At 65.4% G+C, this 56,229-nt stretch carries 53 protein-coding genes (2 of these 53 running past the window's edge); 25 read left to right on the forward strand and 28 right to left on the reverse strand.

Annotated elements, in window-relative coordinates; translation table 11 throughout:
- Nucleotides 1-609: the 5' portion of a leucyl aminopeptidase family protein gene (locus NSE01_RS04915; protein ID WP_147158526.1), read on the reverse strand. The gene continues 813 nt to the left of window position 1, outside the view; 609 of the gene's 1,422 nt are visible here — the first part of the coding sequence; the start codon lies at nucleotides 607-609; its stop codon lies beyond the left edge, outside the window.
- Nucleotides 610-660: 51 nt separating this feature from the next.
- Here NSE01_RS04915 and NSE01_RS04920 point away from each other — a divergent pair, with 51 nt between their 5' ends.
- The 6 genes from NSE01_RS04920 to NSE01_RS21170 all read left to right on the forward strand — a co-directional run bounded on the left by NSE01_RS04920 (nucleotide 661) and on the right by NSE01_RS21170 (nucleotide 5,495).
- Nucleotides 661-1,479, forward strand: coding sequence for a DUF3298 and DUF4163 domain-containing protein (locus tag NSE01_RS04920; RefSeq protein ID WP_147158527.1), 819 nt, complete (start codon nucleotides 661-663; stop codon nucleotides 1,477-1,479).
- 28 nt (nucleotides 1,480-1,507) lie between these two features.
- Nucleotides 1,508-2,350 carry a type I methionyl aminopeptidase gene (map, locus tag NSE01_RS04925; protein WP_174811996.1) on the forward strand — a complete coding sequence of 281 codons (843 nt, stop codon included), beginning with the start codon at nucleotides 1,508-1,510 and terminating at the stop codon, nucleotides 2,348-2,350.
- Between the two features lie 288 nt (nucleotides 2,351-2,638).
- Nucleotides 2,639-2,977: a P-II family nitrogen regulator gene (locus NSE01_RS04930; RefSeq protein ID WP_147158528.1), complete on the forward strand. Its 339-nt coding sequence runs from the start codon at nucleotides 2,639-2,641 to the stop codon at nucleotides 2,975-2,977.
- A 104-nt stretch (nucleotides 2,978-3,081) separates the two neighbouring features.
- The gene (glnA, locus tag NSE01_RS04935; RefSeq protein ID WP_147158529.1) at nucleotides 3,082-4,491 is read left to right on the forward strand and encodes a type I glutamate--ammonia ligase; all 1,410 of its coding nucleotides are present in this window, start codon (nucleotides 3,082-3,084) and stop codon (nucleotides 4,489-4,491) included.
- Between the two features lie 231 nt (nucleotides 4,492-4,722).
- Nucleotides 4,723-5,208, forward strand: coding sequence for a CHAP domain-containing protein (locus NSE01_RS04940; RefSeq protein WP_147158530.1), 486 nt, complete (start codon nucleotides 4,723-4,725; stop codon nucleotides 5,206-5,208).
- 110 nt (nucleotides 5,209-5,318) lie between these two features.
- Nucleotides 5,319-5,495 (forward strand): hypothetical protein, encoded by a 177-nt coding sequence (locus NSE01_RS21170; RefSeq protein ID WP_170233765.1) that lies wholly within the window; start codon nucleotides 5,319-5,321, stop codon nucleotides 5,493-5,495.
- Between the two features lie 29 nt (nucleotides 5,496-5,524).
- On the opposite strand, the gene NSE01_RS04945 is transcribed toward NSE01_RS21170, so the two are convergent.
- Entirely contained in the window at nucleotides 5,525-7,816 is a 2,292-nt protein-coding gene (locus tag NSE01_RS04945; RefSeq protein WP_147158531.1) for a putative bifunctional diguanylate cyclase/phosphodiesterase, read from the reverse strand.
- Between the two features lie 240 nt (nucleotides 7,817-8,056).
- Here NSE01_RS04945 and NSE01_RS04950 point away from each other — a divergent pair, with 240 nt between their 5' ends.
- The gene (locus tag NSE01_RS04950; RefSeq protein ID WP_147158532.1) at nucleotides 8,057-9,481 is read left to right on the forward strand and encodes an aldehyde dehydrogenase family protein; all 1,425 of its coding nucleotides are present in this window, start codon (nucleotides 8,057-8,059) and stop codon (nucleotides 9,479-9,481) included.
- A 72-nt stretch (nucleotides 9,482-9,553) separates the two neighbouring features.
- Here NSE01_RS04950 and NSE01_RS04955 read toward each other — a convergent pair whose 3' ends face one another.
- From NSE01_RS04955 to NSE01_RS04975, 5 genes are all read right to left on the reverse strand, one after another.
- Nucleotides 9,554-13,807, reverse strand: a complete 4,254-nt coding sequence (locus NSE01_RS04955; RefSeq protein WP_147158533.1) for a translocation/assembly module TamB domain-containing protein — start codon at nucleotides 13,805-13,807, stop codon at nucleotides 9,554-9,556.
- A complete protein-coding gene (locus NSE01_RS04960) occupies nucleotides 13,807-15,969 on the reverse strand; it encodes an autotransporter assembly complex protein TamA (protein WP_246135039.1) in 2,163 nt (720 codons plus the stop codon). The genes NSE01_RS04955 and NSE01_RS04960 overlap by 1 nt, the downstream gene beginning before the upstream one ends.
- A 28-nt stretch (nucleotides 15,970-15,997) precedes the next feature.
- The gene (locus NSE01_RS04965; RefSeq protein ID WP_147158534.1) at nucleotides 15,998-16,849 is read right to left on the reverse strand and encodes an arginyltransferase; all 852 of its coding nucleotides are present in this window, start codon (nucleotides 16,847-16,849) and stop codon (nucleotides 15,998-16,000) included.
- A gap of 202 nt (nucleotides 16,850-17,051) precedes the next feature.
- Nucleotides 17,052-18,287, reverse strand: a complete 1,236-nt coding sequence (locus tag NSE01_RS04970; protein ID WP_147158535.1) for a threonine ammonia-lyase — start codon at nucleotides 18,285-18,287, stop codon at nucleotides 17,052-17,054.
- A 50-nt stretch (nucleotides 18,288-18,337) separates the two neighbouring features.
- Nucleotides 18,338-18,688 (reverse strand): VanZ family protein, encoded by a 351-nt coding sequence (locus NSE01_RS04975; RefSeq protein ID WP_147158536.1) that lies wholly within the window; start codon nucleotides 18,686-18,688, stop codon nucleotides 18,338-18,340.
- Nucleotides 18,689-18,858: 170 nt separating this feature from the next.
- Here NSE01_RS04975 and NSE01_RS04980 point away from each other — a divergent pair, with 170 nt between their 5' ends.
- From NSE01_RS04980 to NSE01_RS04990, 3 genes are all read left to right on the forward strand, one after another.
- Nucleotides 18,859-19,767 (forward strand): NAD(P)-dependent oxidoreductase, encoded by a 909-nt coding sequence (locus NSE01_RS04980; RefSeq protein WP_147158537.1) that lies wholly within the window; start codon nucleotides 18,859-18,861, stop codon nucleotides 19,765-19,767.
- An 80-nt stretch (nucleotides 19,768-19,847) separates the two neighbouring features.
- Complete coding sequence (locus tag NSE01_RS04985) at nucleotides 19,848-21,596, forward strand: amidohydrolase (protein WP_147158712.1); 1,749 nt, start codon at nucleotides 19,848-19,850, stop codon at nucleotides 21,594-21,596.
- Between the two features lie 11 nt (nucleotides 21,597-21,607).
- On the forward strand, nucleotides 21,608-22,531 hold the full coding sequence (locus NSE01_RS04990; RefSeq protein WP_147158538.1) for a glutathione S-transferase family protein: 924 nt from the start codon (nucleotides 21,608-21,610) through the stop codon (nucleotides 22,529-22,531).
- Between the two features lie 18 nt (nucleotides 22,532-22,549).
- Here the strand turns inward: NSE01_RS04990 and tatC are convergent, their stop codons facing one another.
- From tatC to NSE01_RS05035, 9 genes are all read right to left on the reverse strand, one after another.
- Complete coding sequence (gene tatC, locus NSE01_RS04995; protein ID WP_147158539.1) at nucleotides 22,550-23,329, reverse strand: twin-arginine translocase subunit TatC; 780 nt, start codon at nucleotides 23,327-23,329, stop codon at nucleotides 22,550-22,552.
- The gene (gene tatB / locus NSE01_RS05000) at nucleotides 23,329-23,769 is read right to left on the reverse strand and encodes a Sec-independent protein translocase protein TatB (RefSeq protein ID WP_147158540.1); all 441 of its coding nucleotides are present in this window, start codon (nucleotides 23,767-23,769) and stop codon (nucleotides 23,329-23,331) included. The genes tatC and tatB overlap by 1 nt, the downstream gene beginning before the upstream one ends.
- A gap of 38 nt (nucleotides 23,770-23,807) precedes the next feature.
- Nucleotides 23,808-24,053 carry a twin-arginine translocase TatA/TatE family subunit gene (gene tatA / locus NSE01_RS05005; RefSeq protein WP_147158541.1) on the reverse strand — a complete coding sequence of 82 codons (246 nt, stop codon included), beginning with the start codon at nucleotides 24,051-24,053 and terminating at the stop codon, nucleotides 23,808-23,810.
- Between the two features lie 58 nt (nucleotides 24,054-24,111).
- Nucleotides 24,112-24,708, reverse strand: coding sequence for an SMC-Scp complex subunit ScpB (gene scpB / locus NSE01_RS05010; RefSeq protein ID WP_147158542.1), 597 nt, complete (start codon nucleotides 24,706-24,708; stop codon nucleotides 24,112-24,114).
- Nucleotides 24,705-25,514: a segregation and condensation protein A gene (locus NSE01_RS05015; RefSeq protein WP_147158543.1), complete on the reverse strand. Its 810-nt coding sequence runs from the start codon at nucleotides 25,512-25,514 to the stop codon at nucleotides 24,705-24,707. The genes scpB and NSE01_RS05015 overlap by 4 nt, the downstream gene beginning before the upstream one ends.
- On the reverse strand, nucleotides 25,511-26,530 hold the full coding sequence (gene nagZ / locus NSE01_RS05020) for a beta-N-acetylhexosaminidase (RefSeq protein WP_147158544.1): 1,020 nt from the start codon (nucleotides 26,528-26,530) through the stop codon (nucleotides 25,511-25,513). Before nagZ ends, NSE01_RS05015 begins: the two co-directional genes overlap by 4 nt.
- A gap of 82 nt (nucleotides 26,531-26,612) precedes the next feature.
- Nucleotides 26,613-27,395 (reverse strand): SPOR domain-containing protein, encoded by a 783-nt coding sequence (locus tag NSE01_RS05025; protein ID WP_147158545.1) that lies wholly within the window; start codon nucleotides 27,393-27,395, stop codon nucleotides 26,613-26,615.
- Between the two features lie 4 nt (nucleotides 27,396-27,399).
- On the reverse strand, nucleotides 27,400-29,160 hold the full coding sequence (gene argS, locus NSE01_RS05030; protein ID WP_147158546.1) for an arginine--tRNA ligase: 1,761 nt from the start codon (nucleotides 29,158-29,160) through the stop codon (nucleotides 27,400-27,402).
- Nucleotides 29,161-29,196: 36 nt separating this feature from the next.
- The gene (locus tag NSE01_RS05035) at nucleotides 29,197-29,895 is read right to left on the reverse strand and encodes a hypothetical protein (protein WP_147158547.1); all 699 of its coding nucleotides are present in this window, start codon (nucleotides 29,893-29,895) and stop codon (nucleotides 29,197-29,199) included.
- 120 nt (nucleotides 29,896-30,015) lie between these two features.
- On the opposite strand from NSE01_RS05035, the gene ispH reads away from it, so the two are divergent.
- Genes ispH through rnhA form a run of 3 tightly spaced genes read left to right on the forward strand, consistent with a single transcriptional unit; the run spans nucleotide 30,016 to nucleotide 32,430 of the window.
- Entirely contained in the window at nucleotides 30,016-30,996 is a 981-nt protein-coding gene (gene ispH / locus NSE01_RS05040; RefSeq protein WP_147158548.1) for a 4-hydroxy-3-methylbut-2-enyl diphosphate reductase, read from the forward strand.
- Between the two features lie 10 nt (nucleotides 30,997-31,006).
- Entirely contained in the window at nucleotides 31,007-32,002 is a 996-nt protein-coding gene (gene thrB / locus NSE01_RS05045; RefSeq protein ID WP_147158549.1) for a homoserine kinase, read from the forward strand.
- A complete protein-coding gene (gene rnhA, locus NSE01_RS05050; protein ID WP_147158550.1) occupies nucleotides 31,999-32,430 on the forward strand; it encodes a ribonuclease HI in 432 nt (143 codons plus the stop codon). The genes thrB and rnhA overlap by 4 nt, the downstream gene beginning before the upstream one ends.
- Before the next feature lie 12 nt (nucleotides 32,431-32,442).
- Here rnhA and NSE01_RS05055 read toward each other — a convergent pair whose 3' ends face one another.
- The 3 genes from NSE01_RS05055 to NSE01_RS05065 all read right to left on the reverse strand — a co-directional run bounded on the left by NSE01_RS05055 (nucleotide 32,443) and on the right by NSE01_RS05065 (nucleotide 34,801).
- Entirely contained in the window at nucleotides 32,443-32,628 is a 186-nt protein-coding gene (locus NSE01_RS05055; RefSeq protein WP_054123838.1) for a YegP family protein, read from the reverse strand.
- 80 nt (nucleotides 32,629-32,708) lie between these two features.
- Nucleotides 32,709-33,824 (reverse strand): NAD(P)/FAD-dependent oxidoreductase, encoded by a 1,116-nt coding sequence (locus tag NSE01_RS05060; protein WP_147158551.1) that lies wholly within the window; start codon nucleotides 33,822-33,824, stop codon nucleotides 32,709-32,711.
- Between the two features lie 5 nt (nucleotides 33,825-33,829).
- Nucleotides 33,830-34,801: an alpha/beta fold hydrolase gene (locus tag NSE01_RS05065; protein ID WP_246135041.1), complete on the reverse strand. Its 972-nt coding sequence runs from the start codon at nucleotides 34,799-34,801 to the stop codon at nucleotides 33,830-33,832.
- A 105-nt stretch (nucleotides 34,802-34,906) separates the two neighbouring features.
- On the opposite strand from NSE01_RS05065, the gene NSE01_RS05070 reads away from it, so the two are divergent.
- The 7 genes from NSE01_RS05070 to NSE01_RS05100 all read left to right on the forward strand — a co-directional run bounded on the left by NSE01_RS05070 (nucleotide 34,907) and on the right by NSE01_RS05100 (nucleotide 42,290).
- On the forward strand, nucleotides 34,907-35,395 hold the full coding sequence (locus tag NSE01_RS05070; RefSeq protein ID WP_147158552.1) for an A24 family peptidase: 489 nt from the start codon (nucleotides 34,907-34,909) through the stop codon (nucleotides 35,393-35,395).
- Nucleotides 35,396-35,453: 58 nt separating this feature from the next.
- On the forward strand, nucleotides 35,454-36,500 hold the full coding sequence (gene cpaB, locus NSE01_RS05075) for a Flp pilus assembly protein CpaB (RefSeq protein WP_147158553.1): 1,047 nt from the start codon (nucleotides 35,454-35,456) through the stop codon (nucleotides 36,498-36,500).
- A gap of 1 nt (nucleotide 36,501) precedes the next feature.
- On the forward strand, nucleotides 36,502-38,199 hold the full coding sequence (locus tag NSE01_RS05080) for a type II and III secretion system protein family protein (protein WP_246135042.1): 1,698 nt from the start codon (nucleotides 36,502-36,504) through the stop codon (nucleotides 38,197-38,199).
- 14 nt (nucleotides 38,200-38,213) lie between these two features.
- The gene (locus tag NSE01_RS05085; RefSeq protein ID WP_147158554.1) at nucleotides 38,214-38,885 is read left to right on the forward strand and encodes a CpaD family pilus assembly protein; all 672 of its coding nucleotides are present in this window, start codon (nucleotides 38,214-38,216) and stop codon (nucleotides 38,883-38,885) included.
- Between the two features lie 3 nt (nucleotides 38,886-38,888).
- Entirely contained in the window at nucleotides 38,889-40,217 is a 1,329-nt protein-coding gene (locus tag NSE01_RS05090) for a pilus assembly protein CpaE (protein ID WP_147158555.1), read from the forward strand.
- Between the two features lie 82 nt (nucleotides 40,218-40,299).
- Nucleotides 40,300-41,271: a type II secretion system F family protein gene (locus tag NSE01_RS05095; protein ID WP_147158556.1), complete on the forward strand. Its 972-nt coding sequence runs from the start codon at nucleotides 40,300-40,302 to the stop codon at nucleotides 41,269-41,271.
- Between the two features lie 8 nt (nucleotides 41,272-41,279).
- Complete coding sequence (locus tag NSE01_RS05100) at nucleotides 41,280-42,290, forward strand: type II secretion system F family protein (RefSeq protein WP_147158557.1); 1,011 nt, start codon at nucleotides 41,280-41,282, stop codon at nucleotides 42,288-42,290.
- Between the two features lie 72 nt (nucleotides 42,291-42,362).
- Here NSE01_RS05100 and NSE01_RS05105 read toward each other — a convergent pair whose 3' ends face one another.
- The 6 genes from NSE01_RS05105 to NSE01_RS05130 form a co-directional block, all read right to left on the reverse strand.
- Entirely contained in the window at nucleotides 42,363-43,382 is a 1,020-nt protein-coding gene (locus tag NSE01_RS05105; RefSeq protein WP_147158558.1) for a fumarylacetoacetate hydrolase family protein, read from the reverse strand.
- Nucleotides 43,379-43,837 (reverse strand): MarR family winged helix-turn-helix transcriptional regulator, encoded by a 459-nt coding sequence (locus NSE01_RS05110; RefSeq protein ID WP_147158559.1) that lies wholly within the window; start codon nucleotides 43,835-43,837, stop codon nucleotides 43,379-43,381. The genes NSE01_RS05105 and NSE01_RS05110 overlap by 4 nt, the downstream gene beginning before the upstream one ends.
- Nucleotides 43,838-43,903: 66 nt before the next feature.
- Entirely contained in the window at nucleotides 43,904-44,554 is a 651-nt protein-coding gene (locus NSE01_RS05115; RefSeq protein WP_147158560.1) for a TetR family transcriptional regulator, read from the reverse strand.
- Nucleotides 44,551-45,423 (reverse strand): crotonase/enoyl-CoA hydratase family protein, encoded by an 873-nt coding sequence (locus NSE01_RS05120; RefSeq protein WP_147158561.1) that lies wholly within the window; start codon nucleotides 45,421-45,423, stop codon nucleotides 44,551-44,553. Before NSE01_RS05120 ends, NSE01_RS05115 begins: the two co-directional genes overlap by 4 nt.
- A 68-nt stretch (nucleotides 45,424-45,491) precedes the next feature.
- Nucleotides 45,492-46,277, reverse strand: coding sequence for an SDR family NAD(P)-dependent oxidoreductase (locus NSE01_RS05125; protein ID WP_147158562.1), 786 nt, complete (start codon nucleotides 46,275-46,277; stop codon nucleotides 45,492-45,494).
- A 131-nt stretch (nucleotides 46,278-46,408) separates the two neighbouring features.
- Nucleotides 46,409-47,581 (reverse strand): acetyl-CoA C-acetyltransferase, encoded by a 1,173-nt coding sequence (locus NSE01_RS05130; RefSeq protein WP_147158563.1) that lies wholly within the window; start codon nucleotides 47,579-47,581, stop codon nucleotides 46,409-46,411.
- 144 nt (nucleotides 47,582-47,725) lie between these two features.
- On the opposite strand from NSE01_RS05130, the gene NSE01_RS05135 reads away from it, so the two are divergent.
- On the forward strand, nucleotides 47,726-49,531 hold the full coding sequence (locus NSE01_RS05135) for an ATP-dependent nuclease (protein WP_147158564.1): 1,806 nt from the start codon (nucleotides 47,726-47,728) through the stop codon (nucleotides 49,529-49,531).
- A gap of 20 nt (nucleotides 49,532-49,551) precedes the next feature.
- Here NSE01_RS05135 and NSE01_RS05140 read toward each other — a convergent pair whose 3' ends face one another.
- Complete coding sequence (locus NSE01_RS05140) at nucleotides 49,552-49,836, reverse strand: hypothetical protein (RefSeq protein WP_147158565.1); 285 nt, start codon at nucleotides 49,834-49,836, stop codon at nucleotides 49,552-49,554.
- 79 nt (nucleotides 49,837-49,915) lie between these two features.
- Between NSE01_RS05140 and NSE01_RS05145 the strand changes: the two genes are divergently transcribed.
- Entirely contained in the window at nucleotides 49,916-50,596 is a 681-nt protein-coding gene (locus NSE01_RS05145; protein ID WP_147158566.1) for a hypothetical protein, read from the forward strand.
- Here the strand turns inward: NSE01_RS05145 and NSE01_RS05150 are convergent, their stop codons facing one another.
- Complete coding sequence (locus NSE01_RS05150) at nucleotides 50,597-51,553, reverse strand: acyl-CoA dehydrogenase family protein (protein ID WP_147158567.1); 957 nt, start codon at nucleotides 51,551-51,553, stop codon at nucleotides 50,597-50,599.
- The gene (locus NSE01_RS05155) at nucleotides 51,553-52,692 is read right to left on the reverse strand and encodes an acyl-CoA dehydrogenase family protein (RefSeq protein WP_147158568.1); all 1,140 of its coding nucleotides are present in this window, start codon (nucleotides 52,690-52,692) and stop codon (nucleotides 51,553-51,555) included. The genes NSE01_RS05150 and NSE01_RS05155 overlap by 1 nt, the downstream gene beginning before the upstream one ends.
- A 90-nt stretch (nucleotides 52,693-52,782) precedes the next feature.
- Here NSE01_RS05155 and NSE01_RS05160 point away from each other — a divergent pair, with 90 nt between their 5' ends.
- The 3 genes from NSE01_RS05160 to NSE01_RS05170 all read left to right on the forward strand — a co-directional run.
- The gene (locus NSE01_RS05160; RefSeq protein WP_147158569.1) at nucleotides 52,783-53,589 is read left to right on the forward strand and encodes an enoyl-CoA hydratase-related protein; all 807 of its coding nucleotides are present in this window, start codon (nucleotides 52,783-52,785) and stop codon (nucleotides 53,587-53,589) included.
- Nucleotides 53,590-53,741: 152 nt separating this feature from the next.
- Complete coding sequence (gene thiL, locus NSE01_RS05165; RefSeq protein WP_147158715.1) at nucleotides 53,742-54,620, forward strand: thiamine-phosphate kinase; 879 nt, start codon at nucleotides 53,742-53,744, stop codon at nucleotides 54,618-54,620.
- 111 nt (nucleotides 54,621-54,731) lie between these two features.
- Nucleotides 54,732-56,229: the 5' portion of a sodium-translocating pyrophosphatase gene (locus tag NSE01_RS05170; RefSeq protein WP_147158570.1), read on the forward strand. 614 nt of this gene lie beyond the right edge of the window; 1,498 of the gene's 2,112 nt are visible here — the first part of the coding sequence; its start codon is at nucleotides 54,732-54,734; its stop codon lies off the right edge, out of view.

Raw genomic sequence — 56,229 nt, forward strand, 5'->3', positions numbered from 1 at the left:
CACCGCGTGGACCATCGGATAGTCACGCTCAAGAGCATCGCCCGAGATAACGTGGATCACGCCGTGATGCGCCTTGGCAAGCGCGCGTGCCTCTGCCTCCAGCTGTGCGGGGCCCATGTCCTCCGCCGGGGTATTGACCAGATCGCGCACGCGGATGACCGCATCAGCCTCGGCCTGCGCTGCGTTCATCGCACCAAGCGCGCCCGTTAGCAGCAGGCGCGCGCCCTTTTCGGACGGCTCGCTGCGATAGCGGTCGAAGCGATACTGCGCGAGCCGCCAGCCGATCAGCGCGGGCCCCTCCGCACCGGGATTGGCGAGGCGGTAGGTGCCTGCCGGCAGCCGTTCCGCCAGCGGCGCGAGGCACCAGCTGGAAAGCCGTGCCGGATCGGAAACGCCCGCCACCGCGAACCAGCCTTCCCCCGCACCGGCGGCATCGGGAACGATGGCGGTCTCGCCAGCCCCGCCCTCGAAGCCTTGCCCCGCCAGCACCGCGCGCTGCGCAGCGGTCAGGCCGGCAAGCCAGCCGGGCAGGCTCTGCTTGTCGATCAGGTGGAGCGGAATGGCCTTTTGGCCACGATCGGGCTGGATCAGTGCATCAAGCTGGGTCATCGTACCTTTGATGCTTGCCGCAGCTTGGCGGTGAGTGCGAGAGGAAATTGCATGCGCCGCTTGGCTTTAGCACTTGCACTGATCCCGCTGCTGGCCGGTTGCCAGAAATCCGCCGAGCCCGGCAAGGCTACCGCCGGTGCTGCGGCGAGCGCCTCTGCGGTGCCCCCCGCCCCGCCCGCGCCGCCCGTTTCGAGTGCGGAGGCACGCAAGGTCAGCGAGAAGAACGACCTCTATGAGTTCGCCTACAGCTACCCCGCTGCGGCAGCTGCCCTTCCCGGCTTGCGCGACTGGCTGGAAGCCGACCTTGCCCGCACCAAGGCCGACCTCGCCAGCGAGGCGAAGGAAGCCGCCAAGGATGCCAAGGCCGAGGCCATCTCGTTCAACGCCTACGAGAGCGAGACCGAATGGCAGGTGGTGACCGACCTGCCCGGCTGGCTCAGCCTCTCCGCGCAGATCTACCTCTTCAGCGGAGGCGCCCACGGCAATACGGCGTTCCAGACGATCCTCTGGGACAAGTCCGCCGGCAAGCGCCGCTCCGTGATCGACCTGTTCACATCGCCCGCCGCGCTGAGGCGTGCAGTCCAGGGCCCGTTCTGCGCCGCGCTCGGCAAGGAACGGGCCAAACGGCGCGAAGGCGACGAGGTGTGGGATGATCCGGACGATCCCTTCGTGAAGTGCATCGATCCGCTTGAGGAAGTGGTGATCCTGGGATCGAAGGGCCGCATCGGCTTCGATCGGATCGGCTTCCTGATCGCGCCCTACGACGCCGGACCATATGCCGAAGGAACCTATGAAGTGACGCTGCCTGTCACCCCCGCGGTGCTCGCTGCGGTCAAACCGGAATTCAAGGCCGCGTTTGTGGCTCCGTGATCTCGCATTTCAGGGCGAGACACGCTACATGACCGGGATGACCGACTATGTGATCGCCGATGAAACCGATGTGATGCCGCGCGACGGCACCATCAAACTGCATGGCCCCGCAGGCTTTGAAGGCATGCGCAAGGCCGGGCGCCTCGCCGCCGAGATTCTCGATGCGCTGGCGCCGCTGGTGCAACCGGGCGTCTCGACCGCCGCACTCGATGATGTGGTGCGGCAGATGACGCTGGATGGCGGCGCCATTCCGGCGACGCTGGGCTACCGCGGCTACACCCATTCGTGCTGCATCTCGATCAATCACGTGGTGTGCCACGGCATTCCGTCCGATGCGCGGATCCTGCGCGAAGGCGATATCGTGAACATCGATGTCACCCCGCTGCTCGATGGCTGGCACGGCGATTCCAGCCGCATGTACCTCGTCGGCGATGTCGCGCTGAAGGCGCGGCGACTGGTCGACGTGACCTACGAATGCCTGATGATCGGCATCGAGCAAGTGAAGCCCGGCGCGCGGCTCGGCGATATCGGCGCGGCTATCCAAGCCCATGCCGAACGCCACCGCTACGGCGTGGTGCGCGAATTCTGCGGCCACGGCCTCGGCCGCCTGTTCCACGATGCGCCCGAAGTGATCCACGCCGCGCACAAGGGCACCGGCCCGGAACTGCGCCCCGGCATGTTCTTCACGATCGAACCGATGATCAATCTCGGCAAGCCGGGCGTAAAACTGCTCGACGACGGCTGGACGGCAGTAACGCGCGACCGTTCGCTCTCCGCGCAGTTCGAACATTCGATCGGCGTGACGGAAACGGGCTGCGAGATCTTCACGCTGAGCCCCAAGGGCCTGCACCAGCCGCCTTACGCGGGGTAACCCCCAGATACATCTGCCTAAAAATTAGGCAGCGCTTGCGCAAATCTTGTGCACCAAACCATCCCGACTGCGCAACTTGCGCAATGCGGGTGCGCTTACGCGCCTTGTATTCTTGCCGGAGTGGCCGTTTTCCGGCTTCCGCGCGCCACATTCCTGTCCTAGTGGAGGGTAGTACCCGCGTGGCACGATTCTTGGATAGTTGATCCTGTATCGGGCTCCGTACGAATACCAACACCGCCGGTCAGGACTTGAGGGTCCGGAACCGGTCTGCCTGCAGGGAATGATCGAGTGAAAAAGGTCGAAGCGATCATCAAGCCCTTCAAGCTGGACGAGGTGAAGGAAGCGCTCCACGAAATCGGCGTTTCCGGCATCACCGTCACCGAAGCCAAGGGCTTCGGCCGGCAGAAGGGCCATACCGAACTCTATCGCGGCGCCGAATATGTCGTCGATTTCCTGCCCAAGGTGAAACTCGAAGTCGTGGTGGGCGACGCCATGGTCGACCGTGTGGTCGAGGCGATCGCCAGCGCCGCGCAGACGGGGCGCATCGGCGATGGCAAGATCTTCGTGTTCGCGGTCGAGAGCGCGCTGCGCATCCGTACCGGCGAACGCGATAACGACGCGATCTAGGACCCGGAAAACCTCAACCGGAGGCAGCTGCGGGCCGGCGGCTTCTCCAAACCTGAAACCACTGAGCGCCCCGGCACGGGCCGAGGCCAGTTAAAGGACCAGCGATGGCTACTGCAAAGGACATTCTCGCCCGCATCAAGGACGAGGAAATCGAATGGGTTGATCTGCGTTTCACCGACCCGAAGGGCAAGTGGCAGCACCTCACGATGGTTTCGTCGGTGCTCGGCGAGGACGAACTCGAAGACGGCCTGATGTTTGACGGCTCCTCGATCGAGGGCTGGAAGGCCATCAACGAATCCGACATGATCCTGAAGCCGGACCTCGACGCGGTCTACATCGATCCGTTCTCGGCCACCCCGATGCTGATCATCTGCTGCGACATCGTCGAGCCCTCGACTGGCGAACTCTACGCCCGCGATCCGCGTTCGACCGCCAAGCGCGCTGAAGCCTTCGTCAAGGCGAGCGGCACGGGCGACACCGTCTACGTCGGTCCCGAAGCCGAATTCTTCATCTTCGATGACGTCAAGTTCTACGACGGCTACGATGGCAACGGCTTCCGTATCGACGACGTCGAACTGCCGACCAACTCGAACAAGGACTACGAAGGCGGCAACCTCGCCCACCGTCCGCGCGCCAAGGGCGGCTACTTCCCGGTCGCGCCGGTCGACAGCTGCGTCGACATCCGCGCCGAGATGGTCCGCACCATGATCGACATGGGCCTGCCCTGCGACAAGCACCACCACGAAGTGGCCTCGGCCCAGCACGAGCTCGGCCTCACCTTCGGCACGCTCGTCCAGACCGCCGACCGCATGCAGGTCTACAAGTACGTCGTCCATCAGGTCGCGCAGGCCTACGGCAAGACCGCCACGTTCATGCCCAAGCCGATCAAGTCGGACAACGGCAGCGGCATGCACACCCACATCTCGATCTGGGATCAGGGCAAGCCGCTCTTCGCCGGTAACGGCTATGCCGGCCTGTCGGACATGTGCCTCTACTTCATCGGCGGCGTGATCAAGCACGCGAAGGCCCTCAACGCCTTCACCAACCCGACCACCAACAGCTACAAGCGTCTGGTGCCGGGCTTCGAAGCCCCCGTGCTGCTCGCCTACTCGGCGCGCAACCGTTCGGCCTCGTGCCGCATCCCTTATGGTTCGGGTGCCAAGGCAAAGCGCGTGGAATTCCGTTTCCCCGACGCGATGGCCAACCCCTACCTGTGCTACGCCGCGCTGCTCATGGCCGGCCTCGACGGGATCAAGAACAAGATCCACCCGGGCGAAGCCATGGACAAGAACCTCTACGATCTGCCGCCGGCCGAACTCGCCGAAGTGCCGACCGTCTGCGGTTCGCTCCGCGAAGCGCTGAACTCGCTCGAGGCTGACCACGACTTCCTGCTCCAGGGCGGCGTGTTCACCAAGGACCAGATCGAAGCCTACATCGAACTGAAGTGGCCCGAAGTGATGCGCTGGGAAACCACGCCGTCGGCCGTCGAATTCGACATGTACTACAGCGCCTGATTTCATCAGATCAGCGCTTGGTCAGAAAGAGGCGTCCGGGAAACCGGGCGCCTTTTTCGTTTGGAGGCAAGGAGGAGTGGTGCCTCCGGCGGGCAGGCCGTCGGGCTTTTGCGGGGCGCTGTGATCTTTTCCACAGCCCCCGCCCGACTCGGGACGAACCGAGATTGCCGCCCGATGAACGGAAGGGGCGCGGACTCCTCGAATCGGCTGTGATCCTTAGAGATGCTGCACATGCACAAGACCATAATCGCAGCATGCATCGTCCTCCTGTCGCTCTTCGCGCTGCCTTCGGCGGCCAACGCGCGGCTCCAGTGCGTGACGTATGCGCGTCAGGTTTCCGAAGTGCAGCTCAGCGGAAATGCGCGTGATTGGTGGGGCCATGCCGAAGGCCGTTATGATCGCGGCCAGACGCCCAAGGTTGGCGCGGTCCTCGCGTTCGCTGGCACCCGTTCGATGCCCTATGGCCACGTCGCCGTCGTCAACAAGGTCGTCGACAGCCGTCACATCCTGATCAATCACGCCAACTGGTCGCGCCCGGGCATGGTCGAGCGCGGCGTGATGGCGGTGGACGTTTCCGCCGCTGGCGACTGGAGCGAAGTGCGCGTGTGGTATGCGCCGACCCGCTCGCTGGGCCTGCGCCCGAGCACGGCAAAGGGCTTCATCTATCCGCGCACCGTGACTGCCAGCGCCGACAACGCCGGTTCGACCAAGGGCTGAGCCGGCGGTTCAGGCGGCAAGCCACCACTGCGCCTGCGCGGGTTGACTTCCGCGATCTCGATCACGACGTTGGCCCTCCACGGTTGGGGCAATCAGCGATGAGCAGGTGCGTGAAAGCCGGTCTTGTGGTGATGGCCGCCGGATGGGCGCCATTGCTTTATGAAATCGCGTTCGGACCCGCGGACAGCAACCCGATCGGACTGGGCTTGCTGATGGTTATCGCGACAGCGATAGCCTTGATCCTGTTCGCGATTGCGGGGCTGCGCACCTTTTTCCGCTCGACCTGATCACCGCAGCGCGGGATTGATCGCCCGCTTCAGGATGCGCGCCGCACCAGTGCTTCGGCATCCCGTTCCGCCAACAGCGTGCGGGCTTCTTCGGCAGGCAGTGCGGCCCAGAACAGGTAGCCCTGCACCAGCTCGCAGCCGGCAGCTTGCACCAGCAGGCGCTGCACTTCGGTTTCGACGCCTTCCGCCACGACCTTCATGCGCAGGGTCTTGCCCAGCGTGGTGATGGCGCAAAGGATCGAGTGGGCATCCCGGTCACGCTCGATGTTGGAGACGAAGGAGCGGTCGATCTTGATCCGGTCGAACTGGAACGAGCGCAGGTATGACAGCGAGGAATAGCCGATCCCGAAATCATCGAGCGCGACGCGGATGCCCATGTGGTTGAGTTCGCGCAGCACGCCGATCACGTGCGCGCTGCGATCGAGCATGACGCCTTCGGTCACTTCGAACACCAGCCGCTGCGGGTCCATCCCCGTTTCTTCGAGCAGCCCTGCGAGCATCGGCAGGAAATCGCCCGCCATGATCTGCAGCGGTGAAAGATTGACCGAGATGTCACAATCCGGCCAACTGCGGCATTCGGTGAAGACATGGCGCAGCACCCAGGTGCCGAGCGGGATCATCAACCCGCCCTGTTCGGCGATTGGCACAAACAGGTCCGGACGGATCTCGCCGCGCTCGGGGTGGTTCCACCGCAGCAAGGCCTCGAATCCGTTGATCGTACCAGTGCCGGTCTCGACCACCGGCTGGTAGGCAACCGACAGCTCGCCGCGCGTGATCGCGAGGCGCAGCTCCATTTCCATCTCGCGGCGCAGTTTCACGCTGGCGTCCATGTCCGGCGTGAAGCGGCGATAGCGCCCGCGGCCGCGCTGCTTGGCGCGGTAGAGCGCGATATCAGCGCGGCGGAGCAGTTCGCCCGGATCCTCGCTCTGTTCGGGCCCCCAGCTGATCCCGCAGGAGACCGAGACTTCCAGCGTGTTGCCGGAAATCACGAAGGGTTTGCGCATCAGCGAAATGATCTTGCTGCCGAGGCGATCCGCCGCGCGCGCACCAGCCTCGCTGGCATGCAGCAGCACGAATTCGTCCCCGCCGAAGCGCGCGATGAAAGCATCGCGCGGCAGGGCTTCGCGCAGGCGATGGGCGACCATGCGAACCAGTTCGTCGCCGACGTGGTGGCCCATCGTATCGTTCACCAGCTTGAAGCCGTCGATATCGATATAGGCGACGAAGAGGTTGCCTTTTGCCTCACCCTCGATGAATTCGCTCAGCAGGGAACGCAGGCGCTGCATGTAATAGACGCGGTTGGGGAGGCCGGTCATGGCATCGTGCAGGGCGTTGTGCTGGGCCTGCGCCTCGCTGGCCTTGAGCTCGTTTGCCGTCAGCCGCATGCGCCGCACGATCACCGCGCCGCCCGCGACGACGCCGAGGAAGAACAGGATGAACGTCGCCAGCACCGGCGCGGTACGTCGGACGATCTTCGGGCCGGGCACTTTGGCGGTCCAGGTGATCCAGCCGATGTGATCGCCAAACGCCGTGCTGAGCGGAACCGCGTTGGCCGCGCCGATCCGCGCATCATCGGGCACGAAGCTGATGTCACTCAGGACCAGATCACCACCCATCTTGGTAAGGATCGAGCCATCGAGATAGCGCAGCGTGGCGACGTAATTGGGCTCGCGTCGCAGCAGGCTGTAATCGTTGTCCGGCACGATCGAGATGACCGACAGGAAAGCCGGCCGGCCATGGCGCAAGACCGGCGTTGCTGCCCAGCGGTTGAGCGGCTGACCCGAAGCCGCAACCGGCCAATCGATATCGTCCAGCTTCTTCATAGCCGCGATGCGCCCGCCCAGCGGCACATTGTGCCTGGCCCGGCCGATCAGGTCCTCGACGTGCCAGCGCACTTCCTGATACCCGACGTCTCCGGTCGGCCGGCCCTGCGCCCAGCCGTGGACCAGCGAGCCATCCGGGCGGACCAGAAACATCGCATCGGTCTCAAGGTTGTTCCACACGAAATCGCCGAGGAAGTGGTTGGCCCAGGTTTCGTTGTCGGCCAGCACGGCATTGCGCATGGCATCGTCCCAGGTGAGCTGCACCTTCTGCGCTGCCACGATCGAGCTGCCGAGTTGATCGAGATAGCGCGTCACCAGCACGCGCTCGTCTTCGCGGGCCAGTTCGTCGGCTATGCGCGTCGAGCGGGAGAAAACGGCGACCAGCAGGGCCGACAGAGCGATCAGCGCCAGGAAGGTCGCAAGCGCAATCCAGCCGGTGCGCAAGTTGCGCACCGACGGACGCCCAGCGGTTCCGCGGCTGATGGTATCCAGACCCATTTGACCAGACATAGGGAAAGGATGGAAAGAAACGGTTATCGCCGGTTACGCACTGAAGAGATCGATGTTCAGATAATGGCGAGGTTTCGGCCTATCTAAACGGTTAGCATGGCCGTTCCGGCCAATCCTTGCGCTAGCATCGGGCGATCGCCAAATACGTTGCAATCACATACCGGACTTGCCATCGTCAGCCGGAACCCCTCAATCGTTTGGCAACCTAACAACTTTGGGAGAACACCGATGCGTGAGCATCTCCAGCACTACATCAACGGCGCCTGGGTCGACAGCGAAGGCGGCAAGCGCCACGAAGTGATCAATCCGGCAACCGAAGAGGCCTGCGCGGTCATCACGCTCGGCAGCCAGGCCGATGTCGACAAGGCCGTTGCTGCTGCAAAGGCCGCCTTCCCCGCCTTTGCCGGTATGCCGGTTGAGGAACGCAAGGCGCTGCTTCAGCGCATTCTCGCCGAATACAAGAAGCGCATCCCGGATTTCGCCAAGGTCATCAGCGAGGAAATGGGCGCCCCGATCGGATTCGCCGGCACCGCGCAGGTGGGCGCTGGCATGGGCTATATCCTCGGCACGCTGGAAGCGCTGGAAGACTTCGTGTGGGAGCATCCGGTCCCCGGTGCCAATGCGCGCTTCGTGCATGAGCCGATCGGCGTCGTCGCGGCGATCACGCCGTGGAACTGGCCGCTCAACCAGATCTGTGCCAAGATCGCCCCGTGCATTGCGGCTGGCAACACAGTCGTGCTCAAGCCTTCGGAAGAGTGCCCCTCGAACGCGGTGATCATCGCCGAAGTCATGCATGCTGCGGGCGTGCCGGCCGGCGTGTTCAACCTCGTCCAGGGTGATGGCCCCGGCGTCGGCGTGGCGCTGACGGTCCACCCCGATGTCGATATGGTGAGCTTCACCGGCTCGACCCGCGCGGGCATCCAGATTGCCAAGAACGCGGCTGACACGGTCAAGCGCGTGCACCAGGAACTTGGCGGCAAGTCGCCCAACCTCGTGCTCGAAGACGCCGACTTTGCCGCGACGCTGCCTGCCACGCTGCAGGGCGTGGTTGCCAACACCGGCCAGAGCTGCATCGCGCCGACCCGCATCCTCGTGCCCAAGTCGCGCAAGGAAGAGGCCGAGACCTTCGTGAAGAACTACTTCGCGGCGGTGAAGGTCGGCAGCCCCGAAGAAGACGGCGCGCACATTGGGCCTGTCGTCAACAAGGCGCAGTGGACCAAGATCCAGTCGCTGATCGACACCTCGATCGCCGAGGGTGCAGCGCTGCTCGAAGGCGGACCGGGCCTGCCGGACAACGTCAACCGCGGCTACTACATCCGCCCGACCGTGTTCTCGGACGTGACGCCGGACATGACGATCTTCCGCGAGGAAACCTTCGGCCCCGTCGCCACGATCACCACCTATGATGGCATCGAAGATGGCATCGAGCTCGCCAACCGCACGGCCTACGGGCTTTCGGCGGTCGTCACCGGCGATCCCGAGACCGCCAAGGGCATCGTCGGCCGCCTGCGCGCAGGCCTCGTCGCGGTGAACCAGTGGGGCGGCGTCAAGGGCGGTGCCTTCGGCGGCTACAAGCAGTCCGGCAATGGCCGCGAAGGCGGCGTCTACGGCCTCAAGGACTTCATGGAACTGAAGACCATCGCGGGCGCCTGATCGCCCTGCGACGACTGTAACAAGACCCCGCGCTGCCCAGGGCAGCGCGGGGTTTTTGTTTGCCCGCCGGTTTTAGTAGTCCTTGGACGCCTTGAGGTTGAGGCTTTCGTCGCCAATCGTGGAGACGGTGCCCAGGAGCACCAGCCAGCGCGTCATGCGGAATTCGACAGACGTCGCGCTGTAGCCACGCCCGTCGGTGATGAGTTCGACGAAAACGCGCCTGCCGAGGTACTTGCCGACCGCGATCGATGTGCTGCGGCCGACCGAGGCATCGGCACTGATGATGCGCAGGCGGTCCAGACCGATCGCGCTGCGCAGCTTGTTGATCGGATCGAGCCCTCCACCGCTGCGGAAGCTGGCGAGCGCCGAGGCGAGCTGCACGGCCTCCGGCGCTGAAATCTGGGTGATCGAGCTGCCAAACAGCATGCGGGAAAGCAGTTCTTCCTCGGGCAGAGCCGGGACAGAGCTGAACGTGATCTGCGGCTTCAGCGCAGAACCGCTGATCGCGATCTTGGCAGTCACCCCGTTGGCATCGCCTTCCGCGACGATATCAAGCCGCGGATCGACCGGCACTTCGCCGACAAAGCGGATGCGCCCGCGCGTCAGATCAAAGCGCCGTCCGGCAAATTCATAACTGCCGCGCACAAGATCGGCGCTGCCGAAGATCTGCGGATTGGCGGTATCGCCGCGCAGGCGAACATCCGCGCCCCATTCGCTTTCAAGGCCAAGCCCGCGCACATCGATGCGGTCCGCGCCGGCGGCGTCGATCAGGTACTTCCACGGCGTGTAGGGCACGCGCGGCGGGGCCACGTCGGCGCGCTGATTGCTCTCGTGCGTGGTGATCGCGGGCAGCGCTTCGGTCACATTGGCGCGGCCCAGCGTCCAGCGCGCACGGTCAATATGGACGCGCCCGGCGATGGTGCCGCCAATGCCATCGGAAACGAGGCGCAGCGGGCCGGTCACGGTTGCGGCCATGTCGTCGCGGTTGATGAGCTGGGCGTTTGTTGCCGCCAGCCGGAGGTCGAGCCCGACGCCGCGCGTCGCCGCGTTGGAAAGATCGACAATGCCGCTGCCGCTGACAGTGCCGCCGCCCGCCGTGGTCCCGCTGAAATGCGCGAGGCTGAGCCGCGCATCGGCAAAGCTGCCGAGCGCCTCGACATCGCGCACATCGGAGCCCGTCAGGTTCGATTGCACGCGCAGCGCCCGGGTGGCGACCGCCCCGGTGATCACCGGGTGATCGAGCGAGCCCGTCACGCTTGCTGCCGCGCCCAGCGGACCGGTGAGGTCGATCACCTCGATGGCGGCAAGCCGCCACAGCGATTCCGCAGGGCCGCTGTAGCGCAGTTCGGCCTTGAGGCTGCCACCGCGCAGCCGCTCGAGCATAGTGCCGCCGCGCGGCAGATCGGAAACCAGCGCCTGCACCCGCCCGCGCATCGCCGCGCCCTCGCGCGCCACCGCGCGGACTTGCAGCGCGGCAGGATCGAGCGAGGCCACGAGCGCAAGGTCAAGCGGCCTTGAGGTCAGGACGAGGCCCGAACGAGTGAGGCCCTTTACCTCAACGGCGGCATGACCCGATGGAGCACCGAGATGGTCGTTCTCGTAATCGATCACGCCTGAGGCGAGCCCTCCGAGCCCGAGATCAGGAAGCACGATATCAAGCACCGAAAGCGGCATGCGTGAAAGCATCAGCTTGAGCTTGGTCGCCCCGCCGAGCACGTGGCCGCTGGCAATTACGCTGCCCCGGCCGAAATCGATCTGGGTGGGTTCGAGCCGCCAGCCTGCCGCAACGCCCCCGCCCGCCTCATCCGGTTCGCGTTCCAGCACTGCACGGCGGGGCATGGAAATGATGCGGCCGGCATAATCACCCGCGACGAAGGCGATGATCTTGTCGGGCGAGAAGGCGGCGGTCCCTTGCAAGGCAAAGCTCGTCCCGCGCCGTCCGGCCAGCGAGGCGGTGACGCTGCCCGAACCGTTGACGAGCGCCACGTCTGCCGCGAGGCGGCCGATGAAGAGCTTGCCCGCGCTGATCCCCTCAGCCTTGAGCGAAGCCTGCAGCGTGCTGTCGCCGCCCTCGATCCGGCCTTCGGCGGTGATCTCGGCATTGCCGACCGCGATGGGGTTGTCGCCGCCAAAGCGCGCGCCGCGCGCGGTTATCGCGGCCTTGAGCACCTGCCCTGCACCGTCGGGCGCGAAGTCGATCGTGCCCTTCACGCCGCCCCCGGCGAGCGCCAGACTCCCCGTCGCGCCCTCCTTGGCAATCCCCACGCTGCCGGTGATCTCGGTCTGGTAGACGTTGAAGCGCTCGATGCCGAGCCGCACTGGCCCATCCTTGGGCGCAGTGAGCATGATGAGACCGCTGAACGCCCCGAGGCGGGACTCGCCCTTGGTTTCGATGCGGAAGCCCTCGCCTTCGGCGCTCAACGCGAGGCGCACGTCCTTGAGGCTTGCGGCTGGCAGCGGATTGGCCAGCACGAGTGTGGCGTTGGGGCCATCCTCAGTCAGCGCGGCATCGAAGGTGAAGCTGCCATAGTCGATGTGGCGCCCCGAACCCGAAAGCGTCGCTTCACCGCCGCGCAAAGCCTCGCCGTGCAGCGCAAGGCTCAGCTTGGTGGACGTGAGGTTCGCGTTCTGCACCACGAAGGGCTGCGATCCGCCCGCCGTCAGCGCGGCGCGCACCCGCACGTTGCCGCCGGTCAGATTGGCGAGCGTGGCGTTGTCGATCCGCGCCAGACGGCCCGCACCATCGGCGGTGAGCGACCAGCTTTGACCGCCGCCGATTGTGAGCGCAATCCGCGCCTCGCCGTCGGCGAGTCCCAGATCAGGCAGCGCGATTCCCCGCGCCGTGACGGGCCCCGAAAGCGCAAAGCGGCTGCGCGCGAGATCGCCATCGAGCGCCAGCCGCGCCGAGGCGCCCTTCAGCGTGAGATCGAGGCGGTCCGCTGTGAGCTTGTTGCCCGCCAGCACGAGATCGCCCGACAGCCGTGCCCCCGGCAATCGTGGATCGACCATCGCCTGCCCGGTCTTCAGCAGTTGCGCGGTGAGCGCGAGCGGCAGGCGCAGGCGCTTGCCATCCCAATAGGCGGTGCCTGCCGTGCGCAGCCCTTCGGCGAGGACCGGGCCGCTGCGCAGCCGCGCCGCGCGCAGATCGTGGATGATCGCGAGTGCAGTGAAGCGGCCATCGACGGTAGCGTTCAGCTGTGCGCCTTGCAGTTCGGTGCCGGTGCCCGCCAGCAGCAGATCGGGCCGGGTCACCACCGCCCGCACCTTCACCGCTTCGGCGCGGTTGGCCACCAGATCGAGACCACCCGCAGCCGTCGCCGTGAGCGCTGCCGCCCCGGCGAAGACCTTGCCGCGCAGCGTACCGCCGCTGGCCGTACCATCGGCGACAACCGAGACCTTGTCGCCGCTCGCGCGCCGCGCTGCAGGGCCGAGCAGGTCGCCCGGGAACACCTGCCCCGCCAGCTTGTAGTGCCCGGTGCGGTTTTCCAGTTCGAACGCCGCGAGCCTCCGCCCACCATCGGTTGCCGCGCCCCAGCCGCGCCATTCCTGGAACGTGCCCTTGCCGCCGGCGCGGGCAGCGATATCGCGCTTCACGCCGGTTAGCGCCGCGAGCAGTCCGTCCTTTGGCGCGTTGTAGATGAAATCGAGCGCGAACTTGTTGCGGTCAGGCTCGCTATCCAGACGCAGGCGCAGCCGGTCCCGCCCGCCAAGCCGCCCGCCAAGGCTGACGAGCGCCCGCCCGCGCCGGATATCGGTGCGCGCGGCAAAATCGATCCGCCGACGTTCGCCCATGATGGAGCGGTCGATAACGAGATTCTCCGCCGCCAGCTTGCCGATGCGGATATCGAAATCGGGCAGGATCGGCGCATCGGGATCGCCCGGGTTCAGCCGCGGCGCGCGCAGCAAGGTGCCGCGTTTCAGGATCAGCGAGCGGATATCGAGGCCCTTGAACAGCCCGGCGCGCGGATCGAGCCCGAACCATGCCAGCGGCCGCCAATCGAGCGAGGCTTCGGGCACGACCATGAAGCGGCCGTCGGGATCGCTCAGCACCACTTCGTGCAGGCTCATGCCGCCGAACAACGTGCCATCGATCCGCCCGATGCGGACCCTAAGACCCGAGGCGGGCACGATTGCCGCGATGCGGTCTGCCACGAAGCGGTGGCCAATCGAGGAATCGAGTACGAAGACCGAACCGCCGATCGCCAGCACGAACAGCAGCGCGGCAAGGAACAGCCCGCGGCCCCAGCCGAGCAAGCGGCGAAGGCGGCCCTTGCGCGCCGGGTGCGGCTCGGGGGTCGGCGTTTCGGTCGGCACCGGCTCCGCCATCAGAAGGCCTGCCCGAGGCTGACGTAGACGCCGATGCGGCTGTCACCCTTTTCCGGATTGAGCGGCGTGCCGAGGTCGATACGGATCGGCCCGAAGCTGGTCTGGTAGCGCAGGCCAAGCCCGACGCCGACCTTGAGACCGTTGACCGTGGGCGAGGCGGTCGTGCCCACCGTGCCCGCATCGACGAATGGCACGACGCTAACCGCGCCGCCCATCAGCCCGGTCTTGACGCGGGCCTCGAGCGAGAATTCAGACAGGCTGCGCCCGCCGCTGGGATTGCCAAGCGCATCGCGCGGGCCGACCGCCTGATAGGCAAAGCCGCGCACCGATGCGCCGCCGCCGGCATAGAACCGCCGCGATGGCGCGATGCTGGTAACGCTTGTGCCGGGGATCGTGCCCAGCCGCACCCGCTCTGCCAGAACCACGCGGCTGGTGATCGGCTGATAGGCGCTCGCATCGAGTTGCGCGCGGACATAGCTCGACTTCGTGCCGTTCTGCACCGAGATTTCAGGGCTCACCCGCAGCGAGACGCGCACGCCGCGCTTGGGATCGAGCAGGTCGTTGCTTCCATCATACGCGCCGCGCAGGGGCAGCGCGCCGATGAAGTAGGTCGTGCGGACGGAACCTGCAGCAGCAGGCAGTTCGCTCGTCGCGAGCAGTTCGAAGCCCGCTGACCAGACCCACGCCTTCTGGAAGATCAGCGTGGTCTGCTTTTCGAACGTGGTCGAGAACGAGAGCGTGCGGGCCTGGTAGGCGTCCGTCCGACGGGTCTGGGCATAAAGATCGGCGGTGAGCACCTGATCGCGCCCGAAGAAGTTGTTGCGGCGATAAGTTGCCCCCGCCAACTGTTCGCGCGTGCCGACCACGCCGCGGAAGCGCACGAGACCTTCGGGCGGGAAGAAGTTGCGGTTCTCCCAGCTCGCCTCGACCCGCAGACCTTCGCCGCTCGAATAACCGACAAGCCCGGCGATCGTGCGCTGCGGGGCCTTGGACAGCGTGATGTCGATATCGGCGACGCCCGGCTGCGGGTCTGCCGCCGGGGTGGTTTCGCGCGGGGTGATGGTGACGGCCGAAACCAGGCCTGTTGCCAGGATCGCCTGCCTGAGATCATCGACGCGGGAACGGCGGTAGGGATCACCGGGGCGGAAGCGGGCGATGCGCGAGAGATGGCGGGCGGAGAGGTAGTCGGGCAGCGAGCTGTGGATCTGACCCATCACGTATTGCCCGCCGCTGGTGACCGGCACGATCAGGTTGCCGGTGCGATCGGCATGGTCGATCGAAAGATCGGGTTCGCCGACCTTCGCAAAGGCATGGCCGCCCTCGCCCAGCGCGGTAATCAGGTGATCGCGCTCGGCCATGATCCGGTCGGAGTTGACCGGATCGCCGGGCGACAGCGCGAAGGCGCGGGTCAGCGCCGCCGCATCGCGTGCCGCAGCGATATCGCCAAGGCTGATGCGCGAGAAGATGTAGCGCGGACCGGGCCGTACATCGAAGCGCACGCCCACTTTCTTGAGATCGATCGCCGGCCCCGGCCCGCTACCCTCGGCGGGCGCGGCATAGCCGGTCGTGCTCTGGTGGACCTCGGCGTCGTAGTAGCCATAGACCCTGAGCACCTGCTGGAGCAGTTCGGTGTCCTGCCGCGCACGCCGGGTCAGCTGGGCCAGGTTATCCTCTTCGTTGCCGAACTTGCGCAGCGCGGCAAGCGTTCCGAAGCGGGTGGTGACAGCCTCGCGTTCAGGCAGCGCGGCAATATCGGGCGGGAAGGCGAGCGCCAGCTGCGGCGAGATCGGGATGACGCTTGCGCCGGGAATCTGGCCGATCCCGCGCCCGCTGCCGGGATCGGCATCGCTGCTCAGCGCATCGCCGGCGGCCTTGGCCTGTTCGGCTGCTTCACCGATATCGGGATCGGGCGTGAGCAGTTCGATCGGCGGCAGCTCCGCCGCATCGGGCCAGGCCAGCGTGATTGCAGGAATACCCGTCAGCGGTGCGATGGCATCGGGCGAAAGCAGCGTAGCGGGATCAGGAACCGGGACTTTGGCCGCTTCGGTCTGGTTCGCCCATGTCTTGGGGTCGTCCATCGCCGAATCCGGGATCAGATCCTCGAGCGCCTGATCTGCATCGCGCGACTGGGCGTGTGCCAATTGCGGCAGAATGGCGAGCAAGACAGCCGGCAGCAACGCCAGCAGGACGTCAGATGTGACGGTACTGCGTCTGCGCGGCGGCGAGACCGTCCTTGCCGGTATCGTCCGCGATTCGCCGGTCCGCTCCCCTTGCGGTCGCAGCGCGGTCGATCGCGCGGGCCTGCTCATCGGGGTCAAAGCGTTCCCATCCTTCGCGGCCCAGCCGTTCCAAGGGCCGGTACCGGACTTTGTACTGCATCCGTGCCGATCCTTCGACCCAGTACCCAAGATAGACATAGGGCAGACCGATGCGGACGGCATGAAGGATGTGGTCCAGAATGATGAAATTGCCAAGCCCCCGGCGCTTTGCATCATCGGGTTCGTAGAAGCTGTAGATCATCGAGAGACCATCGCCCTGACGATCGGTCAGGCATGCGCCGACAAGCTTGCCGGGCTTCCCGTCCACACCGGGCTCGCGATACTCGATCACGAAGGTGCTGACGGGCGTGTGCTCGACCATGTCGGCGAAGTCCATCTCGTCCATCGAGGCCATCCCGCCACCGGGATGGCGGGCAGCCAGATAACGCTGCAGCAACTCGAATTGTTCCGGAGTGGACCACGGCTTGCAGGCGGTGACGACGAGATCGCTGTTGCGGCGCATGTTCTTGCGCTGGGTGGCCGAAGGCACGAAATCGCCAGCCACCACGCGGACCGAAATGCAGGCCGAACAATCGATGCAGCTGGGACGATAGGCGACCGTCTGGCTGCGGCGGAAGCCGATCCGGCCCAGCGCATCGTTGAGCTCATCGGCGTTCGGGCCCTTCAGCTCGGTGAACACCTTGCGCTCGGTTTTCCCCGGCAGATAGGGGCACGGCATCGGGCTCGTCACGAAGAAGCGGGGAAAGCGGACGGGCGCAGTCACGGCCGGGGCGTTATCCTCTTGTCGCGCCGCCGGACCATCCGGAAGCGCTGACAAGGGCAACATGCCTTACCCGGACGATTGGTGAAAGAGCCATTAACCACCAAAGGTAGTTAATCAGCAAGGAATTCGCAGCCGCGTCTTTGACAGGCTGGCAAGCGTACCGAATCGGGATGCGCTCGCCCTGAAAAGTGACGAAACAGGCTTAACCCAGCTCCACCTGCTGCACATCGTAGCCCTTGGCGCGCAGGCCTGCGACCAGCAGGTCGATCTGCTCGCGGTCGCGCGCTTCGCATTCGATCTCGGCGGTAAGGCCCTTGGCCGGCAGCGAGGTGAAGATGCGGTTGTGCCAGACTTCCAGAATGTTGACCTGGTGGCGGTTGAAATCCTCCACCACCTTGAACAGCGCCCCGGGCCGGTCCTGCAGCGTGAGCCGAAGCCGGGCGAGGCGGCCAGAGCGCGCCAGATCGCGCAGCAGCACGTTGGCCAGCAGGCGCGTGTCGATATTGCCACCGCACAGCACGAGGCCGATCTTGCGCCCGGCAAAGCGCTTGCGGTGCGTCATCACCGCGGCAAGGCCGGCTGCGCCTGCGCCCTCGACCACGGTCTTCTCGATCTGCAGCAGCACGGCAACGGCGGTTTCCAGCGCCGGCTCGCCCACCAGCACGATATCATCGGCGATCTTCTTGAGCACAGCGGATGTGAACGTGCCCGGCTCCTTCACCGCGATGCCTTCGGCGATGGTATCGCCGCCGCAGGGCAGTTCCAGACCCTTGAGCTTGGCGTACATCGAGGGGAACAGCGTGGCCTGCACGCCGACCAGTCCGATCGAGGGCTTCAGCCCGCGCGCGGCGGTGCCCATGCCCGAAAACAGCCCGCCGCCGCCGATCGGCACAACCAGCGTTTCGAGTTCGGGCACGTCTTCCAGCATTTCCAGCGCGACGGTGCCCTGCCCGGCCGCAACCTGCGGATCGTCGAAGGGGTGGACAAACGTCATGCCGCGTTCGGCTTCCAGCAGCCGCGCATGGGCATAGGCTTCGTCGAAGGTCTCGCCTTCCAGCACGACCGTGCCGCCGACGCTTTCGGTCTGCATGATCTTCACGGTCGGCGTGGTGCGCGGCATCACGATGGTGACAGGCATGCCGAGCCGCGTACCGTGATAGGAAAGCCCCTGCGCGTGGTTGCCCGCCGAAGCCGCGATCACGCCCTTCGAGCGCTGCTCCTCCGTAAGCTGGAGCAAGGCATTGAGCGCGCCGCGTTCCTTGTAGGCCGCCGTGAACTGCAGGTTCTCGAACTTGAGCCAGATCTCCGCCCCGGTAATCTCGCTCAGCGTCTTGCTGTGGAGCGTGGGGGTACGCACGACCTGCCCGGCGATCCGCGCAGCAGCGGCGCGCACATCGTCGAGGGTCAGCAGCGGGGCAGAAGTGGTGGCAGTGCTCATGGGCTACGGCCCCTAGTCGAAACCTGCCCCTAAGGGAACCTTCGTTGCGCCTAACGCTTGCGGCGCGGCAAATTCATTGCGTGAAGCAGCGACAGGACGACAACAATCGCGATCGTATCGGCGATCCAGTCGCGGATATCGCAGTCCCGGTGGAGCGAGGGGATGGCCTGCAACACTTCGACCAGCGCGCCGAGAAACGAGAGCCGCTCGGCCAGATGCGTCTTGGGAAAGCGCGGAAAGGCGAACGCACCCAGAAAGGCCAGCGTGCTGAACGCCAGCATGTGCTGCGCCTTGTCGCTCAATTCGCGCAGCTCCGGCGGATGCGGGAGCAGCGCCAGCGTCACCGCGCCCGTCAGGCAAAGCCAGAATGCTGACGAGGCAAGTGCAGAGGTGCGAGACATGCCGCGCGCGCTAGCCCGAGCCTGCCTGCCCCGGCAAGCGCCGTTTGTGCGATAGCGGCGCGAATCTGGCAGGCACCGCGCTCGCGAGTGTACCCTGAATGGATAGCCGGGTGGAGGAGTGGGCCGCTACCGCTTCCACGCCGGTGGAAAAGACTCTAGAACCCGCAGCCATGACAGACGCAAGCACCGCACCCCTCAACGTTTCGTTCCTTGGTCTTGGCGTGATGGGCGGGGCCATGGCCCGTCATCTCGGCAGCGCAGGCCATCATCTCACCATCTACAACCGCTCGCCCCAGCGCGCGGAAGGTTGGCAAGCCGCGCATCCCGGACTTGCCGCGCGCGTCGCCGCCAGCCCGGCGGAAGCCGCCGAGGGCGCGGACGTGGTGATTACCTGCGTTGGCAACGACGATGACCTTTCGGACGTCGTGCTCAGCCCCACCGGCGTGTTCAGCACCCTGCGCCGGGGCGCTCTGTTCATCGATCACACCACCGTTTCGGCACGAATTGCCCGCCAGATCGCGGTGGAAGGCCGCGACAAGGAGCTGCTCTGCGTTGATGCCCCGGTCACCGGCGGACAATCGGGCGCCGAAGCCGGCACGCTTTCGATCATGTGCGGCGGCAGCGCCAAGGCAGTCGATGCGGCGCGCCCGGTGCTCGCGGCCTACGCCAAGCGCGTCACCCACGTCGGCAAGCCCGGCGCCGGGCAGACCGCCAAGATGGCCAACCAGATGTGCATCGCGGGCGCCATCGCTGGCCTTTCGGAAGCCATCCGCTTCGCACAGGCCGCACGGCTCGATCTCGACAAGGTGTTCGAGGCAATCTCCGGCGGCGCCGCGCAATCGTGGCAGATGGACAACCGCTGGCACACCATGGCCAAGGACGAGTTCGACTTCGGCTTCGCGGTTGACTGGATGCGCAAGGACCTGGGTCTTGCCATCGAAGAAGCACGCAGCGTGGGCGCAAGCGTCCCCACCACCGCGCTGATCGACCAGTTCTACGCCGATGTGCAGGCGCTGGGCGGCGGAAGGCAGGATACCAGCGCGCTGATCCGCCGACTGCCGCGCCGGGGGAATGGCTGATGCCGGGTTTGGCCTTGCCCACCCCCAGCCCCTCCCGCACGCGGGAGGGGGGCCTGTTGCGCTCTGCACTCCCCTCCCGGATGCGGGAGGGACGCACCTCTCTTCTCCTTTCCCGCTTGCGGGAGGGGTTGGGGGTGGGCCTCGCGGCGCTCGCAATAACCCTCACCGCCCCAGCCCACGCCGACACCCTCGTCGATAACATTCAGGGCCAGACCATCGGCGCGGACGGCCATGTCGAGCGCTTCAAGGCGATGCTCTTCGACGATGCCGGCGTGGTGAAGGCACTGATCCACGACGGCGAAAAGACGCCGAAGAAGGGCTTCCAGTACCGCATCGACGGCAAGGGCCGCATCATGCTGCCCGGCCTGATCGACGCGCATGTCCACGTGATGGGCACCGGTTTTGCCGCGCTGACGCTGGACCTGTCCGACACGAAGAGCCTCGCAGACGCGCTGGCGAAGATCGCCGCCTATGCCAAGGCGCACCCGGACCGCCCATGGCTGCTGGGCGGGGGCTGGAACCAGGAACGCTGGAATCTCGGCCGCTTCCCGACCGCTGCTGAACTCGATTCGGTCGTGAGCGATCGCCCCGTCTGGCTCGAGCGCGCGGACGGCCATGCCACCTGGGGCAACACCGCCGCACTCAAGGCCGGCGCAGTGACGGCCGCGAGCGTCGCGCCCGCTGGCGGCGAGATCATCCGCCTTGCCGATGGCGCCCCCGCTGGCGTGCTGGTCGACAATGCGCGCGGTCTGGTCGATGCGAAGGTCCCGCCGCCGACCCCGCGTGACTACGACGCCGCCTTCGCGCTCGCGCAGCAGAATTTCTACCGCCGCGGCCTCACCGCCGTCGCGGACATGGGCGCGACGATGGAAGACTGGCAGACCTTCCGCCGCGCGGGCGATGCCAACACGCTATACGTGCGCATCATGGTGTACGGCGCAGGGATCGATAACACGATCCGCATCGGCGGCCCCGGACCGACGCCCTGGCTCTATGCCGATCGGCTGCGGCTGAATGGCATCAAGCTCCTGCTCGATGGCGCGCTGGGCTCGCGCGGCGCGTGGCTCAAGGCGCCCTATCACGACCGGCCCGATACGCGCGGCCTGCCCAACTTCACCCAGACCCAGCTTGGCAACCTGATGAGCCGCGCCGCGATGGACAACTACCAGATCGCCGTTCACGCCATCGGCGACGAGGCGAACGCGGTGCTGCTGGGCGCGATGGAAAACCTCGCGCAGACCTACAAGGGTGATCGGCGCTGGCGGATCGAGCACGCGCAGGTGATTGATCCTGCCGACTGGCCGATCGCGGAGCGCGTTGCGAAGTCGGTCGGCCTGATCGCCTCGATGCAGCCGGTGCACCAGACATCGGACCGGCTGATGGCCGAAGCACGGCTCGGGCCTGAGCGCCTTTCCGGTGCTTATGCTTGGGCCTCGGCCAAGGCGCATGGAGCAGTGCTGGCGTTCGGTTCCGATACGCCGGTCGAACTCCCCGATCCGTGGACCGGTTTCGCCGCCGCGATCAGCCGCATCGACGAGAATGGCCAGCCCACTGGCGGGTGGCAGGTGCAGGAGCGCGTGAGCCGAGAGACGGCGCTGGCGGGCTACACCGCCGATGCCGCCTATGCCGGCTTTGCCGAGAAACGCTTTGGCCGTCTCGCCCCCGGCCTGCGCGCCGATTTCATCTTCGTCGATACCGATCCGATGACCGCCAGCCCTGAAGCCATCCGCAAGACCAAGGTGCTCGAAACCTGGGTCGGCGGCGGCAAGGTGTGGGATGCGGCGAAACCCGAAGGCGGCGCAGCCGGCGCCGAGCCGGTGAAGAAATAGGGACTGATGCGATGGCCGAACTGATCCTGCACCATTATCCGGAATCGCCGTTTTCGGAGAAAGTGCGCGCGATCTTCGGCGCAAAGGCGCTGGCTTGGCGCTCGCTGCAAGTCTCGATGGTCATGCCGCGCCCGGCGACAATCGCGCTTACCGGCGGCTATCGGCGCATCCCGGTGCTGCAGGTCGGCGCAGACGTCTATTGCGATACGGCGCTGATCGCCGAGTATCTTGACGATCAGGGCACCGGCCCCACGCTCTTTCCGGCTGGCCAGTTGCTCGCCGCGCAAACCCTTGCGCGCTGGGTCGATACCGAACTGTTCTGGGCCGCCGTCACCCTGCGTTTCATGCCCGAGAACATGGGCAATTTCTTCGCCGATCCCGGCGCTGCGCAAGCATTCGCCGAAGACCGCGCCAATTTCGCGCAAGGCGCGCAGGTGCGCCGCCCCTCGGTCGATGAGGCGAAGGCGCGCTACACCCGCTTCCTCGCCGAGATGGAAGCCCAGCTGGGCGATGGCCGTCCCTACCTGTTTGGCGCGGACTGGAGCGTCGCCGATTTCGCGGTCTACCACATGCTGTGGTTCATCCACGCGGGCGGCGGCATGGCTGATTGGCTGGCAAGCCACCACCACGCCAGCGCGTGGATGGAGCGCATGCGCAAGTTCGGGCAACACCCGGGCAAGCCAATCTCCGCCGAGGACGCGCTCGCCATCGCCCATGATGCAGAGCCGCTGGCCGTGGAGCCGGGCAGCGACATCCCCGGCCTTTCGCCCGGCAGCGAAGTCCAGGTCGCCCCGGTCGACTACGGCGTGATGCCCAGCCACGGCACCCTGCTCCGCTGCGATACGAACACTATCGTGATCCGCCGCGAACATGCGCTGACCGACGCGGTCAATGTGCACTTCCCCCGCCACGGCTTCGGCGTGACGCGGAATTGAGCCTGAAGCCCCCGGCTATCAGGCTTCCGCTGTAGCCTTGGCCTTTTCTTCTGCGTCCCGCTTTTCGGCAAAGCGCATCACGATGAGCGTGCCTTCGAACAGGATCATCAGCGGAATGGCCAGCATGAGCTGGCTCAGCACGTCGGGCGGGGTGATCACGGCGGCGAGCGCGGTAATGCCGACAATCACGTAGCGCCGTGCGGCAACGAGCTGCGCGCGCGTCACGATCCCGGCGCGGTTGAGCAGCATCAGCAGCACGGGAAGCAGGAAGCTGATCCCGAACGCGAAGATGAACTGCATCACGAGGCTGAGGTATTCCTCGATCCCCGGCAGCGCTTCGAGCTGGAGGCCGCCGCGCTGCCCCTGGAAGGCAATGAACCAGCGGAAAGCCGTGGGCATCACCACGAAGTAGGCAAGGCTTGCCCCCATCGCGAAGAGGATCGGCGTTGCGACGAGGAACGGCAGGAAAGCCTTCTTCTCGCGCGCATAGAGACCCGGTGCGATGAACGCCCAGAGCTGGTTGGCAATGACCGGGAAGCTCACGAAGAAGGCCGCGAACAGCGAGACCTTGAGATCGACGAAAAACGCCGAATAGAGCTTGGTGTAGATCAGTTTCCCCTGCCCGGTAGGGAAGGCGAGCGCCAGCGGATGGACGAGGATATCGAGGATCCGGTTGGCAAAATAGAAGCAGCCGACAAAGGCAAGTGCCAGCGCGTAGACGCAGCGCAGCAGGCGTGTGCGCAGTTCCAGCAGATGATCGAGCAGCGGGGCCTGAGTCTCGTCGATATCGCTGACCATCAAGCCGCGCCCTCTGCAGGGCCACGCGCGCGGGCCGGGCGATCGGAAATGGGCAGCATTTCGCCCACGGATTCGGTGGGCGCGACTGCCGCGATCTCTGGATCGATCGGCGCGGGGATCGCCGTCATCAGCGGCTGCCCCTGGGGCGGCGGATCGTTCTGGTCAGTAGCGGCCTCTGCAATCTGGCCCGCAGCGGGATCCGGAGACGGATGGGCCGCCATGATCGCCGCGTTCTGTTCCTTCCACTTGCGCTCCATCTCCTCCATCTCCGCCTCGCGGATCATGGTTTCGATGCCCGTGCGGAAGTGCCCGGAAATGCGGCGAATCTTGCCGATCCAGCGCCCTGCCGTGCGCAGCGCGAGCGGCAGATCCTTGGGACCGATGACGATGATCGCCACGATCACGACGAGCAGCATCTCGTCTGGCGCAATGCCGAACATCGTTTCAGGCCCTAAGCGGGAGTGGCAGCGTCAGCGATTCAGGCGGAGGGGCCGGAGCCGGTCTGCTCGGTCTGCTGGGCGGGCTGAGCGGGAGCAACCGGCTGCTGCTGGATCTGCACCGGCGGCTGGACGAGCGGCGTATCGGCACCCTCGTTCATGCCCTGCTTGAAGCTTTTGATACCCTTGCCGAAATCGCCCATCATCTCGGAAATCCGGCCACGACCGAACAGGATGAGGACAACCAGCGCCAGAATGATCAGATGCGGAAGGGACAGACCGCCCATTGGAATTCTCCTTTATGCCCCTTCAGATAGGACATCTCGTGCGAAACTGCCAGCAACCTCACGCAGATTCGTCAAGCTCGGATGCACTAACCGCCGCTTCGTCCGGTTCAACGTCGGGTTCTCCGGCAAATACCGCCTCGACCGGGTCGAGCAGGCCCGCCGCGCGCAGTTCTTCGATACCCGGCAGATCGCGCCGCGATTCGAGGCCGAAATGCGCGAGAAACTCGGGCGTGGTTGAGTAGATCGTCGGCCGCCCCGGCCCTTCGCGCCGACCGGCCACCTTGATCCAGCCAGCTTCCATCAGCACGTCGAGCGTGCCCTTCGCCGTCTGCACCCCGCGGATCGCTTCGATCTCGGCGCGGCTGACGGGTTCGTGATAGGCGATAATCGCCAGCGCCTCGGTCGCCGCGCGGGAAAGGCGGCGCACGTCCTCACGCTCACGCCGCAGCAGGTGGGCGAGATCGGGAGCCGTCTGGAAATGCCAGCGATCCCCGCGCGTCACGAGTTCCACACCGCGCCCGGCATAGTGCGCGGCAAGCGTTTCCAGCGCTTCGGCGACATCGGCCCCGCCGAGATGGCGCGACAATTCCTCCGCCGTCATCGGCGCTTCGGCGGCGAACAGCGCCGCCTCGACCGCGCGCTCGACCTCGTTCATGCCGCCGTCCGGCGCAGCATCAGCGGCGCGAAAGTAGCCTCCTGCGCCAGTTCGACCTTGCCCTGCTTGGCAAGTTCGAGCGCAGCCACGAAGCTTGAAGCAAGCGCAGAGCGCGCCAGCCGCGGATCGGCCCCGGCCTCCTGCTGCGGGAGGAAGCTGGTGAGCGCTGTCCAATCAATCGCCACGCCGATCAGTGCCTCGACGCGGGCAATTGCGGCCTCCAGCGTCATCACCGGCCGCGCGCGGACCATGTGGACCACCGGGCGATTGCGGTGCTGGACATGGCCATAAGCCTGCATCAACGCGAAGAGATCGCAGTGCCAGCGCACTTGCCGCAGGGTCCGCAGCCCTTCCGGCGCGCCGCGCGCAAAGACATCGCGGCCCAGTCGGTCCCGCGCCATCAGCCGGGCGCCAGCCTCGCGCATCGCACCGAGTCGCTGGAGCCTGAGCTGAAGGCGCAGCGCCAGTTCCTCGGGGCTCGGCTGCACTTCGGGATCACGCGGCAGCAGCAGCAACGACTTGAGCCATGCCAGCCACGCCGCCATCACGAGGTAATCCGCCGCGAGTTCCAGCCGCTGCGCCCCGGCGCGCTCCACGAATTCGAGGTATTGATCGACCAGCGCGAGAATCGAGATCTTGCGCAGATCAACCTTCTGCCGCCGCGCCAGATCGAGCAGCAGGTGCAGTGGCCCTTCCCAGCCGTCGATCGCGAGGGTGAGTGTTTCGGCCGCCTCGGGCGGCACATCGAGCGGGGTCTCGTCCCAATCGTCCGCTTCGAGCGGTGCGACGGCCGCTTCCTCCATCATGCCGCCAGCGCCAGCAACCTGTCGCGAACCGCAGTACGTTCGGCCTGCCGCGCGAGATCGATCGGAGCGCTGAAATCGCCGGTCGCCGCCAGCGCACGCTCCAGCCGCGCTGCGGTTTCCGCCGACATCGGGGCGAGCGCCTTGGCGATCCCCACCATGTCGTCCATCTTCGCCCAGCAATTGAGCGCAATGTCGCAACCCGCCGCCTGCGCGCGCGCCGCCCGGTCAGGCACCGCGCCGCCAAGCGCCTGCATGTCGAGATCGTCGGTCAGCAGCAGGCCATCGAAGCCGATGCGGGTGCGGATCACGTCGCGGATCACCGTGGCGGAAAGCGTTGCCGGGTTCTCCTCGTCCCACGCCATGTAGCGCACATGGCCGGTCATCGCGATCAGGCTATCCTTGAGCGAGCGGAACGGCGCGATGTCGGTTTCGAGGTCCGCATCGCTCTCGGTAACGGTGGGCAGTTCCTTGTGGCTGTCCACCCCGGCGCGGCCGTGGCCCGGCATGTGCTTCACCACGCCCACAACCTCGGCGCGGGCCAGCCCCTCCAGCATGGCGCGGCCCAGCGCCGCCACGCGCAGCGGTTCGTGCCCCAGCGCGCGGTCGCCGATCACATCGTGCGCGCCTTCCTGCCGCACATCGAGCAGCGGCAGGCAATCGACGCTGATGCCGGCCTCTGCGAGATCGAGCCCGAGCGCTTCGGCATGCGCGCGCGCCGCTTCGATCGCGCTGATCGGCGCAACGTCATAGAGCTTGTCGAACGCAGCGCCGGGCGGATAGGCCGCCCAGACCGGCGGTTTCATGCGCGCGACGCGGCCGCCTTCCTGATCGATACAGATAAACGTCCGTTCGCGGCCATGCAGCGCGCGCAACTCATCGGTCAGCGCGCGAAGCTGCTGGCGGCTTTCCACGTTGCGGCCGAACAGGATGTAGCCCGCCGGATCGGCATCGCGGAAGAATGCGCGCTCGTCATCGCTGAGAGTGAGGCCCGAAAGCCCGAAGATTGCCGGGAGCATGGCCAAGGGTTTGCGCAATCGGCGTTCGCGCGCAAGCTTTGGCGCTGTGGATCGTGGGGGAAAAGCGCTTTGACAGCCTGCCTCAGCGCTTCACCTGACACTTCAGCCCGCCGGCCTGCAACTTGGCGCAGAGCGCATTCGCCGCGGCGAAATCACCCGCTACGGCTTGCAGGCGGAACACCGTCGCCATGTCGGCCTTGCCCTCCACCACACGGTGCGAAAGGCCCGAAAGCGCTTCGTGCGCGGTGACCAGCTTCGACCACGCCGTTTCGGCGGATGCCGCGGTCGAGAACGCACCGACCTGCACACCCACGCCCGAAGCCGGCCCAGCCGGTGCCGCTGCCGAGGCGGTGGGCTTGGGCGCGGCGGGAGCCGGTGCCGGCGCCGCGCTGCCTGCAAGGTTGGCGACAGGCTTCTCGCCCTCGCTCACCTTGAAGCTGGCATCACCGGTGCCTTGGAACGTCTTGCCGCCCGGATCCTTGGGCGCGATCTTGTAGGGTTCCTTGTTCGCCTCGATCAGGCTGCCATCGGCAGCAGCCGTCGCGGCATTGCGGTGCGAAATCCAGAAGATCCCGCCGACCAGCGCCGCGAGCAGCAGGAAGGCGACGACGGCAAAACCGATCAGCCGGCTGTTGCTCTCCGCCGGTTCATCAAAATCGACATCATCGGCGCTTTCGAGCCAGGGAAGGCGTTCCTCGTCGCCCAGCGCGAGCCGATCGTCCTGCGCGCCTTCAAACACGCTGCCGGCAGCGCCATGCGCCTCGTCGGCCGCATGCTCGGCCGCTTCGCCCCAACCCGCCGGATTGATCGGCAGGCTGCCGTTTTCTTCCCCTTCGCCGGTCCCCTCGGCTCCGCTGATAACCATCGCGTCAAAGCTCCTCGGCGGCCACTACACCCAACAAGGCCAGTCCGTTCTTTACCACTTGCCCGATTTGGAGGCCGAGGAAAAGGCGCGCCGATGTGAGCGCTCCATCCTGTGCCACAATGAAGCGCTTGTCTGGCCGGTCGTTCCCTACGTTCCAGTACGCATGGAAGCCCGCCGCGAGGTCATAAAGGAAGAACGCCACGCGGTGCGGTTCACGCGCCGCCGCAGCACTTTCGACCACGCGCGGGAACTGCGCGGCGAGCTTGATGAGGCCAAGCTCCTCCTCGCCGAGCAGTGCAACATGCTCGGCCGAAGGCGCGAAACCTTCAGCCGCCGCCTTGCGCAGCGTCGAGTGGATGCGGGCATGCGCATACTGCACGTAGAACACCGGATTGTCCTTCGAGGCTTCGACCACCTTGTCGAAATCGAAGTCCATCTGCGCATCGGGCTTGCGGGTGAGCATGGTGAAGCGCACCACATCCTTGCCGACCATCTCGACAACATCGGCAAGCGTGACGAAATTGCCCGAGCGCTTCGACATCTTGAAGGGCTGGCCACCCTTCAACAGCTGGACCATCTGGACGAGCTTGACTTCGAAGGGCTTGGGCGTCCCGCTCTCCGCGCTGGTCAGCGCAGCAACCGCAGCCCTGATCCGCTTGACCGTGCCGGCATGGTCCGCGCCCCAGATATCGACGAGCGCATCCGCCGCCTGTGCCTTCTGGAAGTGGTAGGCGAGGTCCGCGCCGAAATAGGTCCACGCACCGTTTGACTTCTTGATCGGGCGATCCTGATCGTCGCCAAACTTCGTCGAGCGGAACAGCGGCAGCGCTACCGGTTCCCAGTCCTCGGGCGTCTTGCCCTTGGGCGCTTCGAGCTCGCCGTCATAGACCAGATCATGCGCGCGCAGCCACGCCTCGGCGGCATCGACCTTGCCCGAGGCCTGCAGTTCGGCTTCGGACGAGAACAGGTCGTGATGAATGCCCAAGGTCGCGAGATCTTCGCGGATCATGTCCATCATCGCCGCCACCGCGCGGGTGCGGAACAGGATCAGCCACTCGCCCTCGGGCGCGGCGGCGTACTTGTCATCGAATTCGGCGGCGAGGGCCTGACCAACGGGCACGAGGTAATCGCCCGGATAGAGGCCTTCCGGAATGGTGATCGTCTCGCCGAGCGCTTCGCGATACCGCATGTGCACCGAGCGGGCGAGCACATCGACCTGCGCGCCGGCATCGTTGACGTAGTATTCGCGCGTCACCCGGTGCCCGGCAAACTCGAGCAGGCTGGCCAGCGCATCGCCGACGACCGCGCCGCGGCAGTGGCCCACGTGCATCGGCCCGGTCGGGTTGGCCGAAACATATTCGACGTTGACCATCGTGCCGCCGCCCACGGTGGAGCGGCCATAGTCTGCCGCCTTGTCCGCGATCAGATGCAATTCGCCCAGCCACGCGCTTGCCGCCAGCCGCAAGTTGATGAAGCCAGGACCGGCGATCTCGGCCGAAGCGACGCGCGGCTCCTTGCTCAGTTCCTCCACGAGCAGCGCCGCGAGCGCGCGCGGGTTGGTGCCTGCAGGCTTGGCCAGCACCATCGCAGCGTTGGTCGAGACATCGCCGTGGCTCGCCTCGCGCGGCGGTTCACACGTCACGCCGCTTCGCGCCAGACCCGCGGGCAGCGTGCCAGCGGCGACCAGAGCATCGAGCGCACGGTCGATCACGCCGGCAAAATCGGCGAACAGGGGAAGAGCGGAAGCGGTTGCGGTGTCAGTCATGCGCGCGCCGTTAGCCCAAGCGCGCGCATTCGCCAACTAACGCGTAGCGTTGTAGGCCAATTGCTGATCGCTGAGCTGGAAGCCCACCACCTGCTCGAAGCTCGCCTTGGCGAGCGCAGCGCGGACTTCGGGCAGCGCCAGCGGATCGGTTGCGGCATCGGCCTGCCCGGGCTTGCGCTTCCGGGTGAGCAGCTTGCGCACGTTGGCGGGGAGCGTCGCTTCGTTGCGATCAACGGTCGATCCGGCGCGGCCCACGGCCTGCGCGCGTTCCTGCCCGTCCGCGAAATCGAGCGTGATCGTGCCGAGACGCTTGGCGATCACGACATTGCCGCCGCGCATCACGGCAGAGAAATAGGGCAGCACTACCCGGCGCGCGCCGCGTGTATCGGTGCGGCGGGCGAACACATCGAACGTTGCTTCGGTATTGAGCTCGGTCTGGCCCTTGCCGTCATCGCAGGTGCTGCGCAGGTTGGTGATCGAAGCTGTCACGTCGATCGCGGCCGCATCGGTGCGCCCCGGTGCGGAGAACAGCGTGATGTCGCCGGTCATTTCCGGAATCTCGACCAGCGGGCACGGGCTGCGCAGCGCCGTCACGCCGACGCTGTCGTCTACCACGAGTTCGCCGCCGCCGCCCTTGCAGGCGCCCAGCGTGCCCACCAGGGCCAACGCGGCCAGTGGGGCGATACGCCGGAAGGAAGCCCGGAAACTGACATGGCGGAGGGCAGGCGAGGTCATTCAGGCATCCTTGGGCAACGTAGAGCGCATCCTCTAGCCACCGTGCCCCTTGCGCGCAATGCCGCATGCCCCTTCTTGGCGGGTTTGCGAGAGTGCGCCCTCCTGCTAAGGTCGCCCGCGATGACCACCACCGTTTCCGCTTCGCCCGATGCTCCCGCCGCAGGGCTTGCCCCGCTCAAGCTGCTGATTGCCGCCCCGCGTGGCTTCTGCGCCGGAGTCGACCGTGCAATCGAGATTGTCGAGCGCGCGCTCGACAGGTTCGGCCAGCCGGTCTTCGTGCGGCACGAGATCGTGCACAACCGCTATGTTGTGGACGGGCTCAAGGAAAAGGGCGCGATTTTCGTCGAAGAGCTGGACGAAGTGCCGGACGGCGCGCCGGTCGTGTTTTCTGCGCATGGCGTGCCCAAGACGATCCCTGCCACGGCAACCGAACGCGGACTCGATTGGCTTGATGCCACCTGCCCGCTCGTAAGCAAGGTCCACCGTCAGACCGAACGCCATGTCGAGGCCGGCCGGCACATCCTGTTCGTCGGCCACAAGGGCCACCCCGAAGTGATCGGCACGATGGGCCAGGTGCCCGATGGCGCGATCACACTGGTCGAGACGCTGGAGGATGTCACCGCGCTCGAATTCCCCGAGGGCACCCCGCTCGCGTTCCTCACCCAGACGACGCTTTCGGTCGACGACACGCGCGAGATCGTGACCGCGCTGCGGACGCGTTTTCCGGATATCAGCGGCCCGCGCGCCGAGGATATCTGCTACGCCACCTCCAACCGGCAGGCTGCGGTCAAGGCGATTGCCGAACGCTGCGATCTGCTGCTGGTGATCGGCGCGCCCAACAGTTCCAATTCGCTGCGCCTCGTCGAAGTGGCCGAGCGCGAAGGGACGCCCGCCCGCCTGATCCAGCGCGGCAGCGAGATCGACCCCGCATGGCTTGCGAACGTGGAGACGCTCGGGCTCACCGCCGGGGCTTCGGCGCCTGAAGTGCTGGTGCGCGAAGTGATCGAACGCTTGCGCGAATGGCGCGCGGTGGAGGAAGAGACCGTGACCACCACGGTCGAGAAGATGGTGTTCAAACTGCCCCGCCAGCTGATGGACTGAGCTTCCCGCTATGGCAGTTTACACCCACCTCGGCGCGGAAGAGATGTCCGCGCTGATCGCCCGATTCGATGTCGGCACGCTGGTTTCCGCCAAGGGCATCGCCGAAGGCGTCTCCAACAGCAACTGGCTGCTCGAGACGACCGGAGCGGACGGGCCTGAAGGATCAGGGGGCGGCGCGCGCTTCATCCTCACGATGTACGAATTCCGCATAGAGCTTGCGGACTTGCCTTATTTCCTTTCGCTGCTCGATCACCTCGCCGCGAAGGGCTGCCCGGTGCCGCGCACGATCCACGACCGCGAGGGCAAACTCTTCGTCAGCAATTACGGCCCGAACGGGGACAAGGCGCTGGCGTTGATCGAGTACCTTCCCGGCGTTTCGGTCAGCACGCCGACCGCCGGGCAGGCGCGCGCGGTGGGCGCCGAACTCGCGCGCCTGCACCTTGCTGCCGCTGATTTTCCTGCAAGCCGCGCCAATGGCATGGGCGTGGCCGAATGGCAGCGCCTTGCCGCAGCCTGCGGTGCGGAGGGGCTGGCTCGGATCAATCCCGAACTCGCCGGGATCGTCGCAAGCGAACTGCCGCGCCTCGCTGCCAACTGGCCTGCCGATCTGCCTTCCGGCGTCATCCACGCCGATCTGTTCCCGGACAACGTGCTGATGCTGGGCGACACCGTCACCGGCCTCATCGACTTCTACTTCGCCTGCAACGACATCATCGCCTACGACCTTGCTGTCACCCACGTCGCGTGGTGCTTCGACAGGCATGATGCCTTCCAGCCGGACGTTTCCGCTGCACTGATAGAGGGCTACGAAAGCGTACGCGCTTTGAGCGCCAAGGAGCGCGCCGCCCTGCCGCTGCTGGGCCAGGGCGCGGCGATGCGCTTTGCGATGAGCCGCGCGTGGGACTGGCTCAATACGCCGGCCGACGCACTCGTCACGCCCAAGGACCCGATGGGCCCGGCGCGGCGGCTCGGCTTCTACAAATCGAACCCGGGCATTTTCGCATGAAGCACGTCCAGATCTTCACCGACGGCGCTTGCAAGGGCAATCCCGGCAAAGGCGGCTGGGGCGCGCTGCTGCGCATGGGCGAGGCCGAGAAGGAACTCTCCGGCAGCGAGCGCGAGACGACCAACAACCGCATGGAACTGATGGGCGCGATCAAGGGGCTGGAGGCGCTGAAGGCCCCCTGCCAGGTCACGCTCCACACCGACAGCCGCTATGTGCTCGACGGAATCACCAAATGGGTGTTCGGCTGGCAGAAGAAGGGCTGGAAGACGGCCGACAACAAGCCGGTCAAGAACGAGGACCTGTGGCGCGCGCTGCTGGCGGCTGCGCGCCCGCACAAGATCGAATGGGTATGGGTGAAGGGCCACGACGGCCACCCCGAAAACGAGCGCGTGGACAAGCTCGCCAGCGACGCGGCCATCGCGGCCTGATGGCGTGACGCCTCAGTCGTCGGTGGTGGTATCGACCACTTCTGCGCCGGGGCCGTTCTTCAGCACCGACTCGATCGCGTTCTTCGCGCTGGCCTTAGACTTGTAGCCTTCGGTCCAGAAAATCGTCTCGGCGTTGTGGCAGAAGTAGGCGACAAATTCGCCGGCCTTGTTCTTCCGGATCTCGAAACGGTGCGCCATTGCGTTAACCCTCCCTAGTAAACCTACCTATACCGTCTTTACCACGCGGCTACCGTCTTGGGAGTCCGTAATCTGCGCCTTCAGCGGCTGAAACGGGCGGGCGAATAGGTCTCGGCGTCAATCGCCTGTGTCATCCCATCGCGCGGCAGGCCCAGCAGCAACTGCGCACCAAGGCGGGCAGCAGCGGGCGCGGTCTGAATGCCGAAACCGCCCTGCCCGGCAAACCAGAACAGGCCCTCGCGCACAGGGTCGAAGCCGTAGACCGGCAGCCGGTCGGGCGAAAAGCTCCTGAGGCCAGCCCAGCGCCGCTCCAGCGCGCGGATCTTCCAGTCGACCGCCTGCTCCATCCGGTCGATCGCCATCGCGATATCGAGCTCCTCGGGCGCCGCATCGCGCGGCACGTCGGGCGTCTCGTCGTGCGGAGAGAGCCACAGCCGGTCACCTTGCGGGCGGAAGTAGAAGTCCTCGTCGAAGCTCAACGTCAGCGGCAGCGCGGCAGGCGGGACGGGATCGACCCTGAGCTGCACCATCGAGCGGCGCATCGGCTGGATGCCAAGCGGCGCAGCGCCGGCGAGTTCGGCCACCGGATCGGCCCATGCGCCCGCGGCGTCGACGAGCAAGGCGGCGCGCGCACTGCCCGGCCCGGCGGCGCCGTTCCACGCCAATGTCCATTCGCCGCCGCTGCGCTCCGCCGCGTCCAGCCTTGCGCGAACCCGCAGAACACTGCCGATCTTGCGGGCAGCGGCCAGATAATGCTGGTGCATCGCGGCGACGTCGATGTCGGCGCATTCCGGCTCCCACGCGCCGATGATCCATTCCGGGCGCAGTCCGGGTACGATGTCTTCCAGCCGCTGCCGCCCGATCAATTCGATCCGTGCACCGGCAGCGAGGAATTCCGCGACGAAAGCCTCAGCCTTTTCGCGGTGATCCTCGCGCCCGATATGCAGGCCGCCGCGCGGGCTGAGGAAGCCGTGATCGCCCAGCCAGTCGCCCGAAGCCGCGGTCAGCGGATAGATCTTCGGTCCGCCGATCGTCTCATGCCAGAACGCGGCGGAGCGGCCAGTGGTGTGGTAGCCGGGCGTGTCCTCGGCCTCGATCAACAGCACGCGGGCGTAGGGCGCGCATTCGGCGGCGAGGCTGGAGCCTGCCATCCCGGCGCCAACGATGGCGATGTCGAAGTGTTCGATTGCGGTCATGGATCTCAGGCTGCCTTTGCCGGAACCGCGCGGTCCAGGAAACTGGTGATCGCGGACATGACCTGCCGCCGCACCGGATCAGCCTCGCGCAGCAGTTCGTGGCGCGCTTCCGCCCCCCACGCGACCAGCTCGCCGCGCGGCAGGCGCTCGGCGGCCTTCTCGATCGCCGGCCAGGATACCAGCGCATCCTTCTTGGCCGCCAGCACCAGCACCGGCGCCATCACCGCTTCGAGCACGCCCGGCGCGCGTAGGGTTTCAATCGAGGCCGCTGCGCGCTCGACCCAGTGCCAACTGGCCGGGCCGATCTCCAGTTCGGGACGCTCGGCGCGCCACCACAGCTCGTCCGAATAGCGGTCGGCGTCGTGCGTCAGCAGCGAGATGCGATCGTGGCCCGGTGCGCCGGGCTTCTCGCTCACCTTCCACGCCATGCGCTCGGGGTCACCGATCCGGCACATGATTCTTCCATAGATATGCTGAACAAACGGGGGAATCGGCGTAACGAATCCAAGCATCGGCGCGCTCAGTACAACGGCATCGGGGCTTGCCGCACCCTCCGCGACAGCGCGCAGGACGAGGTGCCCGCCCATCGAATGCCCCGCCAGAACATGCGGCCCCGGGGTGGTGCGGACCCAATCGGACCACAGTGCGCCAAGATCGGCAACCCAGATCGAAAAGTCTTCGATATGGCCCACCAGCGGGTTTGCCGTCATGCGCCCGGAGGCACCCTGCCCGCGCCAGTCTGCCGCGCTTACGTGCCAGCCAGCCGCAGCCCATTCTGCCAATGTTTCCAGATACTTCTCATAGAAATCGGCACGCCCCGGCATGAACAGGATCGACCCGCGCGTGGGGGTGCCCGCAGGCGGATCGAGGCTGATGCGGCGAAGCGGATGGCCATCGGGCAAGGCCCATCGCCATTCCCGCGCGGCTGCGGGTATCGCCCGCCTTACATTGCAAGCACCGTCCAGCACTGCACTCACGCAAGAACTCCCGTAACAAGACCGCAGCGGCGTCCGCAAGTGCGCGGATTTGCGGCGCCCGTTTGGTTACCGTTTGGTAAGTGATTGTCCCGTATGAGACCCCTCATGCAGGGAACTCACATCGTTTACGGACTGGTCGGGGCCTTGGCAATCGCACTCACGATTGCCGCGATCACCGATGCCCGCCGCCGCCAGATCGACAACTGGCTGAACGCCGCCATCGCTGCGGGCGCACCGCTGTTCTGGTGGGCGTCAGGCCTTGCGCTGTGGCCGGGTGTCGCGCTGCAGCTCGGCCTTGCCGTGGTTACCTTCTTCGTCCTTGCCGGGCTCTTCGCGCTGAAAGCGATGGGCGGCGGCGACGTGAAGTTGCTCACCGCTCTGGCACTGTGGATGCCTGCGCTGCTGTTCCTCAAGCTGCTCGTCATCATGGCGCTCGCAGGGGGCGTGCTGACGATCACGATGGGCATGTGGCACATCGCCCGGCGCCAGAAGGACAAGCTCAAGATCCCCTACGGCATCGCCATCGCGACCGCCGGGCTCTGGATCATCACGACGACTGATTGGACCGCGATTCACGCCCCTTTGGCGGGCTGACGCTATCTTAACCATTTTGCCCGAATGATGCGGGCGGATTAACGGCAGGATTGTAGCCATGGACAGGAAGAAGCTGTTGCTGCTGGTAGGGGCGCTGATCGTGGCGATCGGTACGGCCTTTGCTGCCAGGAGCCTGTTTGCGGGCGCCGCATCGCCGCAGGCAGCGGCCGCCGCGAAGGTGCAGATGGGTGCCAAGGTGCTCGTCGCCAACCGCGCGCTGCCGGCCGGCACGATCATCACGGCCGACGCCATGGGCTACCAGCCGTGGCCGAAGGACCTCGTCCAGGACGTCTACTTCACCGAAGACAAGACGGACATGTCGAAGCTCCTCGGCACTGTCGTGCGCCATCCGATCACGGCGGGCGAACCGGTCACCCAGGGCAGCCTCGTCTCGCCTGGTGACCGCGGCTTCCTTGCCGCCGCTCTCGGGCCGGGCATGCGCGCTGTCACCATTCCGGTGAGCGCGCGCACCGCCGTTGCGGGCTTTGTCTTCCCCGGTGATCACATCGACCTCGTTCTTACCCAGACGGTGAAGGGTATCGGCCAGCCGCTCAAGGCAGCCGAAACCATCCTGCGCAACCTGCGCGTGCTCGCCACCGACCAGTCGACCGAGCAGGAGCAGGTCGAAGGCAAGACCCGCGTGCGCACCTTCAGCACCGTGACCGTGGAAGCCACGCCCAAGATCGCCGAGAAGATCGCGGTCGCGCAGACCATCGGTACGCTCAGCCTCTCGCTGCGCTCGCTGGCCGACAACTCGAGCGAGCTCGACCAGGCAATTGCGCTTGGCCAGATCAAGATCCCTGCCGGCGCCACCAAGGCCGATGAGGAGAAGATCATCAAGCAGGCGATGGGCAAGCCGATCGAAGCGACCGGCAACAGCTTCGCCACCGGCGGTGACGTCTCGCGCTTCCAGCCCAAGAACGTCAACAACGCCGATCCGGCTGCTGCTGCTGCCGCCATGGCGCGGGCCGTCACCTCGGCGATCCCCCGCTCGATGCCCGGTGGCATGATGCCCGCCGCTGCTCGTTCGCTCCTGAACCCTGGCCCGGTGGTCCGCGTGACCCGCGGCAAGGATACCCAGGAAGTCAGCGTGGGGAATCACTGACATGCACACGCTCGCTCCACTCAAGGCCCAAACTGCGCCCGCGAAAGGCAAGATCATGAAGGCCCGTATCGCATCCAAGCTGCTCCCGCTCGTCGCTCTCGCGGTTCCGCTGGCACTCGCCTCGGCTCCCGCGCCGGTCGCGGCCCAGACGGTGACCAGCCCGGCCCGCAGCATCGCGATCTCGATCGGTCGCGGCCAGCTGGTCACGCTGCCCGGCAAGATGACCGACGTGTTCGTCGCGAACGACTCGGTCGCAGACGTTCAGGTCAAGTCGACCAACCAGCTCTACGTGTTCGGCAAGTCGGGCGGTGAGACCACCGTCTATGCCAGCAACGCGAACGGCGATGTGGTGTGGTCGGCCAATGTCCGCGTGGGCACCAACCTCGACAGCATCGACCAGATGCTCAAGCTCGCGATGCCCGAAGCGCACATCGTCACCTCGACGATGAACAACACCGTGCTCCTGACCGGCACGATTGCTGCGCCCGAAGATGCCGCCGAGGCAGAGCGCCTCGTCAAGGCCTTCGTCGACGGCAAGACCACCGTGATCAGCCGCCTCAAGATGGCAACGCCGCTTCAGGTGAACCTGCACGTGAAGTTCGCCGAGGTGAACCGCTCGCTGGTGCGCCAGATCGGCTCGAACCTCACCACGATCGATGGCAGCGGCAATGTCACCAAGTTCGGCGTCAACACCGGCCGTTCCGCTGGCTCCACCTTCACCACCGATCCCAATCTCCCGCTCGGCATCGGCACCAGCGTCAAGGGCTACGGCTTTGATCCGACCGCGGTTTCGGCCACCAACCCGCAGGGTTTGGTGCTGAAGGACGGCACCAACATCACGCCGCTGCAGGGCCAGTCGACCCTCGCGGTGATGGGCAAGCTGTTCGGGCTCAACGTGCTCACGGCACTGGACCTTGGCGAGACGATCGGCCTCGTCACCAGCCTTGCCGAACCGAACCTCACCGCGCTTTCGGGCGAAACCGCGAACTTCCTCGCGGGCGGCGAGTACCCGATCCCGGTCTCGACCGGCCTCGGCAACACCTCGATCGAGTTCAAGAAGTACGGCATCAGCCTTGCCTACACCCCCACCGTGCTCGCCAACGGGCGCATCTCGCTGCGGGTGAAGCCGGAAGTGTCCGAACTTTCGTCCGACGGCGCGATCATCAGCAACAACTTCAGCGTCTCCGCGCTCACCGTGCGCAGCGCCGAAACCACGATCGAGCTCGGCTCCGGCCAGAGCTTCATGATCGCGGGCCTGCTGCGCAACGGTTCGCAGGACACGATCACCAAGATGCCCGGCGCCGGCGATATCCCGATCCTGGGTTCGCTGTTCCGTTCGACCTCGTTCCGCAAGGGCGAGACCGAACTGGTCATCATCGTCACGCCTTACCTGGTGAACCCGGTCGACGCGAACGACATCAAACTGCCGACCGACGGCTTCAAGTCCGCCACGGCGCTCCAGCAGGTCCTCGGCCATGTCGAAACGGATGGCGTCACCGGCGGTGATCGTCCCAAGCCGACTGAGAAGTCCGGCACTGTCCAGTCGAACGGACCGAAGGTCGGCGCGCTCGATGCGCCGGTCTCCGATGCGCCCGGCTTTGGCGCCCCCGCGCCGGCAGCCGCACCGCACAAGACGAGCCGTCCCGCCCGCAATCGTCAGGCCAGCGCCGATGCTGCGCCCGGCTTCAGCATCCAGTGAGAAAGGGCCAACCCATGTCCATTCGTATGCCCCGCCTTCAGGGCGCCGCCCGGGTCCTTCTCCTCGCCGGTGTCATGAGCCTGCCGCTGGCCGCGTGCAACGCGCCTTCAGCCGACATGAACCGCAGCCTTGAAAGCGTGCACCAGCCGGTCGTCCAGCGCACCAGCTACGTGTTCGATGTCTCGACGCTGCCGGGCGGTGGTCTCCCCGTGACCGAACAGCGCCGCCTTGCCGGCTGGCTCGATGCGCTCGGCCTCGGCTATGGTGACCGCGTTTCGCTCGATGATCCGGTCGATTCCGAACAGACCCGCACCTCGGTAGAACAGGTGGCCGGCCGCTTCGGCATCATCCTCGCCGATGTCGCCCCCGTCACCGAAGGCGCCATCGCACCCGGCACTGCCCGCGTGGTCGTGTCGCGCAGCGAGGCCAGCGTGCCCGGCTGCCCCGATTGGGCGAGCAAGATCGACAACCGCACCAACAATGCGACCTCGTCCAACTACGGCTGCGCGGTCAACAGCAACATGGCCGCGATGGTCGCCAACAAGGAAGACCTTGTGCACGGCGCCAAGGGCCAGAGCACCACGCTGGTGCAGAGCAATAGCAAGGCCATCCAGTCCTATCGCGATCAGCCGCCGACGGGTGCGCAAGGCCTGAAGGCTGTTTCCAGCAAGTCCGGGGGTAACTGATCAATGAGCGCGACCTGGAAAACCGCCAACCGCGATATGTTCGCGGCCTTCATGTGCGATGATGCGGCACTCGACGTGCTGCGTCCGGTCACGGTCGACATGGGCTGGCAGCCTGAAAAGTGCAACAAGGGCGGCCTGCGCAATGCGATCCAGTCGCTGTCGATCGCGGCGAGCCCGGCCATCCTCATGGTCGACTTGTCCGAAAGCGGCGATCCGCTGAGCGACATCAATGCGCTTGCCGAAGTCTGCGAACCGGGCACCGTGGTGATCGCGGTGGGCCAGGTCAACGACGTGCGCCTTTATCGCGACTTGCTCGCCTCTGGCATCCAGGACTACCTCCTGAAGCCGCTTACGCCGGGCCAGGTGCGCGATGCGCTGGTGCAGGCGCAGGCGATCTTCGCGTCTCCCAAGTCGGCTGACGGCAGCACCGCCAAGCGCCACGTCTCGACCGCTGTGGTCGGCACGCGCGGCGGTGTCGGCGCCTCGACCGTGGCGACTTCGCTGGCGTGGCTGTTCAGCAGCGATCACCGCTTGCCAACCGCGCTGCTCGATCTCGACGTGCACTTCGGCACCGGCGCGCTGACGCTCGATCTCGAGCCCGGCCGCGGCCTGACCGACGCGATCGATAACCCGAGCCGCATCGACGGCCTGTTCATCGAACGCGCGATGATCCGCGCCAACGACAACCTGGCGATCCTTTCCGCCGAAGCCCCCATCAGCGCCCCGCTGATGACCGACGGCAGCGCTTTCGTTCAGCTGGAGGAGGAATTCCGCCACGCGTTCGAAATGACGATGATCGACCTGCCCCGCAACATGCTCATCAACTTCCCGCATCTGCTGGCAGACGTGAACATGGTGGTTGTGGTGACCGAACTGACCCTTGCCGGTGCGCGCGATGCGATCCGCCTGCTGTCGTGGCTAAAGACCAACGCCAAGCATGCCGAAACAGTCGTGGTGGCCAACAAGGTTCACTCCGGCATCGGCGAGATCAGCCGTTCGGATTTCGAAGCCTCGATCGAACGCAAGATCAACTACATCGTGCCCTACGACATCAAGGCTGCCGCCAACGCGGCCAAGCTGGGCCAGACCTTCGTTGCCGCCAACCGCGCAACCAAGGCAGGCGCGGCGCTGCGTGATCTCGGCAGCGCGATCATCGCCTCGGGCACCGATGGCGAAGTGGTCGAAGCCAAGGGCAAGGGCAAGGCGAAGGACAAGCCTGCCAAGGGCGGCGACAAGGACGGCGGCGCTCCGGCCAAGACCTCGCTGCTCGGCAAGTTCGATTTCAAGAAGATCCTTACCTCCGGCAAAGCCAAGGCCGGAACCCCCGCATGATCCGCGACCGGCGCGCCTGCCCCATCACCGGGACCAGCCGCGCCGGACCCGCACGAACTGAGAGAACTGGCAGGACCACGCAATGAACGTGATGCAACTCGTGATCCTTGGCGTCGGCGCGGGGCTGGTTCTCCTGCTGATGGGGCTCGCGCTCGGCGGTCCTTCGGCAAGCCGGGAAGCATCGCGGCGCCTCCAGACCGTGCGTTTCCGCCATTCCGAAAGCGCGGTGGACAAGGTCGAGGCGCAGTACCGCAAGGCCGTTGCCAACCGCAAGCCGACCACCTTCAAGAAGGCCGGCTCGGGCTCGCGCCTCGAAGCGCTGGCGCTGCGCCTGCACCAGACCGGCAAGGGCTGGACGCTCAGCCAGTATGTCTACCTCTCGGTCGGCCTTGCGCTTGGCATCACCCTGCTCATCTTCATCAAGACTGGCTCGCTGCTGCTGGGCCTCGGCGTCGGCGTACTGGTGGGGGCAGGCATTCCGCACTGGATGGTCGGCCGCGCAATCAACAAGCGCAAGAATGGCTTTGTTGCCAAGTTTCCCGATGCGCTCGAACTGCTCGTACGCGGTCTGCGTTCAGGTCTGCCGATCACCGAAACGCTTGGTGTCGTCGCGCACGAACTGCCGGGGCCGGTGGGCGAGGAATTCAAGCTCGTCACCGATCGCATCAAGGTCGGCCGGACGATGGAGGAATCGCTCCAGGAATCGGCCAACCGGCTCGACATGGCCGAGTTCAGCTTCTTCTGCATCACGCTGGCGATCCAGCGCGAAACGGGGGGCAACCTTGCCGAAACGCTGGCCAACCTTGCTGACGTGCTGCGCAAGCGCGCGCAGATGAAGCTCAAGATCGCGGCGATGAGCTCTGAATCCAAGGCTTCGGCATATATCGTCGGTTCGCTGCCCTTCATCGTGTTCGCGCTGATCTACTCGATCAACCCGCGTTACCTCGGGCAATTCTTCGTGGACGAGCGGCTCATCATCGCCGGTATCGGCGGCCTCGTGTGGCTGGGCATTGGTGCCTGGATCATGAAGCAGATGGTCAACTTCGAGATCTGAGACCCAACATGCCAGTCAACCCTCCCCCGCACGGCCCCACGCTCCTCGGCATCGACGTCATCTACGTCGGCTCGATCCTCATGGGCATTGCCGCCGCGGCGATGCTGCTGGCGATCTACGCCGCCATCACGGTGCGCGATCCGATGGCCAAGCGCGTCAAGGCGCTCAACGAGCGGCGCGACCAGCTCAAGGCCGGCATCGTCACGGTCAATGCCAAGAAGCGCCAGAGCATCGTCCGCCGCAGCGAGACGACCGACAACATCAAGACCTTCCTTGAATCGTTGAAGGTCCTTCAGGACAGCCAGCTCAAGGATATTCAGCAGCGGCTGGCGCAGGCGGGCATCCGCAAGAAGGAATGGGCCGTCGCGGTCGTGCTCGCCCGCATGATCGGCCCGATCGTGCTGGGCCTGTTTTTCGGCGTGTTGATCTACGGAGTGAACTATTGGCCGCTGTGGTCGGCGTTCAAGAAGTTCGGCCTGTTCGCGGGCATGGTGATCCTGGGCTACAAGGGCCCGGACATCTGGATCAAGAACATGATGAACAAGCGCACCAAGGAGATCCGCAAGGGTCTGCCTGACGCGCTCGACCTCCTGGTGATCTGCGCCGAAGCCGGCCTCACCGTCGATGCCGCCTTTGGCCGCGTGGCCCGCGAACTGGGCCGGGCCTATCCGGAACTTGGCGATGAATTCGCGCTCACCGCGATCGAACTCTCGTTCCTCACCGAACGGCGCCTCGCGTTCGAGAACCTCGCCTACCGCGTCAATCTCGATTCGGTGAAGGGCGTGGTGACCACCATGATCCAGACCGAGCGCTACGGTACGCCGCTCGCCTCGGCGCTGCGCGTGCTCTCCGCAGAGTTCCGCAACGAGCGCATGATGCGCGCGGAAGAAAAGGCCGCGCGTCTGCCAGCGATCATGACGATCCCGCTGATCCTGTTCATTCTGCCGACGCTGTTCGTCGTGATCCTTGGCCCCGCGGCCTGCTCGATCAGCGACAACTTCCTCAACCGGAAGACGTAAGGACTCTGCGCTAAGGAAGGTAGAAATACCCCTCCGACCCGCCTTTGGTGGGTCGGAGGGGGTCTTCTTCCCTTAAGCCTTCACCACCGTCTGCTCGATCGCGCCGAACACGGCGTGTCCCTTGGCATCCTTGGCCGCGATCCGCACCGTATCGCCATGCTTGAGGAACGGCGTTACCGCCGCGCCGCTGCGGATCGTCTCCACCATGCGCTGTTCGGCGATGCAGGCATAGCCGCGCCCGCCTTCACGCACCGGGCGGCCGGCAGTGTAGGCACCCTTGGCGTCCAGATCGCGGTTCGAGACCGTGCCCGAACCGATCACCGAACCGGCCCCGATGCGGCGCGTCTTTGCCAGATGCGCGATCAGCTGGCCGAAATCGAAGGTCATGTCCTCACCCGTCGCCAGCCGCCCGAACGGCCGACCGTTGACATCGATGTGGAGCGGCAAGTGCAGCTTGCCCTCAGCCCATGTCGAACCAAGGCTTTCGGGCGTCGCGAACACCGGCGAGAAATGACTGGCAGGCTTCGACTGGACAAAGCCGAACCCCTTGGCCAGCTCGTCCGGGATCAAGCCGCGCAGCGAAACATCGTTCACAAGGCCGACAAGCCGGATGTGATCGAGCGCGGCGTGCGCGGAAACACCCTGCGGCACATCGCCCGTCACCACCACAACTTCGGCTTCCAGATCGCAGCCCCAGCTTTCGTCCGCCAACGTGATCGGATCGCGCGCACCGCGGAAATCGTCGCTGCCACCCTGATACATCAGCGGATCGGTCCAGAAGCTGGCCGGCAGTTCCGCCCCGCGCGCCTTGCGTACCAGTTCGACGTGGTTGACGTAGGCGCTGCCGTCCGCCCACTGGAACGCGCGCGGCAAGGGCGCCGCCGCCTCGCGCTCATGGAACCGCTTGCGCGGGATCGCGCCATGCTCGAGCTCGATCGCCAGTGCCTCGAGATAGGGGGCATAGCGGTCCCATTCGTCGAGCAGGCCCTGCATGGTCGGCACGATGTGATCGGCATCGGCATACCAGGCGAGATCGTCCGAAACGACGATCAGGCGGCCGTCGCGCCGCTGCGGCAGGCTTGCAAGTTTCATGGGTTTTCCCCTTCGATCGCGCGTGCCGCGTTGAACAGTTTGTCGAGCAGCGCCCTCAGCTTCGCCGTCTCGGCGGGCGAAAGCGCGGCAAATATCTTCTCATAGGTCGAGAGCGCGTTGGGCCAGATGCGGTCGTACATCGCGCGGCCTTCGTCGGTCAGCCACAAGTGATGCGAGCGCCCGTCGGCATCGTTGGGCGTCCGCGCGACAAGTCCGCGCTCGCCCAGCATCTTGCACGCGCGGTTCACCGCTACCTTGTCCATCAGCGTGGCGCGGACGAGATCGCGCTGCGTCAGCGGCCCGGCATCGCCAAGCACCGCCATGATCCGCCATTCAGGGATCTTGAGGCCGAATTCGCTGTGATATTCGCCCGAAATCAGGCTGCTGACCGCGTTCGAAGTAATCGCAAGGCGGTAGGGGATGAAATCTGACAGCCGGGTTTGCGCGTCGGACATGCTTCCGGTTCTAGGCCAGCTTGCGCAGCGCGCAAGCAAAAGAGCGCAGCACAATCACCGGATTGGTCATCGGGCCAGAATGCCTGCCATGATGAAGTCCACCGTATGCTCGCGGTAGCGATCGCGCAGTTCCTCGGTCAGCGTATCCTGATCGAAGCAATGCCGCAGCACCAGCCGAGCCGAGAAGAACCGGTCTGCCGCGCCCGTCACCGTGAAGTAGAACAGTTGCGGATCGATCGGACGGAACACGCCCGCCTTCACACCGTCGCTGATAAGCCGGTCATAGGCCTTGTTGAGCGGCGCGAGATACTTGTCGGCAATGCGCTTCGCCTCGGAGGGATCGCTGTCGCGCACCAGCCGCATGAGGAGCCGGTTGAGATAGGGGAACGCGAAATAGGTATCGACGCAGCGCGCGATGTGCTGCCGCAGCTTCGCCTCGGGGCTCATGTGGTCCTTGGCCAGCAGCGCCTCGACCGACTTGATGATCGCCACCATATCGCGGTCGAGCAGTTCGCCAAGCATCCCGGCCTTGTTGCCGAAGTAGTACTTCACCAGCGCCGAATTGAGCCCCGAGCGCAGCGACAGCTCGGACAGCGAGATATCGACCTGGTCCCCCTCGCGCATGATCTGCGAGGCGGTTTCCAGCAGCAATTCACGTGCACCCGGCTGTTCGCCGCCGGTTTCCCCCACAGTCGCCACGATTTTCTGCTCTTTCATTCCCAACCCGGTTCATCCCACCACGGGTAAAAGCCTGGCATATCCGAAGAAACGCGCCCGGGGTAGGCCGGTGCACGCTTTTCAAGGAAGCTGGCCACACCTTCTTTCGCATCGGCCCCGCGCGAGAGCTGATAGATCGCGCGGCTGTCAACGCGGTGGGCGTGCATCGGGTGCGGCGTGGCGGAGTTGCGCCACAGCATCGCGCGCGTCATCGCCACCGAAACCGCGCTCGTATTATCGGCAATCTCGCGCGCCAGCGCATGCGCTGCGGGCAGCAGGTCTTCCGGCGCGTGGAGCGAGCGGACGAGGCCAGCCTCCTTGGCTTCCTCGGCGCCGAACACGCGGCCCGTCATGCACCATTCCAGCGCCGTGCTCATGCCGACAAGGCGCGGCAGGAACCAGCTCGAGGCCGCCTCGGGCACGATCCCGCGCCGCGCGAAGACGAAGCCGAAGCGCGCCGACGTGCTCGCCAGCCGGAAATCCATCGGCAGCTGCATCGTCGCCCCGATGCCCACTGCGGCACCGTTGATCGCGCCGATCACCGGCTTCTTGGAATTGAAGATGCGCAAGGTGCAATAGCCGCCGCCATCGCGCACGCGCACATCGGAAAGGTCCGCCACTTCAGTCGGATCGGAGAAGGGTCGCTTGCCGTCATCCGGCGTCAGGTCCGCGCCCGCGCAGAAGGCCCGGTCACCCGCCCCCGTCACGATCACCGCGCGCACGCTGTCATCGGCGTCGGTCCGGTCGAACGCGTCGATCATCTCGGCCATCATCGTGCCGGTATAGGCGTTCATCTTGTGCGGACGATTGAGCGTCAGCGTCGCGATGCCATCCGCGATATCGAGCAGGATCTGCGTGTATTCGGCCATCAGCCCATCTCTCCGGAGGTCCGCGCGCGTCCCCGTACAATGCGGGGACGCGTCACGGGTTCAGTTGCTTAACGCGGCGCCATGCGGATCGCGCCGTCGAGGCGCACGTCCTCGCCGTTGAAATAGCCGCACTCGATCATGGTCATGGCGAGCTGGGCGTATTCCTCAGGGTTGCCGAGGCGCTTGGGGAACGGCACCGAAGCCGAAAGCGCATCCTTCACGTTCTGCGGAGCGCCCTGCAGCAGCGGGGTGTTGAAGATACCCGGCAGGATCGTGTTCACGCGGATGCCCTCGCTCATCAGGTCGCGCGCGATCGGCAGCGTCATGCCGACAACGCCGCCCTTCGAGGCCGAGTACGCCGCCTGGCCGATCTGGCCGTCCTCAGCCGCGACCGACGCGGTGTTCACGATCGCGCCGCGCTCGCCGAACTCGTCGATGGGGTCGAGCGTCATCATGCCCGCAGCCGACTTGGCGATGCAGCGGAACGTGCCGACGAGGTTGATCTGGATCAGCCAGTTGAAGGCTTCCAGCGGGAAGTGCTTGATCGAGCCGTCTTCCTTGCTGCGGCTGGCGGTTTTGATCGCGTTGCCGGTGCCGGCGCAGTTCACGAGGATGCGCTCCTGCCCGATGGCGGCGCGCGCCTTGGCAAAGCCAGCGTCCACGCTCTCGTCGCTGGTCACGTTCACTTCGCAGAACACGCCGCCGATTTCAGCCGCGACAGCCTCGCCCTTTTCCTTCTGCATGTCGAAGATGGCAACCTTCACGCCCTTCGCGGCGAGCGCGCGCGCGGTTGCCGCACCAAGGCCGGAAGCGCCGCCCGTGACGACCGCGGAAATCGAACTATCAAGCTTCATGGTATTCCTCTCCTGAAATCAGAGTTCTAGCCCCTCCCGCTTGGCGGATGGGGTTGGGGTGGGCATGTTCAAAAGCCGCGCTTCCCGAACAGGCCCACCCCCGGCCCCTCCCGCTTGCGGGAGGGGAGGGATCACATCATCTCGACAATCGTCACGTTGGCGACACCGCCGCCTTCGCACATCGTCTGCAGACCATACTTGCCGCCGCGCGCCTTCAGCGCATTGAGCAGCGTGGACATCAGCTTGGTGCCCGAAGCGCCCAGCGGGTGGCCGAGCGCAATCGCGCCGCCGTTGACGTTGAGCTTGTCCGGGTCCGCGCCGGTGTGCTTCAGCCACGCCATCGGCACCGAGGCAAACGCCTCGTTCACTTCATAGAGATCGATGTCGTCGATCTTCAGCCCAGCGCGCTTCAGCGCCTTGTCGGTGGCGAAGAGCGGCTCTTCCAGCATGATGACCGGATCGCCCGCCGTCACCGTCAGCGTGTGGATGCGCGCCAGCGGGGTCAGGCCGTGGGCCTTCAGCGCCGCTTCCGAAACGATCAGCGCCGCGCTCGCACCGTCGCAGATCTGGCTGGAGCTGGCCGCGGTCAGCAGGCCCTCGGGGCTCAGCAGCTTGACGCCGGAGATCGATTCGATGCTCGCGTCAAAGCGGATGCCCTCGTCCACCGTGTGCAGCCCCGCGCCGTCCGCCGTCTCGATCGCGATGGGCACGATCTCGTTGGCAAAGGCATTCGCCTGCGTCGCGGCAATCGCCTTGAGGTGGCTCGAAAGCGCGAAGGCATCGAGCTGATCCTTGGAGAAGCCGTGCTTCTTCACGATCATTTCCGCGCCCATGAACTGCGAGAACATGATGCCCGGATACTTCTCTTCGAGCTGCGGCGACTTGTAGTTGCCGAGGCCCTCCTTCATGTGAAAGATCGCGGTCGAGCCCATCGGCACGCGCGTCATGCTCTCGACGCCGGCGGCGATGACCATGTCCTGCACGCCCGACATCACCGCCTGCGCGGCAAACTGGATCGCCTGCTGCGATGAGCCGCACTGGCGGTCAATCGTGACGGCCGGCACCGAATCCGGCAGCCGCCGCGCGGCGAGCACGGCATTGCGCCCCACCTGCCCCGCCTGCTGCCCGCCTTGCGAGACGCAGCCCATGATCACGTCATCGACGGCCGAGCCATCGATCCCGGTCCGCTCGACAATGGCGTCCAGCGTCGCCGCGGCCAGATCGACCGGGTGTACCCCGGCCAGACGGCCATTCCGCCGCCCACCAGCGGTCCGCACTGCATCAACGATATAGGCTGTAGCCATGGCTTTCCGACTCCCGAATGCGTTCGTTTAACTGAACGATTAAGGGGTGCGGGGGATGGGGTCAAGGGATGGGTGGGGGGAGGCTTAGCGCAACGCCTCTTTCCTCCATTTGAGCATTCGATATGATTGCGCGCAGGAGGAAAAATGAAACTGTTGAGCGCCCGAGTCATTGGCTTTCAGTCGTTTGGTGACTCCGCTGACATTCCATTCAAGGATGGAATCAATCTCATTGTTGGTCAAAACAACTCGGGGAAGAGCGCGTTGCTTCGCGCACTACAACACCAACTCACCGATGATCGACATCGTACACCTGAGCGGTGGAACAATGTGGAAATCGCGATGCCCGAGGTGAGACTTACCCTAGGCGTTAGCGGCAGCGAATTCCGGAGCGCGATCTTTATGAGTGGTCGGGATAACTTCATCCCTATTCCACCAGACCCAGACCCAATGGCATTCATTGACACCTTCTGGACGGACCCAATGATGAATGTTGCCGTCATTCATCGGCCGGGCAATAGTTTCACAGCGGCAGCATACCCTGGCCATGGCAAATTTCAGATCCCGAACGGTGCCCAACATACTTGTGCAATGATGCAGGTGAACGATGGCAATTTGCACACCACGCTTCAGTACCGGATGGACGACACAACGGCTGAGCTCGTACGCTATCTGTGGCACAGTCGAATGTTTTTCTTTTCTGCTGAGCGTATGAACATCGGTAATTCCCCAGCTGAACCTGCATCACGACTAACACCTAATGCATCAAATTTACCGAGTGTAATGCTAACACTTCAAGGAAGTCAGGGCGATTTATTTACAAAATTAGTGAGACACCTTCGAGATATATTTTCCACCGTGGGCAATGTTAGTTTAGCACCGATCGGCAACGGCCTGGTTGAAGTTCGGGTTTGGCCGACTGAGGCAATGGAGCGAATCGAGCTTAGTTTTCCACTATTGCAAAGCGGAACCGGCGTTGCTCAGGTAATGGCGATTCTGACTGCAGTGATGACCGTCGAAAATTCCATCATCTTAATCGATGAAATCAACAGCTTCCTTCATCCTTCCGCAGTCAAGGCACTTTTACGCATATTACAAACCGAATATTCCGACCATCAATATATAATTTCTACACATGCGCCTGAAGTAATTGGCTTCAGTAACCCCTGCACAGTTCACTTAGTAAAGCGCAATGGCTACGAATCTTCAATTCATCGCCTCACGCTGACTGACATATCGGACTTTCGAAAAGTCGCTGATCACCTAGGTATCTCGATGGCGGATGTCTTTGCCGCCGACCGGATAGTTTGGGTGGAAGGGCAAACTGAAGAGCTTTGTTTCCCACTGCTATATCAACAAGCAATGGGCCAGCCGCTGCCGCGTGGGACTATTTTCACTTCGGTGGTCGCAACGGGAGATTTCATCGCCAAACGCCGCGACCGCCCGATGATCTATCAGATATATCAGCGCCTAAGCCAAGCGGCAGCCCCGCTTGTAAATGCCGTTGCCTTCAGTTTCGACAGCGAAGAACTGACTGACGATGAGAAAACCGACATGATGCGGGACTCTCAGGGGCGTCTGCACTTTCTACCGCGCCGGCACATCGAGTGCTACCTCGTAAATGCGGAGGCGCTGCTGCTGTTCATGGCTGAGCGAGACAGCGAACCATTGAAGGTAGATGTTGCCGAAATTGAGTCTAAACTCGTAGATTTAGCGTCAAATGAGTTCCGCATTGCAGAATGGCAGGGCAATTTGTCTGATCCTGCATGGCTATCCAAAGTAGATGCTGCCAAGCTTTTAGCAACTGCGTGTGCTGAACTGACGGATCAACGTGTTACGTTCAAAAAGAAGAATGATACGCTTGCTCTGATTCAAGCTGTCCAGTCTATCGCAGCCAATCAACTGGATGAGTTAACGGCCTACGTTCGGTCACTTGTGGAAGCGGTGACCTAGCAAATTGCAAAGTTAAGTCTTCACCCCAACCCCGCAACCTCCCCGCTCAATTCCGCCACCCGCAGTTCCCCCTCCCGGGTCTGGCCGCCAAGTTCCAGAAAGCGCCGCATCTTCTCCCGCGCGGTGTCGCTGTAGAGCGCTTGCTGGAACAGGCCTGCCTCGATCACGCAGCCTTCTTCCAGCGGCAGGGCGCCGGTTTCGATGGATTGCTTGGCCAACCCGGCCACGCGCCAGCCCAGCCGCTCCGTCCACAAGGCATCGCCGCCCAATTCGTAGTGCCAGCCCATCAGGCAGCGCACCTGCATGAAATGCCTACCAATTCGTCCCCTCCCGCTAAATCCGTCGTAACGCCTCGTGCGGCAAGGTTCTGCTCGGAGAACCACGATGACGACCCTTTACTACAGCCGCCAAAAGCTTATCCTCAGCGGGGCCTTTCTGCTCCTCGGCGCGCCCGTGGTGGGGATGGTCTGCCTGCTGGGTGATCCCATCGACATGATCTTCGGCCTCGGCCTGATCGTCGGCGGGCCGCTGCTTTCGGCGGGGCGGCTGGGGCGGTTGTTTGGCGATCTCAAGGCCATCGAATACGATGAAGGCGGCATTCACCTCCACCCTCTCGGCGCGGCGCGGCACCTGCGCTGGCGCGAGGTGAGCGCGATCGAGGTGGGCACGAAGATCCGCACCTTCTACGGCTTCTTCCCGATCGGGCGGGAGCATACCATCCGCTTCAGCTACAGCGGCGGCCTGCGCGGCCAATCGAAGATCAACATTCCCTTCGGCCTGCTTGCGCTGGGAAAGGCCGCCGTGATCGCAAAGCTGACCGACATGGAGAAGCGGCGCGGGGGCGACGGGTTTGTCATCGGCGCGTCGCGCGTCTCCAAAAAGGCGCTAACGAACGCGCTGGCCGCGCCGGAAAGCGATCTGCCCCCGGCAAGCGGCTTCGATGCCGATGCGATCATGGCGCGCTATATGGCGACACGCGAAACCGAACCGCCGCCCCCTGCCCTGCCCGAACTGCCGCCCCGGATGCCCCCGCGCGTCGCCGGGTTCGGCCGCAAGCGGGCCTGATCAGCCGACCAGCCGGTCCGTCCGCGCTGTCATCTCGCGCCACAGGCCGTGCCCACCAAGGCCCGCCACGCGCTTGCCCAGTCGCTCTGCCCAGAAGGCATCGCCGCCGAATTCGCTGCGCCAGCCCATCAGGCGGCGGGTCAAGTGGTTGAGCGCGTATTCGATGGTGAAGCCGATGGCGCCGTGCATGCGGTGCGCGATGGGGACGGCGCGGTCTACCGCGATGCCCATGCGCAGCTTGGCCGCCGCGATCTCGAAGCTGGCGTGGCCATAATCGAGCGCTGCTGCGCAGGCTGCCGCCGAGGCGTCAACCGCTGCGGCTTCCTCGGAAAACTCCGCCATGGCCTGCTGCACCGCCTGGAACTTCGCCAGCGCGCGGCCAAACTGGACGCGGGTGTTCACGTGATCGATGGCGAGCGTAAACGCCGCCTCCAGCGCGCCCGAGGCCTGCGCCACGCGGGCAAATGCGCCCAGCGCCTGCAAGTCCACATCGCACGCCGCCGAAGCCGCCGCCGCGCCGGTGAAGCTCACCGCATCCCACGGCTCACCCGCAGGCGAACGCCCCTCGTCAAAGCTGCAGGCATCGGCGTGGTAGAGCGAGAGCGTGCCCTCAGCCACATGCACCACCGCCGCAGCATGGCGGCCATAAGGCACGCGGCTGCCGGGGACGGAAATGGAAACGAGGCCATCAGGCGCCGCGATCCCCACCTTCGCCAGCAGGTAATGCGCGATCACCGGCTCGGCCAGCGGCGCGTTCAGCGCGTTGAGGCCGGCAAGGCGCAGCACGGCGAGCACATCGCCCCAATCGCCGCCGAAGCCGCCCGCATCCTCGGGCACCAGTAGCGTGGAGAAACCCGCTTCGGCCACTTGCGGCCAAGCCTCGGCAAACGGCTTCCCGGCCAGATCGGCGAACAGGCCCGCGGCCATATCGGTGAGCAGAGTACGATTGTCGCTCATCAGCGCAGCCCCAAACCTTTAGCGATAATTCCGCGCAGCACTTCCGGCGTGCCGCCGCGCAGCGAGAAGCTCGGGCTCGCGACGAGGATCCACGAGAGCAGGCGCGAGAGGTCGCTCTTGCCCGCCAAATCGGCGTCCACCGCTGCCTGAACGGCGCGCGGGAGAGCCTGCTCGTAGGCATTGCCGAGGTCCTTGACGATCGCCGCCTCGACAACCGGGTCTTCGCCCGCAGCCAGCTTGGCGATGGTCGACATCGACATCTGCCGCAGCGTCCACATCTCCGCCGTCAGCCGCCCGATCAGCTGCGCCGTCGGTGCATCCGGCTCAGGCCCCATCGCATCGATCAGCGCGACGAGCAGCATGTGGCTGGAGAGATAGCGCTCCGGCCCCGAGCGTTCGAGCGCGAGTTCGGCGACGACCTGCTTCCAGCCATTGCCTTCGGTGCCCACCAGCGCGTCATGCGGCAGGAGCACGTCTTCGAAGAAGATCTCGTTGAAGTGGTGCGTGCCCGTCATGTCGATGATCGGGCGGATGGTGATCCCCGGCGTATCGAGGTCGATCATCATCTGCGAAAGGCCGGTGTGGCGCTCGCTGCCTTCCTCGGTGCGCAGCAGGGTGAGCGCAGCGTGGCTCTTGTGCGCGCCGCTGGTCCACACCTTCTGGCCGTTGATGCGCCAGCCCTCGTTGGTCTTCTTTGCCGAAGTCCGCACGCTGGCGAGGTCCGATCCCGAGCCGGGTTCGGAGAGGCCGATGCAGGCGTAGATCTCGCCGCGCGCCATGCCGGGGAGATACTTCTCGCGCTGCGCTTCAGTGCCGTAGCGCAGGAGGAGCGGGCCCGTCTGGCGGTCAGCGATCCAGTGCAAGCCGGCGGGCGCGCCTGCCGCGAGCAGCTCTTCCAGCACGACATAGCGCTCGAGCAAGGTACGCTCGTGGCCGCCATATTGCTTGGGCCAGGTCATCCCGAGGAGCCCGGCTTGCCCGAGCGCCTTCGAGAATTCCTCGTCAAAGCTGAACCAGCAATTGGCGCGCAGCTCTACAGGCCATTTGGCTTCATACTTCGCCACCAGATCACGAACCTGCTGGCGGAGCGCGGGAATATCGCCCTCGGGGCGAAACGGATGGAGCGGGAATATTTGCATCGGCGGCATCCCTATGGCAGCGCGCGGACCATCGCAATCGCAAGATTGCTAGTGGAGACGCCCAGAGGGGCAATTGGGAGACTTGCCAAGATGACCACCCCGTTCCTGCACGAAGAGCGCCGCGGCCGCATCGCCATCCTCACCATGGACCGCGCCGAATCGATGAACGCCATCGGCACGCTGGAGGATTGCGACAACATCGTCGACACGTTCTTCCGCCTCGGCAACGACCGCTCGGTCAGCGCCATCGTGCTGACGGGCGCAGGCCGCGCGTTCTGCACCGGCGGCAACATCAAGGGCATCCGCGATCGCAAGGGCATCGGCCCGCTCGACCAGCCCGATTCGACCGCGACCAATTATCGCCGCGGCGTGCAGCGCGCCACGCGCGCCATGCTCGATTGCGACGTGCCGATGATCGCCGCGATCAACGGCCATGCTATTGGCCTCGGCCTTGATCTGGCCTGCGTGTGCGACATGCGCGTGGCCGCAGACAGTGCCAAGATGGCCGCCAGCTTCATCAAGGTCGGCATCATCCCCGGTGATGGCGGCGCATGGACGCTGCAGAAGCTGATCGGCTACCCGCTCGCGGCAGAGCTGTTCCTCACCGGCCGCACGTTCGATGCGGCCTATGCCAAGTCGATCGGCCTCGTCGGCGATGTCGTTCCCGCCGAGAGCCTGATGGACAAGGCCATGGCGCTTGCCGAGGAAGTCGCCGCGAACAGCCCCCGCGCGCTGCGCCTGACGAAGCGCCTGCTGCGCGAGGCCCAGCATGGCCGCGCGGGCGATGTGCTCGAACTGTCCGCCGCGTTCCAGGCGCTGGTGCATGAAACGGCCGATCACAAGGAGGCCGTCAACGCCCTCCTCGAAAAGCGCGCGCCGGTCTTCACCGGGGACTGAGGCCGCTTGCAGCCGCCCGTCCCAACCACTCCTCTCCCGCTCACCCTGCGCTTGTCGAAGGGTGCTCGCGCGACCGTCCGTCGCGCCGGCATGCTTCGACAAGCTCAGCATGAGCAGGTGTGGGTGGAGGTAGAGGTAGCATAGTGGCAGGGATGACCCCCGAAGCCGCCTTCATCGCCGCGCTGCGGGGCATCGCCTCGCACCCGGCGGCGCGCGGCCTTGCCGATGATTGCGCGGTGCTGGAACTCGGCAGGGAAACGCTGATCCTCACCCACGACATGATGGTCGAGGGCGTCCACTGGCTTGCGGGACAAGATCCGGCGGATGTTGCATGGAAGCTCCTTGCCACCAACCTGTCCGATCTTGCGGCGAAGGGTGCGGAGCCGATTGGCGTCCTCCTCGGCTACACCCTCGCCGAAGACAACAACCGCTTCATTGAAGGACTGGGCGAGGCGCTCGCACATTTCGGCGTACCGCTGCTCGGCGGCGACACGGTCCGCAGCCCCGGCGCGCAGACCGTGGGCCTCACGGCGCTGGGTCGCGCGACCTGTCAGCCCGTGCCCAGCCGCAGCGGTGCGCAGGCTGGTAACACGGTGTGGATTACCGGCCCCGTCGGCGCGGCGATGCTCGGGTTCGAGGCGCTTACCTGCGGTAACACATCAGCCGATACATCCGCTTACCGCCGGCCCACACCGCGCCTCGCCGAAGGGTGTGCGCTCGCACCGCTCGTCACCGCGATGATGGATGTCTCGGACGGGCTCCTGCTCGATGCATCGCGTATGGCGGAGGCGAGCAACGTCACCATCGCGCTCGATCCGGCACGAATTCCCGTTCCTGTCGGCCTGCCGAAGGACCGCTTGCGCGATGCCATCAGCTGGGGCGACGACTACGAATTGCTGTTTACCCTTCCAGTCGAAGCCGCGCCGCCGTGCCCGGCGCACTGCATCGGGAGCGTGCTCCCCGCAGGCGAAGCCCCCCTCCTCCTCGACGGCGCAGCGCCTTACGGCCAACTTGGCTACGAACATCGCTGAATTTTCACACGCAAAGGCTTGCCGTGTGAAAATTATGCACTAGCCTCCCGCCCCGACCCGCGAACGACGGGTACCGGTAAAAATGCCGGTGAAAATAAGGGGGTGTCTGACGTGAGTTTGACCTTAGTAGCAATAATCCTCGGGCTCGTGGCCGTCGTGTACGGCTTCGTGACCAGCCAGCAGGTGCTCGGCGCACCCGCCGGCAACGCCCGCATGCAGGAAATCGCCGCCGCCATTCAGGAAGGCGCGCAGGCCTACCTCAAGCGCCAGTATACCACGATCGCCATCGTCGGCGTGGTGGTTGCCGTCATCGTCGCGGCGGCGCTTGGTCCGATTTCGGCCATCGGCTTCGTCATCGGCGCGGTCCTTTCGGGCGTCGCGGGCTTCATCGGCATGAACGTGTCGGTGCGCTCGAACGTGCGCACGGCCGCTGCCGCACAGACCGGGCTGCAGGCAGGTCTCACCCTCGCGTTCCGCGCGGGCGCCATCACCGGCATGCTCGTGGCGGGCCTCGCGCTCCTCGCGATTGCCGGGTTCTTCCACTATCTCACCGCCATTGCGGGCGAAACGGCCAACAGCCGCGTCGTCGTCACCGCGCTCACCGCGCTGGCGCTGGGCGCTTCGCTGGTGTCGATCTTCGCGCGTCTGGGCGGCGGCATCTTCACCAAGGCCGCTGACGTCGGCGCCGACCTTGTCGGCAAGGTCGAGGCCGGGATCCCGGAAGATGATCCACGCAACCCTGCCGTGATCGCCGACAACGTGGGCGACAACGTGGGCGACTGCGCTGGCATGGCCGCCGACTTGTTCGAAACCTACGTCGTAACCATCGGTGCGACCATGATCATGACCGCGCTGCTGGTGAAGAACGCCACCAACCTCGATGCGCTGATGGCGATCCCGCTGCTGATCGGCGGCGTCTGCATCGTCACCTCGATCATCGGCACCTATTTCGTCCGCCTCGGTTCCTCGAACAACATCATGGGCGCGATGTACAAGGGCTTCCTTGTCACCGCCGTGCTCTCGGTCCCGGCGATCTGGTTCGCCATGAGCTATGCGCTGCACGGCGACATGGAAACCGCCACGGCCTACCAGGCCTTCGGGCATGACTACGCCTTCACGGGCCGCACGCTGTTCTATGCGGGTCTCGTCGGCCTCGTGCTCACCGGCCTCATCATCTGGATCACCGAATACTACACCGGCACCAACTACCGCCCGGTGAAGTCGATCGCCCAGGCCTCGGTAACGGGCCACGGCACCAACGTGATCCAGGGCCTTGCGATCTCGATGGAAGCCACCGCGCTTCCCTCGCTCGCCATCGTTGCCTCGATGATCATCACGTTCCAGCTCGCCGGCCCGCTCGGCATTGCCTATGGCGCCACCGCCATGCTCGCGCTTGCCGGGATGGTCGTCGCACTCGATGCTTATGGTCCGGTGACGGACAACGCAGGCGGCATCGCCGAAATGGCTGGGCTCGACGATTCGGTCCGCGAGAAGACCGACGCGCTCGACGCTGTGGGCAACACCACCAAGGCTGTCACCAAGGGCTACGCAATCGGTTCGGCCGGCCTCGCCGCGCTCGTGCTGTTCGCCGCCTACACGACCGACCTGC

The sequence above is a fragment of the Novosphingobium sediminis genome, assembly GCF_007991615.1.
Classification (GTDB): Bacteria; Pseudomonadota; Alphaproteobacteria; order Sphingomonadales; family Sphingomonadaceae; genus Novosphingobium; species Novosphingobium sediminis.

Coding starts and splice junctions, on each gene's coding strand:
- NSE01_RS04920 (WP_147158527.1), top strand. CDS start 661: ATGCGCCGCTTGGCTTTAGCACTTGCACTGATCCCGCTGCTGGCCGGT.
- map (WP_174811996.1), top strand. CDS start 1,508: ATGACCGGGATGACCGACTATGTGATCGCCGATGAAACCGATGTGATG.
- glnA (WP_147158529.1), top strand. CDS start 3,082: ATGGCTACTGCAAAGGACATTCTCGCCCGCATCAAGGACGAGGAAATC.
- NSE01_RS04940 (WP_147158530.1), top strand. CDS start 4,723: ATGCACAAGACCATAATCGCAGCATGCATCGTCCTCCTGTCGCTCTTC.
- NSE01_RS04945 (WP_147158531.1), bottom strand. CDS start 7,816: ATGGGTCTGGATACCATCAGCCGCGGAACCGCTGGGCGTCCGTCGGTG.
- NSE01_RS04950 (WP_147158532.1), top strand. CDS start 8,057: ATGCGTGAGCATCTCCAGCACTACATCAACGGCGCCTGGGTCGACAGC.
- NSE01_RS04955 (WP_147158533.1), bottom strand. CDS start 13,807: ATGGCGGAGCCGGTGCCGACCGAAACGCCGACCCCCGAGCCGCACCCG.
- NSE01_RS04970 (WP_147158535.1), bottom strand. CDS start 18,287: ATGAGCACTGCCACCACTTCTGCCCCGCTGCTGACCCTCGACGATGTG.
- NSE01_RS04975 (WP_147158536.1), bottom strand. CDS start 18,688: ATGTCTCGCACCTCTGCACTTGCCTCGTCAGCATTCTGGCTTTGCCTG.
- NSE01_RS04980 (WP_147158537.1), top strand. CDS start 18,859: ATGACAGACGCAAGCACCGCACCCCTCAACGTTTCGTTCCTTGGTCTT.
- NSE01_RS04985 (WP_147158712.1), top strand. CDS start 19,848: ATGCGGGAGGGACGCACCTCTCTTCTCCTTTCCCGCTTGCGGGAGGGG.
- NSE01_RS04990 (WP_147158538.1), top strand. CDS start 21,608: ATGGCCGAACTGATCCTGCACCATTATCCGGAATCGCCGTTTTCGGAG.
- tatC (WP_147158539.1), bottom strand. CDS start 23,329: ATGGTCAGCGATATCGACGAGACTCAGGCCCCGCTGCTCGATCATCTG.
- tatB (WP_147158540.1), bottom strand. CDS start 23,769: ATGTTCGGCATTGCGCCAGACGAGATGCTGCTCGTCGTGATCGTGGCG.
- tatA (WP_147158541.1), bottom strand. CDS start 24,053: ATGGGCGGTCTGTCCCTTCCGCATCTGATCATTCTGGCGCTGGTTGTC.
- scpB (WP_147158542.1), bottom strand. CDS start 24,708: ATGAACGAGGTCGAGCGCGCGGTCGAGGCGGCGCTGTTCGCCGCCGAA.
- NSE01_RS05015 (WP_147158543.1), bottom strand. CDS start 25,514: ATGATGGAGGAAGCGGCCGTCGCACCGCTCGAAGCGGACGATTGGGAC.
- nagZ (WP_147158544.1), bottom strand. CDS start 26,530: ATGCTCCCGGCAATCTTCGGGCTTTCGGGCCTCACTCTCAGCGATGAC.
- NSE01_RS05025 (WP_147158545.1), bottom strand. CDS start 27,395: ATGGTTATCAGCGGAGCCGAGGGGACCGGCGAAGGGGAAGAAAACGGC.
- argS (WP_147158546.1), bottom strand. CDS start 29,160: ATGACTGACACCGCAACCGCTTCCGCTCTTCCCCTGTTCGCCGATTTT.
- NSE01_RS05035 (WP_147158547.1), bottom strand. CDS start 29,895: ATGACCTCGCCTGCCCTCCGCCATGTCAGTTTCCGGGCTTCCTTCCGG.
- ispH (WP_147158548.1), top strand. CDS start 30,016: ATGACCACCACCGTTTCCGCTTCGCCCGATGCTCCCGCCGCAGGGCTT.
- thrB (WP_147158549.1), top strand. CDS start 31,007: ATGGCAGTTTACACCCACCTCGGCGCGGAAGAGATGTCCGCGCTGATC.
- rnhA (WP_147158550.1), top strand. CDS start 31,999: ATGAAGCACGTCCAGATCTTCACCGACGGCGCTTGCAAGGGCAATCCC.
- NSE01_RS05055 (WP_054123838.1), bottom strand. CDS start 32,628: ATGGCGCACCGTTTCGAGATCCGGAAGAACAAGGCCGGCGAATTTGTC.
- NSE01_RS05060 (WP_147158551.1), bottom strand. CDS start 33,824: ATGACCGCAATCGAACACTTCGACATCGCCATCGTTGGCGCCGGGATG.
- NSE01_RS05070 (WP_147158552.1), top strand. CDS start 34,907: ATGCAGGGAACTCACATCGTTTACGGACTGGTCGGGGCCTTGGCAATC.
- cpaB (WP_147158553.1), top strand. CDS start 35,454: ATGGACAGGAAGAAGCTGTTGCTGCTGGTAGGGGCGCTGATCGTGGCG.
- NSE01_RS05080 (WP_246135042.1), top strand. CDS start 36,502: ATGCACACGCTCGCTCCACTCAAGGCCCAAACTGCGCCCGCGAAAGGC.
- NSE01_RS05085 (WP_147158554.1), top strand. CDS start 38,214: ATGTCCATTCGTATGCCCCGCCTTCAGGGCGCCGCCCGGGTCCTTCTC.
- NSE01_RS05090 (WP_147158555.1), top strand. CDS start 38,889: ATGAGCGCGACCTGGAAAACCGCCAACCGCGATATGTTCGCGGCCTTC.
- NSE01_RS05095 (WP_147158556.1), top strand. CDS start 40,300: ATGAACGTGATGCAACTCGTGATCCTTGGCGTCGGCGCGGGGCTGGTT.
- NSE01_RS05100 (WP_147158557.1), top strand. CDS start 41,280: ATGCCAGTCAACCCTCCCCCGCACGGCCCCACGCTCCTCGGCATCGAC.
- NSE01_RS05105 (WP_147158558.1), bottom strand. CDS start 43,382: ATGAAACTTGCAAGCCTGCCGCAGCGGCGCGACGGCCGCCTGATCGTC.
- NSE01_RS05110 (WP_147158559.1), bottom strand. CDS start 43,837: ATGTCCGACGCGCAAACCCGGCTGTCAGATTTCATCCCCTACCGCCTT.
- NSE01_RS05115 (WP_147158560.1), bottom strand. CDS start 44,554: ATGAAAGAGCAGAAAATCGTGGCGACTGTGGGGGAAACCGGCGGCGAA.
- NSE01_RS05120 (WP_147158561.1), bottom strand. CDS start 45,423: ATGGCCGAATACACGCAGATCCTGCTCGATATCGCGGATGGCATCGCG.
- NSE01_RS05125 (WP_147158562.1), bottom strand. CDS start 46,277: ATGAAGCTTGATAGTTCGATTTCCGCGGTCGTCACGGGCGGCGCTTCC.
- NSE01_RS05130 (WP_147158563.1), bottom strand. CDS start 47,581: ATGGCTACAGCCTATATCGTTGATGCAGTGCGGACCGCTGGTGGGCGG.
- NSE01_RS05135 (WP_147158564.1), top strand. CDS start 47,726: ATGAAACTGTTGAGCGCCCGAGTCATTGGCTTTCAGTCGTTTGGTGAC.
- NSE01_RS05140 (WP_147158565.1), bottom strand. CDS start 49,836: ATGCAGGTGCGCTGCCTGATGGGCTGGCACTACGAATTGGGCGGCGAT.
- NSE01_RS05145 (WP_147158566.1), top strand. CDS start 49,916: ATGACGACCCTTTACTACAGCCGCCAAAAGCTTATCCTCAGCGGGGCC.
- NSE01_RS05150 (WP_147158567.1), bottom strand. CDS start 51,553: ATGAGCGACAATCGTACTCTGCTCACCGATATGGCCGCGGGCCTGTTC.
- NSE01_RS05155 (WP_147158568.1), bottom strand. CDS start 52,692: ATGCAAATATTCCCGCTCCATCCGTTTCGCCCCGAGGGCGATATTCCC.
- NSE01_RS05160 (WP_147158569.1), top strand. CDS start 52,783: ATGACCACCCCGTTCCTGCACGAAGAGCGCCGCGGCCGCATCGCCATC.
- thiL (WP_147158715.1), top strand. CDS start 53,742: ATGACCCCCGAAGCCGCCTTCATCGCCGCGCTGCGGGGCATCGCCTCG.